Origin of the sequence: Rahnella sp. CFA14(1/10) (assembly GCF_004195095.1) — a bacterium.
Classification (GTDB): Bacteria; Pseudomonadota; Gammaproteobacteria; order Enterobacterales; family Enterobacteriaceae; genus Rahnella; species Rahnella perminowiae.
Genome location: NZ_SEWS01000004.1, coordinates 55,731 through 113,401, shown reverse-complemented (window position 1 = coordinate 113,401; position 57,671 = coordinate 55,731). Strand labels below are relative to the sequence as shown.

At 50.2% G+C, this 57,671-nt stretch carries 52 protein-coding genes and 2 pseudogenes (2 of these 54 cut by a window edge); 19 read left to right on the top strand and 35 right to left on the bottom strand.

Features of this window, described 5'->3' with window-relative positions; translation table 11 throughout:
* The 8 genes from citG to EVX52_RS09460 form a co-directional block, all read right to left on the bottom strand.
* Window positions 1–478, bottom strand: the 5' portion of a protein-coding gene (gene citG / locus EVX52_RS09495; protein WP_129991168.1) for a triphosphoribosyl-dephospho-CoA synthase CitG. 362 nt of this gene lie to the left of the window's left edge; only the first 478 of its 840 coding nucleotides appear in the window; the start codon lies at window positions 476–478; its stop codon lies beyond the left edge, outside the window.
* A complete protein-coding gene (gene citX / locus EVX52_RS09490) occupies window positions 456–995 on the bottom strand; it encodes a citrate lyase holo-[acyl-carrier protein] synthase (RefSeq protein WP_129952571.1) in 540 nt (179 codons plus the stop codon). Before citX ends, citG begins: the two co-directional genes overlap by 23 nt.
* Window positions 996–2,522, bottom strand: a complete 1,527-nt coding sequence (citF, locus tag EVX52_RS09485; protein ID WP_129952572.1) for a citrate lyase subunit alpha — start codon at window positions 2,520–2,522, stop codon at window positions 996–998. It abuts the gene before it with no gap.
* A gap of 30 nt (window positions 2,523–2,552) precedes the next feature.
* Window positions 2,553–3,428 carry a citrate (pro-3S)-lyase subunit beta gene (citE, locus tag EVX52_RS09480; RefSeq protein ID WP_129991167.1) on the bottom strand — a complete coding sequence of 292 codons (876 nt, stop codon included), beginning with the start codon at window positions 3,426–3,428 and terminating at the stop codon, window positions 2,553–2,555.
* On the bottom strand, window positions 3,425–3,715 hold the full coding sequence (citD, locus tag EVX52_RS09475; protein ID WP_129991166.1) for a citrate lyase acyl carrier protein: 291 nt from the start codon (window positions 3,713–3,715) through the stop codon (window positions 3,425–3,427). Before citD ends, citE begins: the two co-directional genes overlap by 4 nt.
* 15 nt (window positions 3,716–3,730) lie before the next feature.
* Entirely contained in the window at window positions 3,731–4,825 is a 1,095-nt protein-coding gene (gene citC, locus EVX52_RS09470; protein ID WP_129991165.1) for a [citrate (pro-3S)-lyase] ligase, read from the bottom strand.
* 86 nt (window positions 4,826–4,911) lie between these two features.
* Complete coding sequence (locus EVX52_RS09465; protein ID WP_129952576.1) at window positions 4,912–5,799, bottom strand: fumarylacetoacetate hydrolase family protein; 888 nt, start codon at window positions 5,797–5,799, stop codon at window positions 4,912–4,914.
* A gap of 36 nt (window positions 5,800–5,835) precedes the next feature.
* Window positions 5,836–7,200 carry a 2-hydroxycarboxylate transporter family protein gene (locus EVX52_RS09460; RefSeq protein ID WP_129991164.1) on the bottom strand — a complete coding sequence of 455 codons (1,365 nt, stop codon included), beginning with the start codon at window positions 7,198–7,200 and terminating at the stop codon, window positions 5,836–5,838.
* A gap of 370 nt (window positions 7,201–7,570) precedes the next feature.
* Here EVX52_RS09460 and EVX52_RS09455 point away from each other — a divergent pair, with 370 nt between their 5' ends.
* Together EVX52_RS09455 and EVX52_RS09450 are read left to right on the top strand one after the other, a co-directional pair.
* On the top strand, window positions 7,571–9,229 hold the full coding sequence (locus tag EVX52_RS09455) for a sensor histidine kinase (protein ID WP_129952578.1): 1,659 nt from the start codon (window positions 7,571–7,573) through the stop codon (window positions 9,227–9,229).
* Window positions 9,229–9,915 carry a response regulator gene (locus EVX52_RS09450; protein WP_165383722.1) on the top strand — a complete coding sequence of 229 codons (687 nt, stop codon included), beginning with the start codon at window positions 9,229–9,231 and terminating at the stop codon, window positions 9,913–9,915. The genes EVX52_RS09455 and EVX52_RS09450 overlap by 1 nt, the downstream gene beginning before the upstream one ends.
* A gap of 10 nt (window positions 9,916–9,925) precedes the next feature.
* Here the strand turns inward: EVX52_RS09450 and EVX52_RS09445 are convergent, their stop codons facing one another.
* Both EVX52_RS09445 and EVX52_RS09440 read right to left on the bottom strand, forming a co-directional pair.
* Complete coding sequence (locus tag EVX52_RS09445) at window positions 9,926–11,356, bottom strand: EmmdR/YeeO family multidrug/toxin efflux MATE transporter (RefSeq protein ID WP_129952580.1); 1,431 nt, start codon at window positions 11,354–11,356, stop codon at window positions 9,926–9,928.
* Between the two features lie 230 nt (window positions 11,357–11,586).
* Window positions 11,587–13,035: an AMP nucleosidase gene (locus EVX52_RS09440; RefSeq protein WP_129952581.1), complete on the bottom strand. Its 1,449-nt coding sequence runs from the start codon at window positions 13,033–13,035 to the stop codon at window positions 11,587–11,589.
* Between the two features lie 127 nt (window positions 13,036–13,162).
* On the opposite strand from EVX52_RS09440, the gene EVX52_RS09435 reads away from it, so the two are divergent.
* Window positions 13,163–13,804: a glutathione S-transferase family protein gene (locus EVX52_RS09435; protein ID WP_129952582.1), complete on the top strand. Its 642-nt coding sequence runs from the start codon at window positions 13,163–13,165 to the stop codon at window positions 13,802–13,804.
* Between the two features lie 65 nt (window positions 13,805–13,869).
* Here the strand turns inward: EVX52_RS09435 and shiA are convergent, their stop codons facing one another.
* The 5 genes from shiA to EVX52_RS09410 form a co-directional block, all read right to left on the bottom strand.
* Entirely contained in the window at window positions 13,870–15,189 is a 1,320-nt protein-coding gene (shiA, locus tag EVX52_RS09430; protein WP_129991163.1) for a shikimate transporter, read from the bottom strand.
* Between the two features lie 219 nt (window positions 15,190–15,408).
* On the bottom strand, window positions 15,409–16,107 hold the full coding sequence (locus tag EVX52_RS09425; protein ID WP_129952584.1) for an RluA family pseudouridine synthase: 699 nt from the start codon (window positions 16,105–16,107) through the stop codon (window positions 15,409–15,411).
* A gap of 130 nt (window positions 16,108–16,237) precedes the next feature.
* On the bottom strand, window positions 16,238–17,749 hold the full coding sequence (locus EVX52_RS09420; RefSeq protein ID WP_238483564.1) for a YfcC family protein: 1,512 nt from the start codon (window positions 17,747–17,749) through the stop codon (window positions 16,238–16,240).
* On the bottom strand, window positions 17,746–18,660 hold the full coding sequence (locus tag EVX52_RS09415) for a BadF/BadG/BcrA/BcrD ATPase family protein (protein ID WP_338020035.1): 915 nt from the start codon (window positions 18,658–18,660) through the stop codon (window positions 17,746–17,748). Before EVX52_RS09415 ends, EVX52_RS09420 begins: the two co-directional genes overlap by 4 nt.
* A 17-nt stretch (window positions 18,661–18,677) precedes the next feature.
* Entirely contained in the window at window positions 18,678–20,066 is a 1,389-nt protein-coding gene (locus EVX52_RS09410) for an SIS domain-containing protein (RefSeq protein ID WP_129991162.1), read from the bottom strand.
* Between EVX52_RS09410 and EVX52_RS09405 the strand changes: the two genes are divergently transcribed.
* On the top strand, window positions 20,058–21,803 hold the full coding sequence (locus EVX52_RS09405; protein ID WP_129991161.1) for an ROK family transcriptional regulator: 1,746 nt from the start codon (window positions 20,058–20,060) through the stop codon (window positions 21,801–21,803). The two genes, EVX52_RS09410 and EVX52_RS09405, sit on opposite strands and share 9 nt — an antisense overlap.
* Window positions 21,804–22,051: 248 nt before the next feature.
* Here EVX52_RS09405 and EVX52_RS09400 read toward each other — a convergent pair whose 3' ends face one another.
* Complete coding sequence (locus EVX52_RS09400; RefSeq protein WP_129991160.1) at window positions 22,052–22,600, bottom strand: TetR/AcrR family transcriptional regulator; 549 nt, start codon at window positions 22,598–22,600, stop codon at window positions 22,052–22,054.
* Window positions 22,601–22,733: 133 nt separating this feature from the next.
* On the opposite strand from EVX52_RS09400, the gene EVX52_RS09395 reads away from it, so the two are divergent.
* The 9 genes and pseudogenes from EVX52_RS09395 to EVX52_RS25690 all read left to right on the top strand — a co-directional run.
* Complete coding sequence (locus tag EVX52_RS09395; RefSeq protein WP_129991159.1) at window positions 22,734–23,825, top strand: alkene reductase; 1,092 nt, start codon at window positions 22,734–22,736, stop codon at window positions 23,823–23,825.
* 60 nt (window positions 23,826–23,885) lie between these two features.
* Complete coding sequence (locus tag EVX52_RS09390) at window positions 23,886–24,668, top strand: SDR family oxidoreductase (protein ID WP_129991158.1); 783 nt, start codon at window positions 23,886–23,888, stop codon at window positions 24,666–24,668.
* Between the two features lie 132 nt (window positions 24,669–24,800).
* Window positions 24,801–25,619, top strand: coding sequence for an oxidoreductase (locus EVX52_RS09385; protein ID WP_129952591.1), 819 nt, complete (start codon window positions 24,801–24,803; stop codon window positions 25,617–25,619).
* Window positions 25,620–25,718: 99 nt separating this feature from the next.
* Window positions 25,719–26,741, top strand: a complete 1,023-nt coding sequence (locus tag EVX52_RS09380) for an NADP-dependent oxidoreductase (RefSeq protein ID WP_129991157.1) — start codon at window positions 25,719–25,721, stop codon at window positions 26,739–26,741.
* Window positions 26,742–27,222: 481 nt separating this feature from the next.
* Window positions 27,223–28,437, top strand: a complete 1,215-nt coding sequence (gene rbsK / locus EVX52_RS09375; RefSeq protein WP_129991156.1) for a ribokinase — start codon at window positions 27,223–27,225, stop codon at window positions 28,435–28,437.
* A 94-nt stretch (window positions 28,438–28,531) separates the two neighbouring features.
* The gene (locus EVX52_RS09370) at window positions 28,532–29,461 is read left to right on the top strand and encodes a dihydrodipicolinate synthase family protein (protein WP_129952594.1); all 930 of its coding nucleotides are present in this window, start codon (window positions 28,532–28,534) and stop codon (window positions 29,459–29,461) included.
* Between the two features lie 170 nt (window positions 29,462–29,631).
* Window positions 29,632–30,129, top strand: a complete 498-nt coding sequence (locus EVX52_RS09365) for a YhcH/YjgK/YiaL family protein (protein ID WP_129952595.1) — start codon at window positions 29,632–29,634, stop codon at window positions 30,127–30,129.
* A gap of 15 nt (window positions 30,130–30,144) precedes the next feature.
* Entirely contained in the window at window positions 30,145–31,458 is a 1,314-nt protein-coding gene (locus EVX52_RS09360) for an MFS transporter (protein ID WP_165383714.1), read from the top strand.
* Window positions 31,459–31,634: 176 nt separating this feature from the next.
* Window positions 31,635–31,781, top strand: a pseudogene (locus tag EVX52_RS25690) (type VI secretion system tube protein Hcp); the annotation flags it as partial.
* Window positions 31,782–32,547: 766 nt separating this feature from the next.
* On the opposite strand, the gene EVX52_RS09350 reads toward EVX52_RS25690, so the two are convergent.
* Together EVX52_RS09350 and EVX52_RS09345 are read right to left on the bottom strand one after the other, a co-directional pair.
* Window positions 32,548–33,396, bottom strand: coding sequence for a toll/interleukin-1 receptor domain-containing protein (locus EVX52_RS09350; RefSeq protein WP_129991155.1), 849 nt, complete (start codon window positions 33,394–33,396; stop codon window positions 32,548–32,550).
* Window positions 33,397–33,451: 55 nt separating this feature from the next.
* A complete protein-coding gene (locus tag EVX52_RS09345) occupies window positions 33,452–35,095 on the bottom strand; it encodes a CBASS cGAMP-activated phospholipase (protein ID WP_129991154.1) in 1,644 nt (547 codons plus the stop codon).
* Between the two features lie 672 nt (window positions 35,096–35,767).
* Between EVX52_RS09345 and EVX52_RS09340 the strand changes: the two genes are divergently transcribed.
* The 3 genes from EVX52_RS09340 to EVX52_RS09330 all read left to right on the top strand — a co-directional run bounded on the left by EVX52_RS09340 (window position 35,768) and on the right by EVX52_RS09330 (window position 38,910).
* Window positions 35,768–36,355, top strand: coding sequence for a TIR domain-containing protein (locus EVX52_RS09340; protein WP_129991153.1), 588 nt, complete (start codon window positions 35,768–35,770; stop codon window positions 36,353–36,355).
* Window positions 36,356–36,871: 516 nt separating this feature from the next.
* On the top strand, window positions 36,872–38,089 hold the full coding sequence (locus EVX52_RS09335; RefSeq protein WP_129991152.1) for a toll/interleukin-1 receptor domain-containing protein: 1,218 nt from the start codon (window positions 36,872–36,874) through the stop codon (window positions 38,087–38,089).
* A complete protein-coding gene (locus EVX52_RS09330; RefSeq protein ID WP_129991151.1) occupies window positions 38,086–38,910 on the top strand; it encodes a hypothetical protein in 825 nt (274 codons plus the stop codon). The genes EVX52_RS09335 and EVX52_RS09330 overlap by 4 nt, the downstream gene beginning before the upstream one ends.
* A 361-nt stretch (window positions 38,911–39,271) precedes the next feature.
* Here the strand turns inward: EVX52_RS09330 and EVX52_RS09325 are convergent, their stop codons facing one another.
* The 5 genes from EVX52_RS09325 to EVX52_RS09305 are packed head-to-tail and all read right to left on the bottom strand — an operon-like array spanning window position 39,272 to window position 43,064.
* Window positions 39,272–39,934 (bottom strand): hypothetical protein, encoded by a 663-nt coding sequence (locus tag EVX52_RS09325; protein ID WP_129991150.1) that lies wholly within the window; start codon window positions 39,932–39,934, stop codon window positions 39,272–39,274.
* Window positions 39,928–40,419, bottom strand: coding sequence for a TIR domain-containing protein (locus EVX52_RS09320; protein ID WP_129991149.1), 492 nt, complete (start codon window positions 40,417–40,419; stop codon window positions 39,928–39,930). Before EVX52_RS09320 ends, EVX52_RS09325 begins: the two co-directional genes overlap by 7 nt.
* Window positions 40,420–40,448: 29 nt before the next feature.
* A complete protein-coding gene (locus EVX52_RS09315) occupies window positions 40,449–41,474 on the bottom strand; it encodes a nucleotide kinase domain-containing protein (RefSeq protein ID WP_129991148.1) in 1,026 nt (341 codons plus the stop codon).
* The gene (locus EVX52_RS09310; RefSeq protein WP_129991147.1) at window positions 41,467–42,021 is read right to left on the bottom strand and encodes an adenylate kinase; all 555 of its coding nucleotides are present in this window, start codon (window positions 42,019–42,021) and stop codon (window positions 41,467–41,469) included. The genes EVX52_RS09315 and EVX52_RS09310 overlap by 8 nt, the downstream gene beginning before the upstream one ends.
* On the bottom strand, window positions 42,018–43,064 hold the full coding sequence (locus EVX52_RS09305) for a thymidylate synthase (RefSeq protein WP_205952652.1): 1,047 nt from the start codon (window positions 43,062–43,064) through the stop codon (window positions 42,018–42,020). Before EVX52_RS09305 ends, EVX52_RS09310 begins: the two co-directional genes overlap by 4 nt.
* Window positions 43,065–43,735: 671 nt before the next feature.
* Here EVX52_RS09305 and EVX52_RS09300 point away from each other — a divergent pair.
* On the top strand, window positions 43,736–44,680 hold the full coding sequence (locus EVX52_RS09300; protein ID WP_129991145.1) for an ArdC family protein: 945 nt from the start codon (window positions 43,736–43,738) through the stop codon (window positions 44,678–44,680).
* Between the two features lie 139 nt (window positions 44,681–44,819).
* A pseudogene (locus EVX52_RS09295) lies at window positions 44,820–45,128 on the top strand (transposase domain-containing protein); the annotation flags it as partial.
* A 537-nt stretch (window positions 45,129–45,665) separates the two neighbouring features.
* Here EVX52_RS09295 and EVX52_RS09290 read toward each other — a convergent pair.
* The 10 genes from EVX52_RS09290 to EVX52_RS09245 form a co-directional block, all read right to left on the bottom strand.
* Window positions 45,666–46,940, bottom strand: a complete 1,275-nt coding sequence (locus tag EVX52_RS09290; protein WP_129991144.1) for a GTP pyrophosphokinase family protein — start codon at window positions 46,938–46,940, stop codon at window positions 45,666–45,668.
* 345 nt (window positions 46,941–47,285) lie between these two features.
* A complete protein-coding gene (locus tag EVX52_RS09285; RefSeq protein WP_129991143.1) occupies window positions 47,286–48,317 on the bottom strand; it encodes a site-specific DNA-methyltransferase in 1,032 nt (343 codons plus the stop codon).
* Window positions 48,310–49,113: a MobC family replication-relaxation protein gene (gene mobC, locus EVX52_RS09280; RefSeq protein ID WP_129991142.1), complete on the bottom strand. Its 804-nt coding sequence runs from the start codon at window positions 49,111–49,113 to the stop codon at window positions 48,310–48,312. Before mobC ends, EVX52_RS09285 begins: the two co-directional genes overlap by 8 nt.
* 8 nt (window positions 49,114–49,121) lie before the next feature.
* Entirely contained in the window at window positions 49,122–50,858 is a 1,737-nt protein-coding gene (locus EVX52_RS09275; RefSeq protein ID WP_129991141.1) for a type IV secretory system conjugative DNA transfer family protein, read from the bottom strand.
* Between the two features lie 815 nt (window positions 50,859–51,673).
* A complete protein-coding gene (locus EVX52_RS09270; protein ID WP_094898014.1) occupies window positions 51,674–51,979 on the bottom strand; it encodes a hypothetical protein in 306 nt (101 codons plus the stop codon).
* 18 nt (window positions 51,980–51,997) lie between these two features.
* Window positions 51,998–52,300: a TrbM/KikA/MpfK family conjugal transfer protein gene (locus tag EVX52_RS09265; RefSeq protein WP_094898015.1), complete on the bottom strand. Its 303-nt coding sequence runs from the start codon at window positions 52,298–52,300 to the stop codon at window positions 51,998–52,000.
* Window positions 52,301–52,349: 49 nt separating this feature from the next.
* Window positions 52,350–53,378 carry a P-type DNA transfer ATPase VirB11 gene (gene virB11, locus EVX52_RS09260; RefSeq protein WP_094898016.1) on the bottom strand — a complete coding sequence of 343 codons (1,029 nt, stop codon included), beginning with the start codon at window positions 53,376–53,378 and terminating at the stop codon, window positions 52,350–52,352.
* Window positions 53,368–54,663 (bottom strand): VirB10/TraB/TrbI family type IV secretion system protein, encoded by a 1,296-nt coding sequence (gene virB10 / locus EVX52_RS09255; protein ID WP_094898017.1) that lies wholly within the window; start codon window positions 54,661–54,663, stop codon window positions 53,368–53,370. Before virB10 ends, virB11 begins: the two co-directional genes overlap by 11 nt.
* A complete protein-coding gene (gene virB9, locus EVX52_RS09250; protein ID WP_049264837.1) occupies window positions 54,660–55,547 on the bottom strand; it encodes a P-type conjugative transfer protein VirB9 in 888 nt (295 codons plus the stop codon). Before virB9 ends, virB10 begins: the two co-directional genes overlap by 4 nt.
* Window positions 55,547–56,230, bottom strand: a complete 684-nt coding sequence (locus EVX52_RS09245) for a virB8 family protein (RefSeq protein WP_049264838.1) — start codon at window positions 56,228–56,230, stop codon at window positions 55,547–55,549. Before EVX52_RS09245 ends, virB9 begins: the two co-directional genes overlap by 1 nt.
* On the opposite strand from EVX52_RS09245, the gene EVX52_RS25290 reads away from it, so the two are divergent.
* The gene (locus tag EVX52_RS25290; protein ID WP_165385174.1) at window positions 56,229–56,423 is read left to right on the top strand and encodes a hypothetical protein; all 195 of its coding nucleotides are present in this window, start codon (window positions 56,229–56,231) and stop codon (window positions 56,421–56,423) included. The genes EVX52_RS09245 and EVX52_RS25290 overlap by 2 nt on opposite strands.
* A 29-nt stretch (window positions 56,424–56,452) precedes the next feature.
* On the opposite strand, the gene EVX52_RS09240 is transcribed toward EVX52_RS25290, so the two are convergent.
* Together EVX52_RS09240 and EVX52_RS09235 are read right to left on the bottom strand one after the other, a co-directional pair.
* Window positions 56,453–57,484: a type IV secretion system protein gene (locus EVX52_RS09240; protein ID WP_094898018.1), complete on the bottom strand. Its 1,032-nt coding sequence runs from the start codon at window positions 57,482–57,484 to the stop codon at window positions 56,453–56,455.
* An 11-nt stretch (window positions 57,485–57,495) separates the two neighbouring features.
* Window positions 57,496–57,671, bottom strand: partial view of an EexN family lipoprotein gene (locus EVX52_RS09235; protein WP_071823624.1) — the 3' portion only. 49 nt of this gene lie beyond the right edge of the window; the window shows 176 of its 225 coding nt (coding positions 50–225); its start codon lies beyond the right edge, outside the window; the stop codon is at window positions 57,496–57,498.

The window sequence follows — 57,671 nt, the reverse complement described above, 5'->3', positions numbered from 1 at the left end:
CCGACACCGGCTGGCAGCAGTGTTGTAATTCGCGCTCAACCAACCCTTGCGTCATGGCGGCCACTTCAGCACATAAGCGATTGCGGGTCAGCAACCGGCGTTGTCCGATCAGTCTGCCTGCGGCGGTGCACAATAACCCGAGCGAGAAGATGCCGCCTTTGTGGGTGTTAATCCCCTGTGTTGCGCCGAACATCGCCTGCTCACAGGCCAGTCCGGTCGGACGGATGCGCATCAGCATCCCCTGTGAGGGTTGCAGAAAATCCTGCTGACCAAGAGTAAAAAACTGATGGAGCCAGGGCGTGATGGCATCAATGCTGCGCAGAAACAGGGGCAAATCCATGTCGCTGTGCGAGCCGTTGTTGGCACTGTCCACCAGCCCCGGTTTGGGGGTCAGCCAGACTTCACGGCGCAACGCTTCGGCTGCCAGTGCGGCAATGTCAGTAGAGACAGGATGTTCAGAGCATACGGTGCCAGCCATCAATCAGTGCCTCCACTTTGGCGATAACTTCCGGCAGCGGGTGCTGGCGCGAACGGGCGCAGGCATGGGCGGGGCCATCGCAAATCAGACAGCGGCGGCTGGCATTGTCGAGCGAACGGCGGCCCACAATGCCCGCCTGCGGGCAGATCACATCGAAATCCCATAAACGCCCGAGGATATGTGATTGTTCCAGTTCAACCGTAGCCGCTTTCACTTCCGGCGCAGGATGTTTCACGCACCAGAACGCTTCCGCACCGGTGGGCAGCCAGAAGACCTGTTGTTTCAGTACCGGCCAGCCATGTTGCAGCAACATGACTTCGGCACGTTGCAATGCCTCACGCATAACCTGACGATACACGACAGAGTCTTTCACCGGCCCCGGCGTTACCAGCGTGAGTGAAATCAGCGGTTGCGAGAATTGAGTCAGCCAGTGGGTTTGTCGTTTGGCCCGCAGTTCCTTTGCTGCCAACAAATCCTCAAGGCTGACGCCTGCATCAGCAGGCGTCATGATGGTCATTTATGCGTCCTCTTTTACCTGATGAACCACGTCAATGACACTGCCGTCGCGATAGCGGATAACACCCACGATGCGGTCAGTGAATTCAATCGGTTTCGGTTCGCCGGTCAGGGAAATCGCCCGCTGATACAACGCCTCGATGTCCATGATTTTCAGACCCGCCTCCTCCAGTCGCTGCCGGATTTCCGGACGTGCCGGGTTGACAGCGATGCCATGATCAGTCACCAGCACATCGATGCTTTCCCCCGGCGTTACACGGGTGGTGACGCGGCGCACCACCGTCGGAATTCGGCTGCGCAATAAAGGCGCGACGACAATGGTCAGATTGGCCGCACTGGCAACATCGCAATGACCGCCGGACGCGCCACGCATGACACCGTCGGAACCGGTGATGACATTAACGTTAAAACCGGTATCGATTTCCAGCGCGCTCAGAATGACGATATCCAGCTGGTCGCAGCTCGCGGCCTTTGCACCCGGATTAGCATAAACGTTGGTGGATATCTCGATGTGCTGCGGGTTACGGCTAAGTGACGCCGCCGCCTGACCGTCGAAACATTGCGTATCCAGCAGCGTTTGAATCAGACCTTTTTCATGCAAATCCACCAGACTGCCGGTGATGCCTCCGAGGGCAAAACGGGCGGTGATCTGGTGGCGTTCCATTTTCTCTTCCATGAAACGGGTGCAGGCCGTGGCCGCCGCGCCGGAACCGGTTTGCATCGAAAATCCCGGTTTGAAATAGCCCGAGTATTCAATGACTTCAGCCGCCGTACGGGCGATCATCAGTTCACGCGGATTACTGGTGACACGGGCAGCGCCGACGCTGATTTTCGCCGGATCACCGACCTGATCGACTTTAACGATGTAATCCACCTGATCCTGCACCAGGCTGGCGGGCATATTAGGGAAGGGCACCAGTTCTTCGGCCAGCAGCACCACGGTTCTGGCGAATTGCGCATCCACCATGGCGTAGCCCAGCGAACCACAGCAGGATTTACCCTGTGTACCATTGGCATTGCCGAATTCATCGCTGCACGGCACGCCAAGGAATGCGACATCAATGTTCAGTTCGCCGTCCTGCAATAATTTAACCCGACCACCGTGCGAGTGGATTTGTACCGGTTGGTCCATCAGCCCGTGAGAAATAGCATCGGCCAGTTTGCCACGCATCCCCGAGGTATAGATTTGGGTGATGACACCGTGGCGGATATGTTCGATCAGCGCATCATTACAGGTCATCAGTGAACTGGATGCCAGCGTGAGGTTTTTAAAGCCGAGTTTTGCCAGCGTGGCGACGACATTATTAATAACCTGATCACCTTCACGGAAAGCATGATGGAAGGAAATGGTCATGCCATCTTTCAGGCCGCTGCGCGCAATCGCCTGTTCCAGCGAATCGCATAATTTACGATGCAGACGGGCATCAGGATCGGAAAGATATGGCGTATTACGGTGCGCACCGTCAAAGGCAACCAGATGTCTGAGCTGCGGATAAAGACTGTGCAAAGTTTCAGTTAAATGACTCATTAGCTTGATATTCCTGTACAAAATTAAAGGCTAGCGACGGATACCGGATGCGCTGGCGCGTTCAAGTACCACCTGCGCATGGTTGATGATCGGGCCATCGATCATCTTGCCGTTGAGCGAAATCACGCCCAGCCCGTTGCGCTCGCCTTCTTCTGCGGCGGCAATCACCCGGTGCGCATAGTCCACATCTTCCTGCGTCGGCGCGTAAGCGTTGTGTAACAGCTCAATCTGTCGCGGATTGATCAGGGATTTGCCGTTAAAGCCCATTTTGCGGATCAGCTCCACTTCACGCAGGAAACCGGCCTCATCATTAATGTCGGAATACACCACGTCGAAGGCGTCAATTCCGGCGGCACGTGCCGCGTGTAGCACGGCGCAGCGGGCATAAAACAGTTCGGTGCCGTCGCCGCGCTCGGTTTGCATATCCATCACATAATCGAAAGCCGCCAGCGCAATGCCGATCAGACGCGGCGAACAGCGGGCGATCGCCACGGCATTGATTACACCAATAGCTGATTCGATGGCGGCCATCACTTTGGTGGAACCGACTTCGCGCCCGCAGGCCTTCTCGATGCGTTCGATATGCGCTTCCAGCTCAAAAATATCGTCCGGCGTATCGGTTTTGGGTAAGCGCACCACATCCGCACCCGCCTGTACCACGGCCTCCAAATCTTTAAGGCCAAACGGTGTACTGAGCGGGTTGATACGCACTACGGTTTCGATATCGCGATACATCGGGTGTGAAAGCGCATGGAAAACTAAAATGCGTGCCGTGTCTTTCTCACGCAGTGAAACGGCATCTTCGAGATCAAACATGATGGAGTCAGGGCGATAAATGAATGCCGTGGATAACATGGCGGCACTGGCCCCCGGCAGGAACAGCATGCTGCGGCGGAGTTTTTTCATCGTAACATCTCCCAGTTAATCTCTTCAGCCTGTGCCGCACGCAGTACTGCACTTTGTACCCGGGCACGAATGACGCAATCCAGTGCACCTTTGTCTTCAATAATCACCAGACCCGCGATAACACCGAGTGTATTCAGGGTGTCATTCACGACACGGCGGATCTGATCGCCAAACTGTTTGGCGACTTCACTGCTGATCACCACATTCAGCTCACTGGCCGGGGCGATTTTTACCAGTAAATCGCTGGATTCAACCGTTCCTGCCAGCGCCTCCTTCACAATTTTCATGGGTTTTTCCTGCTGTTAACAAAGTGAGGGTGAAATAATAAGAACATCGCCATGCACCGGATCCGCGGGCGCAGTGGCGGAATAATGTTGCTCAAGGTGGGCGTAAGTACTGGGCGGAACAATGTCGCGGATACGCGGTAACTGATGCGTCCGGAGCAGCGCACGCACTTCAGATGCCGAAATTGCCCTGCCGCTGGCATGACGTTTGCGGGGCAACTCCGTCACCTTCAGCGGTTGCGACGCCAGGCGGGCAGGTGCTTCCAGCCAGTCATGCATGTCGCAGTTGTACTGATGAGTCACCGGACAGAAAGGTTCGCTGCCCACAAAACGATGCGTAATCCCTAATGCCGGGGCGATGTACTGACGGAAAATCAGCAAATCCATCACGCTCCACGCCTGATTCACCAGCCCCGCATCCTTGAGGAAATAGCCGGGAAAGGTTGCGCGGGAGATTAGGTATTCAGAACCGACATGCACCGTCACGTTGGGCAGGTCCGCGACCCCCATACGGACCATTTCAAGACGTTCCTGAAACGGGAAATACGACACGTCTTCGCTTACCACAAAGACATGCAGCCAGTCGCAGGTTGCTGCCGCCTGTTCGGTGAGAAAGCGATGCCCGAGAGTGAACGGGTTGGCGTTCATCACCACCGCACCGATGCGCTGGCCATGATGATAATGGCGCTGTAAACCGCAGCAGTACTGACTGATGCCCACGGGTGTGTTTTCCATCAGCACGGCGACGTCGTCCCACTGGACCAGCGGGTAAAACCCGCAGCCACGAAAGCGCTCCCGATTTGACGGCCGGGTGTACAGAAATAAATGGAATTTTCCGCCAGATACCGCCAGATTTTCCACTTCACCCAGCAATCTGGCGCTGAGGTTTTCGCCGCGCCAGTCGGCAGCCACGGCAACGCATTTGATAATGTTGCTGACCAGACCTGCGCATCCGACCAGCCGGCGGCCCGAGCAGGCCACCACGAACTGCTCTATGTCGTCATCCATACCTAACTGGCTTTGTTGCAACAAGGCGCGGATATCCTCCAGCATGCCTTTCGGTGGCTGGCTGACAGAGATGACATAAAAGTCGGGTTCGTCACGGCTGAACATAATGCATTCCTGATGTCTGGTGTAAGTCGACGCAATGTTTAAAACGCCGGGCTGAATGCCCGGCCAGGTCAGTTGGTTTTAAGAGGTTAGTGAGCCGCCCGGGCATGGCTCACCTGACGGCCGGCGGCAACCTTGGTTTCTGCCGCAACAATTACATTGCTGAGATGACCAATCTTTTCAATTTCTACTTCGATGCGATCGCCGGGTTTCATAAACAGCGGCGGTACGCGCTTTTTACCTACCCCACCTGGCGAACCGGTAATGATCACGTCACCGGCACTCAGTGAGGTAAAGGTGCTGATGTACTCAATCAGTTCGGCAACGTTGTGGATCATGCTGCGGGTGTTGTCGTCCTGTACCATGTGACCGTTCAGCCAGGTGCGGATTGCCAGTGTGTGCGGGTCTGGGATCTCATCGGCCGTGGTCATCCACGGCCCGAACGCACCGGTCTGCGGCCAGTTTTTACCGGCGGTAAACCAGGTGTGCTGCCAGTCGCGGGCGGAACCGTCCATATAGCAGCTGTAGCCGGCGACGTGCGCCAGGGCGTTTTCGCGGGAAATATTTTCCCCGGCAGAACCGATAATCACTGCCAGTTCACCTTCGTAATCAAATTCGACAGAACGGCTCGGTTTGATGACGGGAGAAGCGTGGCCGGTTTGTGAATCAGCAAAGCGGACGAACAATGTCGGTGCCGGATTATGCTGGTCAAATTCTTTGCGTTTTTCGGCGTAGTTCATACCAACACAGAGAATTTTTTCCGGATTCTGGATGACCGGCAGAAAAGTCAGATCGTCGATATCCACATCTGCGGGCAGGGTCGCCAGCGCCTGAGCCTGTGCCAGTGCATTGCCTGCCAGCAGGGCTTTGAGGTCCGGATAACGCTGACCGAGATGGCGACCAAGGTCGATCATGCCGTGCCCGGTTGCGATGCCGTAGGACTTGCGCCCCTGATAAAGATAACTTGCCAGTTTCATAAAAATATCCTGAATTAAAAAAGAGTTAGCGCGGCATCAGACGAGGAAGTTGCCGAGCACCAGCAGGGCAACCGAGACATTAATGGCCCCGCCAATACGTGTGGCTATTTGGGCAAATGGCATCAGTTGCATGCGGTTACCGGCAGTCAGAATGGCGACATCACCGGTACCGCCCTGGCCACTCTGGCAGCAGGAAACGATGGCGACATCAATCGGGTGCATGCCAATTTTCTTGCCGACGAAAAAGCCGGTGGTGACCAGCGCTGCAACAGTGCTGACAATGACCAGCAGATTAGAAATCGTGAATGCGGCAACCAGTTCATTCCACGGTGTGATGGCGACACCGACGGCGAACAAAATCGGGTAGGTGACGGAAGTCTGGAAGAATTTGTACACCACCTGAGAACCTTCGAGCAGGCGGGGAGAAACGCCGTGCGCCAGTTTCAGGCCAACAGCCGCAAACAGCATCCCGACCGGTGCAGGAAGACCAATCAGCTTGTGTAACAGCATGCCCACCATATAAAGCAGAACGGCCAGTAATGCACCTGAGGCAATGGTCGTGACATCGGTTTTACCGCCAGCCACTGTCGGCGTGTTGCTTTCCGTTGTGGCATTTTTAGCAGACGGCATCAGCTGACCTTCGCCGGTGAGGTGTGGATAGCGTTTACCTAGCTGATTGAGAGAACCGGAGATCACGATAGCCGTCAGGCTGCCCAGCATCACGATAGGCAGGATGCGACCCAGCGCCACACCCTGGTCCATGTGTAATAAGGTTGCGTAACCAATGGACAGCGGGATGGCACCTTCACCCACGCCACCGGCCATGATCGGTAAGATCAGGAAGAAGAAAATCTGAAAGGGTTCCATGCCCAGCGCCAGACCGACCCCCATCCCGACCAGCATGCCAACCACTTCGCCGCACAACATTGGGAAGAAAATACGCATGAACCCCTGGATCAGCACTTTGCGATCCATGCTCATGATGCTGCCCACGATAATGCAGCAGATGTAGAGATACAGAATATTGGTGCTTTTGTAGAACTTGGTGGTGGACTCCACCACGACATCCGGCAGCAGGCCGTAATAGACCAGCGCGGAAGGAATGAACGTGGCGCAAATCGCCGCTGCGCCCATCTTGCCGATAAAAGGCAGACGCTTGCCGAACTCGCCACAGGCAAACCCAAAGAACGCTAACGTGGCGACCATCACCACGATGTCGCTCGGCAGTTTGCCGTCAAGACAATCTATTGCGATAAGTAGCCCCGCCATGGCGAACAGCGGTAACGGAATAATGCCGATTTTCCAGGTATCGAGAATGTGCCACCATTTTTCTTTTAATGAGAGCTGTTTAACGCAGGAAGATCCCGCAGTAACAGAATAGGTGTCGTCAGTTGTACTCATTATGAATCCCCTGTGTCAATTTGTGCAGGGAGTATAAGAGTAATGCTGACCGGTAATATGTGAGGTGCCGCAAATTAGAAAAGGTGTTTTAAAGGAGTGAAAGGTTTTTATGGTTTTAATTAATTTAAAAACTCAGGCCGCTATTATTTTTCGTGGTTTTTATGGTGTTATTTGCAATTATAATATTACTGTTAATTTATGGTGAAATAGCTGTTGTGAATTATGGGGTTAGCCGCCTAGGCCCTGACGCGCCTGATGATGTTATGCGGCATGCCTCGCAACTTTAATCCTTCACGCTGACGCAAATACCGGGGCGTGATAATATCTTTGCACTTTCTATTAATATCACTGTCTGGTTATAGGTTTCCCGATGCGGTTTAGGCCTTCTTTTCAGATAAAGCTATTCATTTATCTTGTCATGCTATTTATGACACTTTTTTCGATAGCGGGCATTTATTACTATTATGATATAGAACGTCAGTTATATGAAGATATGGGTACTCGTGCAAAAGTTCAGGCAGAGGAAATTGCACTTATTCCTTCATTAATTACCGCCGTTGAAAATAAGGATGTTCCGGCTATTAATCATTTAATGATGAGTATTTCTGCACGCAGTGATGCCAGTTACATGGTGATAGGCGATGGTAAAGCAATACATCTGTTTCATTCGATTTATGCTGACCGTGTGGGGAAAATGCTGGTCGGGGGAGACAACGGGGATGTGCTGGCGGGCAGAAGCACCACCACCATCCGGCTGGGAGGTATCGGCTTATCGTTGCGCAGTAAGGCACCGATCATCAACGGGCAAGGCAACGTGGTCGGTATCGTTTCTGTGGGGTATCTCACCAGCCACATCAATAACCTGACTATCGAAAAAGTCATCCGTATTTTGCTGGCCGCCGCCACCTTGCTGCTGGCGTTGTTTACCTTCTCATGGTTTTTTTCACGTTCGATTAAACGGCAGATGTTTTCGCTGGAGCCCCGTGAAATAGGTCTGCTGGTGCGTCAGCAAAAGGCGCTGATGGAATCGATTTACGAAGGTGTGATCGCTATTGATGCGCAGTTGCGGGTCGCGGTCATCAACCAGGCGGCCAAAAAATTGCTCAGTCTTGATGTGCCGTCCCGTGAACTGCGAGGTCAGCCGCTCGGGCAGGTGATTGCGCCGGTCAGTTTCTTTGATCCGCAGGTTATGCTGGAAAAAGATATCCACGATGAAATCTGCCTGTTCAATAACCTGACAGTGATCGCCAGCCGGGTACGGATCATGCTGGAAGACCAGCTCCAGGGGTGGGTGATCACTTTTCGGGATTGCAGCGATATCGACCGGCTCAGCATCCAGCTGAGCCAGGTGCAGCGTTATGCCGATAACCTGCGGGTGATACGCCACGAACAGCTCAACTGGACGGCAACACTCGCCGGGCTCCTGCATATGGGACGTTACGACGAGGCGATCCGCTATATCGAAGCTCAGTCTGAAAGTGCGCAGGAATTGCTGGATTTCGTTTCGGCGCGATTCTGCTCACCAAAATTATGCGGTCTGTTACTCGGAAAATATGCCCGTGCACGGGAAAAAGGCGTTGAGCTAAAATTTGATCCCGCCTGTGAGTTAACGCATCTGCCTGCCGCGCTCAGTGAAACCGAACTGATGTCGATCATTGGCAATCTGCTGGATAACGCCATCGAAGCCACATTACTGCGCGGCAATGAAGCCGGGCCGGTAGACGTGTATGTCGTTTCCGGCGCAGATGATCTGGTGATTGAAGTCGCTGACCATGGCATCGGGATAGCGCCGGAGCGGCGCGGGCAGATTTTTTCGCTGGGGGTGACATCCAAAACACAAGGCGATCACGGTCTGGGCCTGCATCTGGTTGCCAGCTATGTCAGCCATGCTGGTGGCACTATTGAAGTATCTGACAATCCGCCAACTGGCGCTGTTTTTTCGGTTTTTATTCCACACCACCGCCCTGAAGAACAAAGTGGCTTTATGCCGGTAAATCCCCGTCCAGAAGCACTGGAAGAGAGTAAATGATGCAAGCTGAAATGATTGACGTAATGATTGTTGAAGATGAAAGCCAGCTGGCACAACTGTATGCCGAGCTGATTGATAATCATCGCTGGTTGCGGCTGGTAGGCAGGGCCACCACGCTGCATGAAGCAAAAGTGCTTATCGAAGAAAAGCATCCGCAATTGCTGTTGCTGGATAACTATTTGCCTGACGGACAGGGAATTTCATTGATAGAGGATGACCTGCTGAAGAAAACGCACTGTTCGGTAATTTTTATCACTGCCGCCAGCGATATGACTACCTGCAGTCAGGCTATCCGCTGTGGTGCGTTTGATTATATCCTCAAACCGGTTTCGTGGAACCGGCTGCAACAATCGCTGGATCGCTTTATCCAGTTCAGCCAGACCCAGCGGACATGGAAAGTGGTGGATCAGCAAAACGTAGACAGTCTTTATCAGCTACAGGCGAAGGATTTTACGCCGAGAGCGGGCAATAAAGGTATCGAGGAAAATACGCTGAACCTGGTGGAAGGCATCTTTATGCAGAATGCCGGACGCTGTTACTCAGTCGATGAGGTGGTCAGCGAAACGAGGTTGAGTAAAACCACCGCCCGCCGCTATCTCGAACACTGTGTGCAAAAAGGGGATTTAAAGGTCGAAATGCTGTACGGGAAAATCGGCCATCCCCGCCGGATGTACCGGCGGGCATAATCCCGGCGAGTCATTCTGTCCTTTTGGCCTTCGGGTATTTCCACAACCAGCGGCCGCTGGCCATACGCCAGTAGAAAAACAGGCCGCGCACGATCCAGTCGAGGAACATCCCCAACCAGATGCCGACTACGCCGAAACCCAGTACGATACCGAGGAAATAGCCCACCACAATACGACAGCCCCACATCCCGAGCATAGAAACATACATCGTAAAGCGGGCATCACGCGCCCCCTTCAGGCCAGCAGGCAGCACCCACGAGGCCGCCCAGAAAGGCATAAAAGCAGCATTCAGCCAGATCAGGATTTTTACCACGTCGATAACGTCTTGCTCATTGGTGTAAAACCGCGCCAGCAAACCGGCAAATGGCACCGAAAGTAAGGCCAGCACACACAGCCCGAAGGTAGAAAGCCAGAAAATATGGCGCAGCTGACGCTCGGATTGGGCAATCTGTCCTTTGCCCAGACGTGTCCCGACGATAATGGTTGAGGCTGACCCCAGCGCATTCCCCGGCAGGTTGATCAGTGCGGCAATTGAAAACGCAATAAAGTTACCGGCAATCACATTGGTGCCCATGCCTGCGACAAAAACCTGCGTCAGTAATTTACCGCCGTTAAACAGCACCGATTCGATACTGGCCGGAATACCAATCCCCAGCACTTCACGCAAAATGTTGGTATTGAGCGGCAGTAAATAGCTTTTCAGGGAGATTTTCAGTGAAGGATTAAAACCGACCATCAGCACAAAAATAACCGCAATCGCACCGATATAGCGGGCAATGGTCAGCCCCAGGCCGGCACCGATAAAGCCCAAACCGTGCCAGCCGAAACAGCCATAGATCAGTACGCTGCTGATCACCAGATTAAGGATGTTCATCCCGCCGTTAAGTAGCATCGGGATTTTGGTATTACCCGCACCGCGCAAGGCACCGGAACCGATCAGTGCGATAGCCGCAGCCGGATAGCTCCAGCTGCTCATTTGCAGGTAAGACAGCGCCAGTTCTTTTACCTCCGGCTCTGCATTACCGGCGATCATGTCAATAATCACATGCCCGGAAAATTGCAGAAGTATCGCCAGCAGGACGGCAAAAACGGTCATGATCGCCAGTGACTGACGGGCTGCCGCACGGGCGCGCTCATGGTCGAGTTTACCCAGGCTGAACGCAACCACGACGGTCGTACCCAGATCGACGGCGGCGAAGAATGAAATCACCACCATGTTGAAACTGTCGGCCAGGCCCACTCCGGCCATCGCTTCCTTGCCCAGCCAGCTGACCAGAAACGTACTCAGTACGCCCATTAGCAGAACGCAGGCATTTTCGAAGAAAATAGGAACAGCGAGGGGCGTGATTTCACGCCAGAACAACGTACGGTAAGAACGCCGTTTCGGATACCAGGGCGTGCGCTCGATGGCTTTGCGCAAAGAGACGATGACGTTTTGCAAGAGAGTTCCAGTGTGACAGAAAGTAGAACAGCGTTTTAAATTATGATGGTAAAAGACTCTGCATTATGCAAAGTCTTTTTTTAGGAAATCCTTAATTCCCCGTCATATTTCGTGCCGCAGATGCGTCGGCTGCGTTTAATGACCCGAATCACTTACTGAAGGTAAGCTCATCGGGATTATCAAATTTGCTGCCGGCAACACGAACTGTTTAGGGGAAGTCAGCGTGGTGATCAGCGGAAAGGGGGTTCGTTAAATGTCCGCAGTTTACGTGAATGCAGGTGATCGCCCTCGGCGCGCAACAGGTCAATGGCGCAGATACCAATTTGCAGATGTTCTGAAATGGCACCTTCGTAGAATTTGTTTGCCTGGCCGGGCAGTTTGATTTCTCCGTGCAGCGGTTTATCAGAAACGCACAACAACGTGCCGTAAGGCACCCGGAAGCGGTATCCCTGTGCGGCGATGGTGGCGCTTTCCATATCGACGGCAACGGCACGACTGAGATTAAAGCGCAGCGCTGACGCGGCATAACGCAATTCCCAGTTACGGTCGTCGGTGGTCACGACCGTGCCGGTACGCAGGCGTTGCTTGACTTGCTCACCCGGCATGCCGCTCATCATTTTGGTTGCGTCATACAAGGCACGTTGCACTTCAGCAATGCTTGGGATCGGGATATCCGGCGGCAGTACAGCATCCAGCACATGGTCGTCACGCAAATAAGCGTGAGCCAGAACATAATCACCGATCGACTGTGTTTCCCGTAATCCGCCGCAGTGACCAATCATCAGCCAGACATGCGGGCGCAGAACCGCCAGATGATCGCAAATGGTTTTGGCATTGGCCGGACCGACGCCGATATTGACCAGCGTAATTCCCGCACCGTCGCGGGCAATCAGATGATAGGCGGGCATCTGGTGTTTTTTCCAGGCCAGATCGGAAACTGCCTGTTCAGGGTTTTGCGTTTCGGCTGTGATAAATACGCTGCCTGCGCAGGCCAGTGCTTCATAAGGACTTTGTGGATCAGCAATCTGCGCACACGCCCAGCTGACAAACTCATCGACATACCGGGTGTAGTTAGTGAACAACACGTACGGCTGAAAGTGTTCGATAAGCGTGCCGGTGTAATGACGCAGGCGTGCCAGCGAAAAATCGGCGCGCAGCGCATTGAAATGGGACAGCGGAAAGGTGTCGCCGGGATAATGCAGGCCGTCAGCGGTTTCATCACCAATCTGCGACAGTTCGGTGGTCGGGAAATGTTTCGCCAGCCCGGCACTCATCGATCGGTCAAGCATCAGATCCGAGCCGTCAATCACATATGAATAAGGAATTTCCTGTTGTGACGGCACCACCTCGATAACCGCGTCATATTCCTCGCCCAGCAGGGAAAGCTGTTCCAGCAGATAGTGACGGAACAGCTCAGGGTGCGTGATGGTATTGGCATAACGGCCTGGATGCGAAAAACGGCCATAAGCGCGGGTCGGGTTTTTGGCTGGCGTCACGCCATCCCAGCTGACACGCAGTTCCGGATAAACAAACAACCCGGCAGCACGCGCCGTGATATCAGGCAGCGCACCCTCAACGATGAAATCTTTAATCGCATTCCGCAGTGCGGCGACAGAATCGTTGTACATTTCTTCGAGCTTCTCAATCGCCTGTGAAGGAGTGAGGGACTTGTTATCCATACGCTTTTCCTTTGTGCTTCATTTATCATCATTCATTCTAAATATGGCTTGTCTGCACGGTGCCGCCAATGTTTTATTAGGGTACGGGAGCCAGATGGTGCTTTTATGAACGAACAGGGGGAAGTGAATGATCCGGGTATGGGGCAGAAAAACATCGTCAAATGTGCAGGCGCTGATGTGGTGTATCGGGGAATTAGGGCTTGAGTATGAAAGGACCGATATCGGCCATAAATACGGTGGTAATGACACCCCGGAATTTCTGGCGATGAACCCCAACGGCACGGTTCCTGTGATCCGCGAGGGTGAAGGCCAGCCGCTGTGGGAAACCGGTGCCATCCTGCGTTATCTGGCCGGGAAATACGGCACTGATGAATTCTGGCCGCAGGACCCTGAACGGCGTGCCGAAACAGATAAATGGACGGAGTGGGCAAAAATCGGTGTCGCGATGAACTTCACTGTGCCGGTATTCTGGATGGTAGTAAGAACGGCGGCTAAAGATCAGGATCATCAGGCATTAGAAAAATCATTGCAGAATCTTAATAAGAAGCTGGCGATTGCCGAAGCGCAGATTGCCCGGCATGGTTACCTTGCCGGAAGTGAATTCACCCTGGCCGATATTCAGTTTGGCCACAATTTGTACCGCTACTTCGATATTGCCATTGCACGACCGTCCTTCCCGGCTATCGAGCAGTATTACGAAAAACTCACCCAGCGTCCGGCATTTGCGGAACATGTGATGGTGTCTTACGAGGAATTGCGGGTGGTGTAAATCTGCTTCAAATGCTAAAAAGCCCGCTTATATTTTTAAGCGGGCTTTTTTAAATGGCCTGTGTTTCAGCGGTGCACGGGTGTCTTCATAAAAATCGCCGTAAGGGCGGAAAGCAAACAGCCCGCCATCAGATAAATGGCGACGGAATGCCATTCACCGCCGGAGAAATTCAGCAATGCGGCCGCAATAAACGGCGTAAACCCACCGCCCACTACGCTGGCAACCTGATAACCTACGCCTGCACCGCTGTAGCGATAACCCGCACCGAACATTTCCGTAAACATGGGCTGCTGCACGCAGACCACCATATCGTGAGCGATATTTGCCAGCAACAGCGAGAAAATCACCACGCCGGCAATTGAACGTGCTTCGAGTGCCATAAAGAACGGGAAAGCGCTCAGCGCGCCGACTACAGCGCCGGTGATGTAGATGCGGCGGCGACCGTAACGATCCGCCAGCCAGGCGAACAGGGGAATTGTCAGGCAACTGATACCGCCGACCAGCAGCCCGATATTCAGAAACAGCTCACGCGACAGCCCCAGATTATGCGTCGAGTAGTTAAGGGCGAACGCAGTGACTATATACATCGTCAGCAGTTCGCACAGGCGCAGAAGGATGATTTTCAAAAAAGCCCCGGGATGGCGAAACAGCGCTTCAAATACCGGCAGTCGCTTTTTGGCCGCTTTGGGTTGCCCGACCTGAGCACGTTCGAACTCGGCGGACTCTTCCATGCCCTTACGCACCCACAGCGCGCCGATCACCAGCACAACGCTGAACAGAAACGGCAAACGCCAGCCCCAGCTCAGGAACTGCGCGTCGGTGGTCAGGCTGCTTATCAGCGACACCAGACCGGTAGCGAGCAGCAGGCCGACACCATATCCCATCTGGATCCCGCTGCTGTAGAACGCTTTTTTGCCGGAAGGCGCACTTTCAACCGCCAGCAGTGTCGCGCCACCCCATTCACCGCCCACGGCAAATCCCTGAATGGCGCGCAGGATGACCAGCAGAGCCGGAGCCCACCAACCGATCGTGGAGAAAGCGGGAAGAATGCCGATACAGGCGGTGGCAATGCCCATGATCCAGACAGTCATCATCAGCATGCGTTTGCGGCCCAGACGATCGCCGAAATGACCGAAAACAATGCCGCCGAGCGGACGAAATAGAAAGCCGACACCGAAGGTGGCAAAGGCGGCGAGCGTACCCATTGCCGGGTCGATTTGCGGAAAAAATTCACTGTTAAACACTAATGCTGCGGTAATGCCGTAGAGCAAAAAATCGAACCAGTCTACGACCGCGCCAACGAAGCTGCCCCAGGCAGCACGGCGGGCACGGTGATATGAAGGTATCTCCTCATCGGGGCGGGAGGCAGTGAGCATGGAGTCCATAATTGTCCTGTCTGTTCGTCAGTATTCTAAAATTTTCGTTATTAAAATCGGTATTCGTTATTAAAATTGGTAAAAGTATTCACCTGGCTTACATGCAACAAAAGAAAAACCGCTACTGAGACTACAGCGTCAACCTCCCGGTTAAAAACGCTTTTCAAAACAAAAGGGCAAAGTCACGCAGACAATCGGACGGGCGGGGCGTGACAGAGCGTTTCGTTTTCAGAACGGGCTGGCATTGCGGGCTTCGATCCGTTCTCCGCTGACGGGATGAACAAAATGCAGTTCACTGGCGTGCAACATCAGTCGCGGAGCCTGTTCAGTGCCCGGCAGCAGGCGTCCGCCATACAGGTCACAGCCCAAAATAGGGTGGCCCAACTGCTGACAGTGAATGCGAAGCTGATGAGTGCGTCCGGTTTCGGGGGTCAGTTGTACCCGGGTCAGTGGCAGTAACGCGCCATTTTCCTGCTCATGATAAAAGCGCTCAACGACCCGGTAGCCGGAGCGGGCGGGCTTGCCATGGATGGCGCAAATCGACATCAGCGGAAACAGCGCCGGGTCTTTGGCAATCGGTGCGTCTGCCACCCCGTCGTTATGTTCGAGATGTCCGCAGAGCAGGGCGCTGTACTGTTTGGTCACTGTGCGCTGGCTGAATTGCTGACAGAGTGCGGCATTGATAGCTTTATTACGCGCAATCACCATCAGACCGGAAGTCCCGAAATCCAGACGGTGGACCAGTGTACAGCCGGGAAATATCTTGACCAGCCGGTGATGTACGGAATCAAGGTTTTGCGGATTTTTCCCCGACAGGCTGAGCAGTCCGGCAGGTTTATTGATAAGCACCAGATGTTCATCCTGATAGAGCGTTTCGATGGGGTCATAACAAGGCGGGGCAATAAAAGTATCGATAATCGCAGACATCGGGTTACCCGGATGAGGAGTGGAAGCGGATAATAGCGAATTTTAAACCGGGTGGCGAATCTTGCGGTTCACCTGACAGAGCAAGGGATAGTAACAGAAAACCCCCGCCGAAGCGGGGAGAGGTTAACGCTTATTTCAGCGCCGCGCCGAGCACCAGAAACAGGCAGTTGAGCACAACCAGCAGGCCGAGCAGTGGCAGCACCCACAACAGATAGCGGGTATAGCTGACTTTGGCCAGCGCCAGTCCGCTCATCACGATGGCTGAGGTGGGCGAAATCATCGCTATTGTACCGACCGCGCACTGAAATGCCGTCACCACCATTTCGCGGCCGACGTCGGTAAAATCTGCCATGGGTGCCAGCACCGGCATCGCCAGTGTCGCCAGCCCGGATGAACTGGGCACCAGGAACGACAGCGGCATGATCAGCAGATACATCATGACGGTGAAGGTGCCGGAAGGCGCGCCGTTCGCCAGACTTTCCATAGAGTGCAGTACCGTGTCGGTGATCTGCGCGTTGTGCATAATTACCGTGATGCCACGCGCCAGCACGATAACCAGCGCGGCTCCCATAAAGTCGGAGATGCCTGCCAGCATCGCGTTGTAGAGCCCGTTGCCGCGCAGGCCGCCCAACAGGCCGGTCACTATCGACATAACAAAAAACAGCGCGGTCAGCTCGGGGAAGTACCAGTCCAGCTGCCAGGACCATGAGGTGGCGTTCGGTCCGGCGATCACCTGCGCCCAGGGAATGATGGCGAAAATCATGAAGACGAACGTGACGGCGAAAGTCAGCATCACGCCTTTCTGGCGGCGGTTCATCGGCGGTGGCAACTGTAATCTGGCCTGCGCCAGTTCCCGGTCCTCAGCGGAAAAGCCCACTACCGAATGTGCGGCGTTGCGCTGCACACGGCGGGCATAGCGCACCACATACAGAATGGCGACGGCCGTCAGCACGATAAACATCGCGAAGCGCAGACCGATGCCGCTGCCCATCGGCACGCCAGCGCCCGCCGAGGCGGCGCCGGTCATGAACGGATTGACCGTGGAGTTCATGTTGCCCACCACCGATCCCACCAGAATCACGCCCACCGCTGTCATGCGATCGAAGCCCAGGCCCAGCAGCAGCGGCACCAGCAGCGCATAGAAGCCCAGTGTCTCTTCGCCCATGCCGTAAGTGGAGCCGCCGATGGCGATAAGCAGCATCACCATGACGATAAGCAGCCCGCCGCGCTGTCTGAAGCGTTGTGCCACGTGTCCGAGACATGCGTCGATCGCGCCGGTTTTGGTCGTTGTGACGATAAAGGCGCCCAGCGACAGCACGTAGAAAAATACGCCGATGGCGCCGAACAGGTTACCGCTCTCGTAGGGACCGACATGGCCAGCGGCATTCTCCACGCCGTAAAGCCCGTTTACCGGTGCCAGAAACAGTTCTTTGATCCGCTGCACGGTGGTCAGCGGACTGGCGGTGACCTGAAAGCTGCCCGCCACCGGGCGACCGTCCGCCATATGGTATTGTCCGGACGGAATGATGAACGTCAGCAGCCAGACGACGGCGGTGATGGCCAGCAGAACAGTGTAAGTGTTGGGAAAGCGCCAGGCTTTACGGGTCGCCGGGGCGGCGGCGTTTTCATATTCAGACATCATGCACCTCGTGAAACGGAACGGACTAATGAAGGGGCGACCAGGCGGCGCGCCAGCGCAACCCCGCCCATGACCGGCGGACATGCTAACAACAGCAGCGACAGCCGGGGATCGTGTTTGCGCAGACGTGCGGCCAGCCGGTCGAACAGCGGCGGCTGATGGCGGATTACGCCGCCAGCCGCCACTACACAGTCGATTCGGGCACCGCGCCGGCACAGCCGGGCGATAAGTTCCGCCAGCGATTCGGCCGCAGCATCGACCACGCCCGCTGCCAGGGGCGAACCGGCCTGCAGGCATTCGAAAATAACGGACGCGTGGCGACTCCAGACGCTGACAGGCTGACGCAGCAATTGCGACGGCAGATCCAGCAGGTGGTCTGCCCCGAAGGCGCGTGTCAGCGCGATGGCGAGCGGATCGTCGCTGCGCCCCCGATCCCAGTCCGTTAGCACCGCGCGGATCCCTTCACGCACCAGACCGCTGGCACCGCCTTCGTCGCCCACCAGCCAGCCCCAGCCGCCAGCCAGCAGCCAGTGGTCTTCCGGCCCCAGCGCCGCCGCCACCGAACCCGTACCGGCAATCAGCCCGGCCGCGTGTGGCTGGCTGGCGCACAGCGCGACCAGTGCCGCGTCGTTGACCACCTGACACGCGCTGTCGGGAAAGTGACCCGCCATCAGTGCCGTCATGCGTGCGCATTCGTCGGGCGTATCGCAGCCGTGTGCGCCGATGCCTATCGCCCGGGGCGGGGCGGCGAGTCCGGCCTGTCCGGCGGCGAGGGCAATCAGCTCAGCCATGCGCGCGGCCTTGAAGGCATAGCTTTCGCCGCCCCAGCGTCCGGTCGGCCACTGCGCGTCCATCCGCGCCTGTCCGGCGCTGTCTTCGATGCGGATATGAATTTTGCTGCCGCCCACATCCATTCCCAGCCAGCTTTGTGTCATGACACCACCCCGCTGATTTTGGTATCCAGCCGTGCGACAACGCCGGCATCAATATCGCGATCCACAACCCGGCCCAGCGCGATCGCCAGCAGATCCATGACCAGTATTTCCAGCGCCAGGCGCTGCAGCGGCGGCAGGACCGGCAGTTGCACGGTCTCTGTGCCGGGCAGCGACACGGCCTGATCTGTCACAAGCAATATCGGTACGCCGAAGGGTACAAGCTGCTTCGCCAGCAAGATTTCCCGCTCGCCGCCGATCAGCACGTGTGCGGTGCCGTGACCCACGGCATCGGTCATGCCGTGCAGATAGTGGCGCGTCCCCATGCCCATCGCTGCCATTTTCGGCCCTTCGCGCAGCAACAGGGCGCCCTGTTCAGCGGCGCTGAGGCTGGTGCCGCCACCAACGAAATCGATACAGCCGGTGTGACCGGCCTGCTGTGCGAACCGATCCACGGCCGCCCGGGCGGTATGCCTCACTGCGTCCAGTTGCGCGGGTAACTGACGCCAGCCTGCGTTGCAGTCGCGTCCGATCAGCGCATCCGTCAGCAGGCCCAGGCAGACACTGGTGGCCAGCAGCGCCACGGAGGACATGCCGGAATCGATCAGCGTGCCGAGCCAGAGCGTGTCGGCGCTGACCGCCGCCAGCGGCGAGTCTGCCTGATTAACCAGTGCCAGCCGCCGCCCGGGGCGCTGCTGTTCCAGCACTCTCACAACTTCCGGGCTGCGTCCGCTCTGAGAGACGCCCAGATACCAGTCTGCCAGCGGCGGCGTGCCATCAGGCATATCGTCACCATTGCTGCGTAGCGCCCGCAAACCGGCCGCTCGCAGTTCATGTACCGGCGCGGCGAGCACCGCATAAGATGCGCCGATACCGGCGAACAGCAGCGTGCCGCCGCGCAGTGCGGTGATATCCAGCGTGTCCAGCCACGCCTGTGCGCGTTCGCAGGTCGACTCCAGCGCGGCGGCCTGCCGGGCGACGCCCTGGGCGAAAGGGATTAAAATTTCTGTGCCGGTCATGTCATCATTTCCCTGTAGTGTTAAGGATGAAACTTTTATGTCACAAACAACTTCGCACAGTTTGTGCAGTGCGGGAAATGACGTAATAAATCGATAAAAATCAGTAAACTGATGGTTTTTCGTTGCATTTTTCTCGTGCCGTTTCAGCCGGTGCTGACAATTTTCTGCGTGATAACTTGACCGTGAGGCATCATCTCGCGCATAAAACTTGACCTTATTGCCATAACATTGACCGAAATAGTCTGAAGCAGCGGCGGAGTGGCAAGGTAAATAAGTATTCCCTATGATGGCGCGCCGCCCGTTTCGGGCGACTCCGTCCCCCGGTGCACACCGTGCGGTTAACCGCGTAAAGGAGAGAGAATGACCCATTCATCATGGCCGGTGCTGGTGCTGGCCCGCGATCACGACGCGGCAGTGATTAGCCGGGCGCTGAAGCGGCGGCGGCTGCAACGTCTGGCACGTGGCATCTACAGCGGTGACATTGACACCCCTGCCGACATCATCGTCAGACGTTATCTGTGGCAAATCGTCGACTATTTCTTTCCGGAGGCTGTGGTGTGCGGGGCGAGTGCAATGCGTGCCGATCCGGCCGCGGGCGGCGTCATCGAACTCTGTCATTCGCGGCGGCGGCCGGTTGTCCTGCCGGGGATAACGCTGCGTCCTCAGAGCGGCGCGGCGCGCCAGCCTGACGACACGCCGCTGCACGGTTCGCTATGGCTCAGTTCGCCCACGCGTAGTTTGTTGTGGTTTTTCAGCCAGCCGGTGGCCGGCCGCGACAGCGGGCTGCTCTATAGCTGGTGGCGCCGGCAGGAGGCGGAACGCCGTGAGCTGTTGTCTGGTCTGGCGCAGCGTGCTCATGCGCTGAATCAGCAGGCGGCTGTGGCGGAGGTGACGGCGTTTTTACGCCAGCGCACCGGAGAGACGACTCTGCCGGACGGGGAGGGGACGGGGCCGTCTCCGGCGCTCAGCGTTACGGCGAAATTGCTGGCGATCGAACTCATCGCGCTGGGCGGTGCGACTCAGTCCGAGCTGACGGCAAGGCTCGGCATGGCCAAAAGCACGGTGTCCACCGGTCTGCAAGAGCTACAACGTCACAGCTCGATCGTCGCCACGGCCGGTGCCAGAGGGCGCGGTGCCAGTGTGTATCAGCTGGCGCGTCAGGCAGGGTGGGTGCTGGGTGCGGATATCGGCAACAGTCAGGCGCTGTTTATCGCCCGTAGTCTGGATGGCCGGCAGCTGGCGCTGCGTCAGTTCACCAATGGCGGGTCCGCGCAGCTTATCATTGCGGCAGCCGACGCCATCGCCGCACTGCGTCAGGAACTGTCCGCCTTTGGTCCGCTGCTGGCGGTGACGGTCGCTTTGCCCAAACCGGTGCGCCCGGATGTGCCGCTTTCCGGACGCGACGGTCCGTCGCAGGCCGGACTCTCGCCGGATGCCATTCTGGCACGGCTGCCGCTACCCGACGGCGTGCATCCGTTGGTGGAGAATAACGTCAACTGTGCGGTGGTGGCCGAAGTTAACCACGGCATCGGCCGGGGGCTGCAGGATGTCGCCTTCCTGCAGATAGGCGAACGCATCGGCTGCGGCATTATAGCCGGGGGCGCGCTGATTCACGGTGCGCGTGGCTGCGCCGGTGAAATCGCCGACCTGCCGTTTCCCTGGAGCGAGCGGGAGAAACCGGGCGAGTTACTGCTTGAGCAGCATCTGGCGCAGCGCGGATTTCTGGATAGCTTCAACGCACAACGGCCGCCGGGCGCTCCGGCGGTACGCTCGCTTGAGGCGCTGCTGGAGCGCGCGGCGCGCGGCGAACCTGTCGCCCAGCAGGCGGCGCAACACTACGGCGAGCAGATCGGTTTTCTGGCGTTAGGTTTGGTGGCGATACTGGATCCGGCCATGATCATTCTCGGCGGCAGCGTCGGCTCGAACCGGCTGATTGTCGCTGCGGCGCGGCGGACAGTTGCCGCCATATCCCCCTATACCACCGTCGCCGCCTCGCAGTTTGGTCATCTGGCGACGGCGGAAGGTGCTGCTCAGCTGGCGCTTGAGGCCGCGCAGCGTAAACTGCTGGGCAAAGCGGTGCGGCCGCGCCAGGGCGACGCGGTCTGATTTGACGCGGACAGGGACAGAAATTGATGCGATGTCCGAACGGAATCGCGAAACGTTAGCGTTAACCGGACCGGATGAGCAGGGACGACCGTCCCAACAGCACCGTCAGTTAAACAAATCATTTGCTTTATATGGGATCGGGTCCGATCCCATCGGATATGTTGCGGACCTGCCGGTAAAGGCCGAGACGCGTGCCTTCGCCTGCGCATCGTCGGCCCCGCCGGGCCGTATTTCCGGATCTTCTACTTTCAATCTTTACGCGCGTCCTGACTGAGCAGTTGAGTGCGGCAGACATCCAGAATTTCATCAGCCAGAGCGGAATTATCCGGGCAGGCACGGGACAACACCAGGGCACCGACAAGATGGGCGATGGTATCTATCAGGTCAGCGCGCGTGCCATTTTCAGTTCCTAAAATTGCCAGCTGGCGTTCAATTCCGGCGGCAAATGTCGCCTTGATTGACGCAGACTGACGGGCTGTATCGGTGCCCAGTGCCGACATCACACACCCTTTTCCCATATCATCGCGATGTTGTCGGGAGAGGTAGTATTCAATAAATTTTTCCCGGTCCACACCTGCCGTGCTTTCTGCAGAACGCGTAAAACCGCAGCTCATTGCCTCCGCCATCAGATCAGCCTTGGAACCAAAGTGCTTGTAAAACCCGCCGTGGGTTAAGCCTGCAGCAGACATCAGTTCCGCAACGCCCACGCCATCGTAACCGCGTTCACGAAAAAGTTCTGAGGCCGTTTCAACAATGCGCATCCGGTTTTCCCGAACCTGATCTTTTGACACTTTCATGCTTTTCTGCCCTCTCAAAAATAGGGGTTAAGTATACATTGATGATGGTCATAATCAAACCGGTTGACTTTATAGATTATGATCATCATCATTATGCTGACACGTTGACCCACCCCTTAGCAGGTAAATAAACATGACAAATCAACGCTTATTTCAGCCCTATGATCTTGGCGCAATCACACTGGCCAACCGCATCGTGATGGCACCGCTGACACGTAACCGGGCCGCAGCGGGTCTGGTACCGGGCGAACTGGCGGCGACCTACTACGCCCAGCGTGCCACCGCAGGATTGCTGATTACCGAAGCGACGCAGATCTCCGCACAGGCGCAGGGTTATCAGGATACACCGGGGATCTACACACAAGCTCAGATCGATGGCTGGCGCAAAGTGACTGACGCCGTGCATGCCAAAGGCGGGCGCATATTTGTACAGTTATGGCACGTAGGACGAATTTCGCATGTCGATTTACAGCCTGGTGGCGCTGCGCCGGTCGCGCCGTCCGCCATCCGTGCTGAGACCAAGACCTTTGTGAACAATGGTTTTGCTGATGTCTCTGAACCACGTGCGCTGGCGTTGCAGGAAATACCGGGGATTATCGATGATTTCAGGAAGGCATCGGCCAATGCCATTGCGGCCGGATTTGACGGCGTAGAGATCCACGGTGCCAATGGTTATCTGCTGGAACAGTTCCTTAAAGACGGCGCAAACCAGCGTACTGATGAATACGGCGGCTCTGTGGAAAATCGTGCGCGCCTGCTGTTAGAAGTCACGGCGGCCGTAAAAGATGAGATCGGCGCAGACCGCACTGGCGTACGTATTTCACCGGTTTCACCTGCTAATGCGATTTCATGCAGTGATCCGCAGCCACAATATGATTACCTCGCTGAACAACTCGATGCATTGGGCATCGTATACCTCCATGTGGTTGAAGGCGCGACGGGCGGCCCGCGTGATGTATCACCGTTCGATTACGACTCCCTGCGCCGGCGTTTTAAAAACACCTACATCGGTAACAATGGCTATGACCTGGAACTGGCGTCCGCTCAGCTTGCGCAGGGCAAAGCCGATCTGTTCGCGTTTGGTCGCCCGTTCATCGCCAACCCGGATCTGGTCGGCAGGCTGAAGACGGGCGCGCCTCTGGCCTCACTCAATCCTGAAACGCTTTATGGCGGTGGCGCAGCGGGATATACCGATTACCCGTCGCTGACTGAGACCAGCAAGTAAAGCCCTACATACATCGCACATGGCGGATTCTGTTTACACATTAATGAAGAAGATCAACTTATGACTAAAGCTTCAGTTCTCATCACAGGCGCATCCACGGGTATTGGTGCTGTTTACGCGGAACGGTTTGCCCGCCGGGGCCACGACCTGGTTCTGGTCGCGCGCGACAAAGCGAAGTTAGAAACACTGGCCGCGCGTCTGCGACAGGAAAATGGCATTTCTGTCGACGTTCTGCCTGCCGACCTCACGCAAACGCGTGATTTAGCCGCGGTCGAAGCCCGTCTGCGTGAAGACTCACGGATTGGCATCCTTATCAATAACGCGGGTATCGCGCAGTCCGGCAGTTTTACCGGGCAGACGCCTGATTCGATAGAAAGCCTTATTGCGCTTAACGTCACCGCCCTGACCAGACTGGCCAGCGCCGTGGCACCACGCTTTGTGCAAGCGGGGGAAGGATCGATCGTCAACATCAGTTCTGTCGTAGGCCTGGCCCCGGAATTTGCCATGACGGTTTACGGTGCAACTAAAGCCTTTGTTCTTTTCCTGTCTCAGGGACTGAATGTCGAGCTGTCATCTAAGGGCATTTATGTCCAGGCGGTACTCCCTGCCGGCACTTACACGGAAATCTGGGACCGTGCGGGTATCGACATCAGTAACGCGGCAAAATTCATGGAAGTGGGCGAGTTAGTGGATGCCGCACTGGTGGGCTTTGATCGCCGTGAACAGGTCACCATCCCGCCTTTACATAATGCTGCCCGCTGGGACACCCTTGATGCTTCGCGTCAGGCTCTGCTCTCAGACATTAAACAAGATGAAGTCGCTGAACGATATAAAGCACTTTAGTCAATGAGGTGAACTGTGCAGAACGGTCTTCCGGCGGTTCTGCACAGCGGTGAATCCGACATACATCTCTTACAGCCTGTCCTCTCATCAGCGATGAGAAACCACAAACTCATCATGAAGGCCTTATTCAGCATGACAAAAAAACGTGTAGCACTGGTTACCGGCGCGTCCTCAGGTATCGGCGAAGCATCTGCTCTTAAACTTTTAGCGGCGGGGTATAGGGTATATGGCACGAGCCGGCGTGGTCCTCAGGCGGGAAAGCCTCCGTTTCCGTTACTGACGCTGGATGTGACAGACGACGCTTCTGTCGGGGCCGCCATTGATGAGTTGCTGCGCCTGGAGGGGCGGATCGATGTTCTGGTGAACAATGCGGGTTTCGGGGTCGCGCCGGCGGCGGCGGAAGAAAGTTCTGTCGATCAGGCCAAACACATTTTCGACACCAACTTTTTGGGCATCGTCAGGTTGAGCCGGGCAGTGATCCCTTATATGCGCCGTCAGGGCAGCGGGCGCATCATTAACATCGGTTCGATACTCGGGATCGTTCCGTTACCTTATGTGGCACTTTATGCTGCCAGTAAGCATGCGGTTGAAGGGTATTCGGGTGCACTGGATCACGAACTGCGCACACAGGGCATCAGAGTTTCTGTCATTGAACCTGCCTACATAAAAACACAGTTTGAAGCCAATAATATCGAGCCGGATGCCAGGCTGGAAGAGTATGACCTGATCCGGGCTAAGCTGGCGAAAGTGGTGAGCAAGGCGATGGCTGAGGCGGAAAGTCCGGAGGTCGTGGCTGACGTGGTGGTTAAAGCGGCTCAGACGTTACGCCCGAAGATGCGTTACACGGCAGGCAAGCTGGCCGGTCAGTTGAATTTTATTCTCAGATTCGCCCCTGCTTCATTCCTGGATAAGGTGGTGCGCAAAAGTCTTCAGCTTGATGCGAAAGCATAAAAAAGACGTTTTTACGATGGGTTATTACCGGGGATTTTTTGCGCGGCAACAGGGCCGCTAAGGAAATTTCATTGGCAAACGCGACAGGGCAAACAACAAATGAAAACTAAGACGATGAAAGCGTTTACGTTTAAACGCTATGGTAAATCCCCAGAGCGGGGATTTGATAACGTAGATTATCCTGCCCCTGATGCTGATGAAATCCTGGTTAAAGTTTATGCGGTGGGTCTGAACCCGATTGATAACATTATCCCAACCGGAATATTTAAGCCGGTTTTGCATTTTAAGCTCCCCGCCACATTGGGCAGCGACTTGTCCGGAGTGGTCATTGCCGTGGGGAGTCGTGTGACGCGTTTCTCGCCAGGCGACGAAGTCTTCGCCAGCATTTTTGACAGGGGAACGGGTTCCCTTGCCGAATTTGCTTTGGTGCCTGAAAGCGCGGCGGCCATGAAACCCGCCAGTCTGGATTTTGTGCAGGCAGCTTCGCTCCCGATGGTGAGCCTCACATCCTGGCAGGCACTGACAGAGCGAGCCGGGCTGCATCCGGGCCAGAAGGTTTTTATTCCGGCAGGTTCAGGGGGAATTGGCAGTTTTGCCATCCAGCTGGCGAAGCATCTTGGCGCAAAGGTGGGGACAACAACCAGTACGGGCAATGTCGAATGGGTGCGTCAGCTTGGCGCAGACGAAGTGGTTGATTATAAAAAGCAAAAATTCGAAAATGTGCTGAGTGGCTACGATATGGTTCTCGGCACTGTCAGAGGCGATTCAATTGAAAAATCTACCCAAATTCTCAGGCCGGGTGGAAAGATTGTTTCTCTCACCGGCCCGTTAGATGCTGCGTTCGCGCGGACCCGGGGATTAAATTTCTTTCTGCGTTTTGTCTTCGGGCTGATGAGCCGCAAGATGATGCGTCTTGCGAAAAAACGAGGGCTGACCTATTCATTTCTCTTTGTCCGTCCTGATGGCGATCAGCTTACTCAAATCGGTAAACTCATAGAGGCTGAACAAATCAGGCCCGTGATCGACAAGGTATTCCCTTTTGCACAAACAAAGGAAGCTCTTGCCTATCTGGGGCAGGGACACGCGAAGGGGAAAGTGGTCGTTAAGATGCAGGAGTCATAACAGGTAAGATTTGAATCTGTTTAAACGAAAATCGACAGGATCAGTCTCTGCTCATTTGACGGGATATCCTGGCCATTGCGATAGTTAAAATTGTTCGCTTACCTCGGGCTCTTTTTATGTCATCTGTTGAAATGAAATATATCCCGCTTTGTGATCTTCAACATCTCATGGCGATAAACCTCCATCACTAATATCTCCCGTGACGGACATTTTCCAGCATGGCGGAAGATTAACGACAAAAAATTAAAGCCCGCTTAAATCTCCTTAAACGGGTTTCTCTCATGAAACCATCCGGCTTACACCTTCCTTTCTCAAAATGAGCATTTGTTTGCTTTGCCCGACAGAATTCCCCGCTTATTACGTCACAAAAAACATAAGTTCTCATTTTTGTTTACTTCCGTTTTGCTATTTAAGCTATGAGCATCATCACTATTTAACCTGTTTTATACATTTATTCTGAATACAGAGAAGGTGGGTGGCTATGTTTCTTGAAGAGCGTCGGCAGCAAATCCTGGAATATCTGGATAAAAATGAGCGGGTAAAAGTGGATGTTTTGGCATCCCTGTTTGCGGTGACCCGAGAAACCATTCGCAATGATCTGAATGCCCTGGCGGCTGAAAAATTGGTTCAGCGCTGTCACGGCGGGGCAATGGTAATCCGGCGAAGTTTGCAGTCAAAGCTGATTACTGACACCGGCGATAACTTTGAAGTGTTGCTACAACGGCTGCAGAGTCAGAAAAGAAAGCAGATTGTGCAACAGGGTAAAGGAAAGAACATGAAAGGTAAGGTGTGTATTCTGGGTTCATTTAACGTCGATATTGTGGCAAAAGTTGAACGTTTTCCAAAAGGCGGGGAATCTCTGCTGGCGCTGGGCAGCACACTCGGCCCCGGCGGCAAAGGGGCTAACCAGGCCACGGCTGTCAGTCGTGCAGGGGCCAAGGTGCATTTCGTTTCCAAGGTGGGTAAGGACCAGTTCAGCCAGTTTGCTTATGATCACCTGACCTCCTCGGAGATTCACTCCTTTACCCTTTATCAGTCGGAAACCGAACCAACCGGCAATGCCATTATTTATGTCTCGCAGGAAAACGGCGAGAACATGATTGCCATTTATTCCGGTGCCAATAAAACCATCAGCGAAGACGAAGTGGCGGCAATCGCACCCGAACTTGAAGATTCGGACGTGCTGCTGGTGCAGCTCGAAAACAACTTTGCCGCTACCTTGAGTGCGATGAAGCTGGCTAAAGCGCTGGGAGTGAAAGTGATACTCAACCCGGCTCCTTTCTCGAACCACGCGCTTGAGTGTCTTGAATATGTTGACGTTATTACCCCTAATGAAACTGAGGCATCGCAGCTGTCCGGCATTGACGTGAAAGATGTAGCCAGTGCCAAAGAGGCTGCACAGCGTATCGTCAGTCAGGGTGCCAGGCGGGTCATTATTACGATGGGATCGCGCGGCGCGCTGCTGCTTGACGGCAATCAGTTCCAGCACATTCCGGCTTTCCCGGCGCTGAGCGTTGATACCACCGGTGCAGGAGACGCCTTCAACGGCGCGCTGGCCTCAGGTATCGCCAATGGGCAAAGTCTGGTGCAGGCGGCGACCTATGCCTCGGCATTTGCCTCGCTGGCAGTCGAACGCGAAGGCGCATCAAACATGCCTGATAACCCCCAGGTTTTGGCACGTCTGGCGCAGCGGTAAATGCTGCGTTCACTCTTTAATTTCCTGTAACGGTCGCTGCTTTGATGCATTGAGTCTGGCGGCCACGTAATCGATTCCGTCTTAAGGAGCAGTAATGACTAAAAGTATTGAAGGTATCGTGCCGGTGATGTTGACCCCTTTCACCGCAGACAACCAGATTGACTACCCTGGCCTGACCCGTTTGATCGACTGGTATCTTGAGAAAGGTGTCGATGCGCTGTTTGCCGTGTGTCAGTCGAGCGAGATGCAATTTCTGACTCTGCAAGAGCGCGTTGAGCTGGCGGAGTTTGTGGTGAAACACGTCGCTGGGCGCGTGCCGGTGATTGCCTCTGGCCACATCAGTGATGATATTAATGACCAAATCAGTGAGCTGAAGGCGATGGCGAAAACCGGAGCCGACGCACTGGTACTGGTCACTAATCATCTTGACCCGAAAAATCAGGGCAGTGAGACCTTCTTCGCCACGCTGGATAAGTTGCTGAGTGTTTTGCCTGAATCTATGCCGCTGGGACTGTATGAGTGTCCTGCACCGTATCGCCGCCTGCTGACCGACGAAGAGCTCACTTACTGCGCTAACACCGGCCGCTTCGTTGTACTGAAAGACGTGAGCTGTGACCTGGCAACCGTTACCCGCCGTGTGAAGCTGGTGGCGAATACGCCGTTGAACATCATTAATGCTAACGCCGCGATCGCTTATCCGGCGATGCAGGCGGGGTCTAAAGGATTCAGCGGCGTGTTCACCAATTTTCATCCCGAGCTTTACAGCTGGCTGTATCACAAGGCGGCAACCCAGCCGCAACTCGCCGATGAGTTAGCCATTTTCCTGTCGCTGGGCGCGGTGACGGAAACATTAGGGTATCCGAAGAATGCCAAGATTTATCATCAGCGTCTGGGCACTTTCGACAGCGAGTTCTGCCGGGTGAATAAAGACAATGTGCTGGAAAAGTTCTGGGGACTGACGGTATTGCTGGATCAAATCCACAGCGGCACTGCGCTGTGGCAGAAAAAAATCGCTGCCGTATAAGAGACGATAGCGGTGAGTGATGCGGATGAGCAGCCGTCTTATCCGCTGATTAATCGCCTGGTCGAATATTCTTGCAAATGATTACGCTTCCGGGCAGTAAGTTTTAATTTATAACATTTTTAGCCGTAATCCGACCCTTGATATAAATAAATATAAAAGGATTATTCAACATGATCGTATGTTGCCTGAGAGACTGGGAACGTGAAAAATTCGCTTTCCATCCGATTATTAATAAAGGTATTGAGTATATTACTCAAACTGATTTCTCAACACTAACACCAGGGAAGTTCGATATTATTCCGGGCAAGATGTTTTGTCTTTTTCAGGAAATGAATACCGTTCCTGCTCATGAAATGCGCGCTGAGTCACATTTCAAGTTTGTCGATATTCAATTTCTCTTGCAGGGAGAAGAAACCATCGGTGTGGCGCGTGGTGCGGCGGAGCATGAGGTGGCAGAAGACCGGGCTGAGAAGCACGATATTGTGTTTTACCAGGAAACGAATAATGAATCGCTGATTCATCTGGAACCCGGCATGTTTGCCGTTTTCTTTCCGCAAGATTTACATCGTCCTTGTTGTAATACCCAAAGCGAGTCTTTTATTCGTAAAGCTGTGATTAAAATTCATCTGAGCCTGTTCAGTGATGCCTTATTTATGAATAACCCATAGTGGATGATTTAAATTATGAAAGATGCTACCTCTTCTCTCGATGCACCTCTGGTTAAAACGGCCGCTCCTGTTGTTTCACGCTTGCGCTGGGGCATTATTTTTATTTTGTTAATGGCGGCAGTGATTAATTATCTCGACCGTGCCAATTTAAGTATCGCCAATACGACTATTGCTAAAGAGTTTGGTTTCAGCCAGACGGAAATGGGTCTGCTGCTGTCGGCATTCCTGTGGCCTTACGCGCTGGCAAACCTGCCGGCGGGCTGGCTGGTTGACCGTTTTGGGCCTAAAAAAATGTTCTCATGGGGCGTGGGCCTGTGGTCCACCTTCACGGTGATGGCAGGTTTCGTTAATGGTTATTCCATGTTCTATGCCCTGCGCATGCTGCTGGGCATATCCGAATCACCGTTCTTTACCTCCGGCATCAAGATCACTCACCGCTGGTTCTCTGACAAAGAGCGCGCGCTGCCGACCTCCATCATCAATACCGGCTCGCAGATTGCCAATGCCATTGCGCCGCCAATCCTGACCGTGCTGCTGTTAACGCTCGGCTGGCGCGGCATGTTTATTGCCATTGGCCTGGCGGGGATTCCGCTGCTGCTGGTCTGGCTGAAATTTTACCGCAATCCGACCGAGCGCGAAGAAAAGGTGATCCACGCCAATTCTCAGTGGGTGCAGAAGTCGGTGACCGACGTTAACGGCAATAACAAGGCGAGCTGGGGGGCGCTGTTCAGACATAAAACCACCTGGTTTATGGTGATCGGTAACTTTTCTATCATGTTTACCATCTGGGTTTACCTGACCTGGCTGCCGGGTTATCTGGAGAAATCGCTGGGCTTTAGCCTGAAACAAACCGGCTGGCTGGCGGCCATTCCGTTCCTGGCGGGGATTTTGGGCGTGCTGTGTGGCGGGGCCATTTCTGACCGTCTTATCCGTCGCGGTGTGAAAACCATTACCGCGCGTAAGGTGCCGATCGTTGCCGGTGCTGCGCTGGCGGCCTGCTTTGTTGCGCCAATACCGTTCGTGCACAGCACAACATTGAGTATCGCACTGTTGTCGATTGGCTACTTCTTCTCGCAGCTGCCGCAGGGTGTGATCTGGACGCTGGCTTCAGACATTGCGCCGAAAGAGCAGGTGGCATCAATGGGGGCAATTCAGAACTTTGGTGGCTTCCTGGGGGCAGCCTGTGCGCCGATCGTCACCGGAATTATCCTTGATGCAACCGGACAGTTCACCAACGTCTTCTTCCTCGGTGCCGGTTTACTGATGCTGGGTGCGCTTAGCTACGGACTGTTCGTGAAAAAGCCGATTCTGGTGACAATGTCGAGATAATGACAACCGTAAGCTGCATTAAACGCCTTGCTATCGGGGTGTTTAATGAGTGCTGTTTTCTGACATTTCTCCGTTCAGAAGTGGACATACCAATCTGAGCGGGGGGACGTCTGACGTAATCGCGGCATGACGCGATTGCCAAACAATAAACAGCGTGCGAACTCACCCTTAAATCTGCTGAAATTAAAATGTATCGCATATTAGACGCGGGGGCTGAAACCGAGTATTTCAATATTCTGATGGGAAATGTGAAGGTCACCGGCATTAGACAATACCGATGCGGAGGGGGAATGAAAATGCATCGGGAAGACTTTTCACGCTAACTCGTTGAATTTAAATTATACAAAGGTTTGTTCAGTTTTATGAAAATCAAAAAGCCCGCTTAAGTTTCCTTAAGCGGGCTTCTCTAAATTTGGCTCCTCTGACTGGGATCGCCTTTGCCAGTATGTGGCTGATAAATAGGCTAGAGTAGAAATCCCTTCCAGTCAAGACCCCTAAAATGACCCCCTTTATTTTCAGAGAAAAAGCCTCATCTTTAGGAACTGCAGTAAGAAATATACTATTCGTGTGGTCGAAGAATTCGGATTGGATAAGATCTCAGATTAGGGAGGACTGGAGCCCTTACGTTCTTTAACCATGTCTGACTGCCTGATAAATGTAAGCGGCGTACATTGCTAACATTATGGTGTTTCGAAAAATTGAGATCAGTTAAATACTAATGCGGATGGTGCAGCCAGAACGCAATTCCTTCTGAACGTAAGGGGAAAGCGGAGGATAGAAATGGTTTAGTCACCATACGCTTCGGTCTTTAGCAGATCATTTCTCTTTGAGTTTAGCTGGTAATACAACAATTCTAGAGCCCGTCGTCATCTCTTGGAACATACTGAACGTCATCCATAATTATATTAGGATATAATATATTGATTGGTATGCTTCAAGCCAAAAGGCCTTATTGCCCCGAGTTGTTAGCCAGACGTCGGCGTGCAAGTCGGGGGCGGGAATAGGCATCATGATTCTCAGCGTCCAGACTTTGATGCTAATCCTTTTAGCACGACATCAATACCTTACGTGCCAAGTAGGCCTGTAGTTTTAATGCTTTGGAGGAAGTAGCAACCTTGACTCTGAAAGCTCATCAGATGAAATCCCAGCTCGGCGGTAAAGCACATCAAGGTGAGTCAACGCAGAAAAATCGTCAGAGATGTTTTTCTCGTAGCCTTGTTGAATCCATTGTTGCAGTTCGTTATTCGCGAGTTCATAGCGGCTCCCAGGGTTTGGAAAAGCCACTTCAAAGCTTTTGTTCAGTTCTGTTTGTTTACTATCAGATGCAAAGCTTTCAAAAGCATAATTTTTGACCCTCCGGCGTTTTGTACGCTGGCCCAGTTTAGCAAATATCAGTTCCGAAAAGATCCATGGTGAGGATAAATGAGTCTTGTTTTTTACATACTCACCGATTTTGACGGAGTTATTGGTCTGAAGAAAGAGCAGAAGCTCAGTGCTCGCAATCATATTTTGAAGTGCAGAGTTAAGGATCATGTAAACATTTGAAGTGGTTCGATTTCGGAGATCATAGTCAAAGGTTTGACTGGTTTTTTTATAGCAGAATTCCTCGTCAATGACCCTCAGAATTTCGTCAGCCCACCCCCAGACGCATGAGTCAACAAACACATTCAGTCCTAATTTTTCAAGACTCAGTGCCAGTTTAATGACATCTTCTTCGTCACGGTGAGCATGTGAGAGGAAAACGTCAGCATGAACTTCAGGAAAACAGGCGTCGACTATAGCTTCAGCGTTAAGTACATTTTCGCTGCCGAGGAGAAAACTTTGAAGTTTGTCTCTGTTGAATGCTGCATTGCTTTTTTGCCTGAATAGCGAGATTTCGGACGATGAGTGATTTAACGCACGGGCATCAAAATTTTGAATTCCAATATCAACAAACATGAATTATGGTTCCTCAAAAATTACAGTTAGTATCTTTTAAATATTCGTGGAATTATCAGATATTCTTTTTCTCGCGCCAGTCATCTGCAAGGTTTCCATCCAAGAAACGCGACCTCACTTCAGCGAATGTATCCACAGCTAAACTATTTCCTCGCTGTGCCATCTCTTCAATTGAAGAGACATCATCGAGTTTTATTTCCTCCGATGATTGTTGGTTCACTCTTAACATACGTGTAGGCCCAATCAGATTCCTGGCGATCTGATGAGCGGCATGCTCCTGCGTAGAGAAGAAAAGGTCAGTAAATTGTAATGCCCAGCCAGCAAAGCCTTTACCCAACGAGGAAGAAAAATCGTACTCATGGGAAATGGTACCGATATTCAGTACATCGATACGGTCAATAGGGATACCCAGATAACGAACAGCCTCTGATATAGCTGGCAAAATGGGGTTATTGGCCCATAAACCCCCATCAAGATAATCGAGTGCGGTTTTGGTATCATCCTGTATGCTGGCTTCCTGAAAATAGGTAGGAGCTGCCGAAGAAGCAAGTGCGGCATCGACAGCACTTATATGCTCGTACTGTGTCCGATCAGGGCTATGAGCGGTAACGATACTATCTGATTCGCCTCTTACTGCCCTGACAGTTGGCAGTACTAGCCTAGAGCGTGCATTTTCGGAGAGATTGCGATCACCAAATACTTCAGTGAGCATCTCTCTTAGGGTCGATGATTCATGCTTGGAACGCAGAAATTGTTTGGCCATTCCCTGCTGCGGGAAAATGGACGGTCCTCGTTCCCGATAGAACTGTAGGATTTCAGCTGGTGGTATCCCCATAGCGAGGCCAATCGCAAGAATAGCGCCTGTTGAAGTCCCGGCTATAAGATCAAAATGCGAGGCAAGGTTATTGTCTCCCCCTCGTCCCAACATATCATCCCATTTAGCGAGTACTGATGCGGTAAATGTTCCTCTGAGTCCCCCTCCATCGAGCGCCAGAATTCGAAAATTTCGGCCACTGCTGATGTTGTGGCGAACACGGGGTAAAAGTTTTAGCTGGTTTACTACAGCATTGGCAATATTTGAGGTGTCCACCTCGTATGCAAGCATTCTATTTGCGTCTTCGCTGAGTCCGTTTTGCAATTGTGACAGGATTTCAGGGTGGTCTTTGACGTATCCCTGCGTTGCGCCACCAAGACCCGCGGCCAAAAATGCTGGTTTGCCGAGACTCAACATGCAGCCAAGTTCAGCAGGCACGCCTGCTCTGCTTTTATTAATGTCCCACCATTTTCCGCCAACGCAGACAATTACATCGCTTGTTTCGGCAATCCACTCACGCATTGAAAGCAATATTTCATTTGCATCAGTTGTTGCACCGTCCCCCTTTACCGGAACAATATGTACGGTAGTGCACTGGCGAAGGCGTTCGATCTCAGCAGTTTGTTCAGTTGTTTTGGAGAACGCTTGAGAGCGGACTAAGAGAATGTCACCACGATGTCCACCTGCACCAACGTACTGTCTGGCTGCAGCCTCAATAACAGGAACAAGAGAAGGGTGACTGCCATGTACAATAGAACCACCCTCCCGCAATACCAGTTTTACAAGCTGGTGAACGAATCGACAAATGCTCTCTTCATCAGCAGTTTCTGAAATTGAGCCAGAGAGATGAACGCGACATCCACTTAAAGGACTACGAGGCAGCATGAAGTATCCTTATTGAAATCAACCGCATGATGTGCGTGCGGAAAACCACCAGTACAGGTGGTATGCTTTGATTGGATAATAGACAGCACAACCTTAATATGAGAATAACCCCACGGGTGTGAAAAATGAGGTGCCTTAAGGCCGCAACCGCATCGGAAATATATAATAATCAAGCATTATGAGAAAACTCAATTGCTGTTGCTAACAAGCAAGAAAGATAGTTTGTTTATCTTTATAAATCCATTTTATCAGTGTTTAATTTTGTTATAATCACTTTGCAGAACGAAAAATTTCCTGTAATAGACTTACTTCCAATAGATGGGTTTTAAAACTAACTTTCTTGCAATAAGTCAATATTTTTCAATCAATTAAAGCTAATATTATGATTGCAAATTTTTCATGGCTACCATAACTAAACTTTTTGCCAACAATCTATATTTATGATAATTATATTTACCAACATTCGGGTAAGAGCTTGCTGCTAAGGTAAGTGGCGATAGGAAATTGAAGCCGTCATTAAGGATGCGCTAAATTAATTGTCGCAGCCATTTGTGAATTAGTTCACAATATATGACACTTGTTGAACCTGATAATCATCAGCCTTACTTAGCAGAGTAAACTGGGTGCTTTTTACAAACTAAAATTTTTGCAGTTATCAAAAGGAGTTGATTCATGGCCAAGAAGGTGTTTTTCAGTTTTCACTATCAAGATGTTGTCGAATTCCGAGCCAATGTTGTTCGTAAGCACTGGGTGCTAAAGTCGGACAGAGAGGAGGCTGGTTTCTTTGATAAAAGCATCTGGGAAGAAAACAAGAAAGATGGCGATATAGCGCTCAAGAAGATGATTAACAAAGCACTTGAATATACCAGTAATACGGTAGTCCTAACTGGAACTGAGACTTTCGAAAGACCTTGGGTCCGTTATGAAATAATGAAAAGCTTCCTTCGTGGAAATCATTTACTTGTTGTGCATATTAATAACATAAATGGGAAGGATGGCAAAACCAAACCTAAAGGCAGAAATCCACTGGAGTACGTTGCTGCATGTTTTTCAGCTGATGGGAAAACAGTAACATTGAAAGAATACACAGATGGGAACTGGGTTGAATATAAAAAGATAGATGGAAAATCCACACATACTTGCTCGACTTCAATGTCCTCAGGATATGAAAACAAAGCCATAAAGTTAAGTTCCCTTTACCTAAGTTATGACTGGACGCTCGATGAAGGTTATAAAAATTTTTCATCGTGGTTAAAATAATATCACATCGAGGTTTTTAGTTTTGCCTAGATATTTTATCAAATGACAGATGATGAAAATTTCGGATGGCTGCACTGACAGATTTTAGAGTAATAATTGAATTACGTGAAAATATAACAAAGAGCTTTATGATATCTTCTTTCATCATTATATTAGAGGTGTAGACCTTGTTTTTGGTGTCAAAAGACACTTCGATAAATTAGGTTTGAACCTTATATTGATTGCATAGGTGATTCTCAGTTAAATCAGAATGCGGTAACGAGAGTAACAACTGAAGTGCCGAGGAATATTTACTCACCATCAATCTCGTTAATGCCTTGCTAAGATAAGTCTTATACATGTTACTGTCGTCTCACGTTTTCAACGAAATTATAAGTATTATGAGCAAAAGGATGAGTTTATTAAAGGTTTTTCTGATTGCTTAAATAAATATAAAATCGGTGTGTTTGACTCTTGGCGTTGAGGGAATAATTAAAAATTATTCCCAAAAAACAATAAAATATTGAGAAGTTATATATGATTACCATTTTGCATAATGAATCCTGCGCGGTTTTTGCTAAAGCGGTGAAGGAATTGCTGTATGAGTTATTTCACAATAACGTATCAATTGAACTGGTTCTGAGTGGCCAGGTTACCTCATGGCCGGGGGAGCCAGAGTGGAATGATTTATTGATATTTTTGTTTGACGAAAGCTCGACTCCTGAACAATCTGATGATTTTATCAGAAATTTTCTTTCTAATAGACAGGAAACGGCACTGTTGCTACCTGTTGCAATTAATACTTTTACACTAATCCCACCTGGTGTTGCTTCAGAATATAAAGCGCTTCCCTTTGACAATACGATACTCATTCCAGATGGCGGACTTACGCGCCGTGTGGGGGCAATGCTGGGTTTACGCCTTCAGGGTCGAAATACTAAGGTGTTTATATCCTACCGTGCCGTTGATGGAACGCAGATTGCAAAACAGATTGAAGCTCATCTCCACGAGCTAGGCTATAAACCTTGGAGGGATGAGGCACTTGAGCTTGATGGTAATACCAGAATTTTGCCCGGGGACCCCGTTCAAAAAAACATAGAGTCAGCATTGACTGAGGCCAGTTTACTTTTACTTATTGATACTCCGGAGTCTATCAATTCAAGGTGGATCGCAGAGGAAATCAATATTGCAGATGGCATGTTGATCCCCATCCTTCCAGTCGTCTTTAGGACAAAATCCGATCAAAAAAAAGGTCCCCGGTTGCGCACATTATTGAATCTTCAGCGATGGGTCGATATGCCTTTTGAAGATGTACATGTACAGACACCTCTTTCAGAAGATGAACTGGATACAGTTACTCAGCAGATTGAAACGTATCTTTGCGACATTTTTATCAGAAGATGCCGCGTTCCTTTCATCGTAGAAAACAGCTTTAAGGATGCCGGTTATGACTGGGCTTCATTGAACAAAGCACTTTCTATGTACAGATCGAGCAAAGTCAATAATCGAAGATTTCAGACTACAGTCAATAGCCACTGTTCGGCGTATTCTGAAGTCTACCTGCCAGCTCTTGATAAATTCAGGCAGTTCCTAAAAACTCAGCCAAATTCAAATTATGCCTTTTTTATTTACGATGGTGATCTATTATCTTTTAATCAGCTAGAGTGTTTTCTCGATGGGTACGTAACGGTATTACATTACCAGGAAGTATCTGCTTTATTAGCCTCAAATTTTGTTGATGTGGGGAATAAATGACAAGAGGACAGGAGCGTAATACGAAAATCAATGTCTCTTTTGAAGGGCTTGATGTAGGGTTAACAGGCGCGATTCCAGAACGTGAAAGCTGGACCGAAAGAGCTATGGATAGAGGGATCCTCGAATTCGTGGCTCTATTCAGTGGATTAATTTTTAAGTACGGAGGAAGGATTGTCCATGGATGCCACCCAAGTTTTACGCCTATAATTCTTCGACAAGCAAGATTGCACGCAACATGGAATTCAAGGCCACCTGTCACGCTTGTTATGTCAGACTTGTGGTTCTCTGGATACCTTGAGGATGAAATTGCTGCAATGACGGATGTTGCAGAGTTGGTTGTGACCCGTAAACGCGGTCACGGAACGGTTGCCAATGCGCAAACAAGAAATGGAAGCCTGAAAGATATGCGTAAGGTTCTGGTTGCATCTCAGAATATGATGGTGGCAGTAGGTGGAAAAATGCATACAAAAGATGGTATCAATCCCGGAGTCGCTGAGGAAATGGAACTTGCTCAAGAACATAGGTTACCGTGTTATCTTATTGGAGGACTCGGGGGATTTTCACAGAAGCTTGCGGCGGAGCTTACGCCAGCTTCTCTGAACAACAATTTATCCCGTGAGGACAACATAAAGTTATTTGGTACCCATGATGTATCATCATGCGTCAACGTAATATTTGAGCAATTGTGCCAACGCTATTGGACTTATAATTCTATCAATTTACCGCCTACTACTCTTTCAGACGTACAGGATGTTGTTAAAACCGTCATCATTCAAGAAAGTAAAGTAGGAAAGCCGCGCGGACCTTCTTTCAAAATTTAATTTCACCTTAACCTAGACATTGGGATAGTTATATTAAGGTGATTTTATGATGAAAAATTTTCAAATTGTATTGAATAACTAGTTTTTACTTAATGGTAATTTGACTTGGTGTGTTTGAATAGCTAAAACTTTAACAAACACCTCCGAGTCATTTAAATGGCTTAAACGTTAGGTAATAGTGAGCTTTAAGCGTTATTTCGACGAGTTTAAAAGTTGAAATAGTCATAGACGTGATTGATTGCGACTGTGAAGCAATGTGTATTGATAAAACCAACACAATATTTATGCTTTGATAAAGAGGAAAAGCTGGCACCTCCACCAACAGAGAATATTTTACTCATAAAGATAAGGGATGTACTAACTAATAGACCTCTCCAGTACCTTGATCTACACGTTTATAGAAATCTGAAAATTGATATGGATCAGATATAACTAAATTTTTATAACTGCTAAACTCAAGTTCCATTGTTTTTATAAGAACATTTGCGGGTATAGAGTGTTCTAAGGGGATTTTTTTATAGCCTATGCCCCTGTGATATGCAATTGAGTCTAAGTCTACTTCAACTGCCTTATCGCCGAAATAATAGAAATGATCTGAAATCAACACTTGGTCAGAACTAGTATCACGTTCTAGATTGGTCATGTTAAATGAGCCATTAGCATTGCTATGATGAGAGTCTTCTTGAATCCATTGATTATTTTCATCTTGATGGTAAATATTATCTCCCAACATCTGTACATGGCTACCATTTCTAGCTGGCTTTTTGATAGAGAACCTAACATCATGCCAATAATCATTAAAGCTAATTTTTTCAGTAACCTTCATTAATAGGATGCATTTGTGCTTCACTGATTTTAAATTAGCTCCACCAACTCCTAGGACCCAATCACCTACTTTAGCAGACTTTCTAATTCCAGGTTTGCATGTTGCTAAAGTACAACGTCCATGAAATGGATTAGGAGCAAAACCAAAGTCTCGCGTTATTATATAGACATAAAGATGAGAGTTAGGTTCAATTAGCATACGACATTACCTCCTTGATTTTTCCCCCGATCCGTACCATCAGGCTTTTGAAAGCTAGTTTTACCTTCTAATGCGTTGATTATGGCGTCACCTCTCCAGGCAACGATAGAAGTTGCATATTTTTCGAGATTTTCTGGTAGTTTTACATCCCCTTTTAGACCATTCTCATATACACCTATGATCGGTTTTCCAAGCTGATGAGCTGCTTGAATTTCCCAATTGACCCAAGGTCTTGTATGTGTCTCTTTCCCGATAACTACGATAACTTGGCCAGCCCATCTCATTTTCATCCTAAGTAAACGTGCTATAGTTTTATCACTAATTCTATTTTCATCAGCACGTCTCTGGTTTTCAGGTTTCATTCTGACAGAACTATTACGTAGCTGATAACCCTTTGCTGCAGCTAAACGCGAAACTCCATCAACACTAGCGTCATCTTTGTGATGATGACTAACAAAAACATTTTTCTTAATTTCTCTAGCCATTTTAAATCCTTTCTAGATCTTTGGAGTTATCAAAGTAAACTCAAATTATTACTTTGGTAATGATATTTTTGTTTTGGCCTTTTATTACCAAATTTAGTACGGCATCTTTTATCTATCTCGCATGCACCACTATTTTCCATATCCATTAAAGTATAAACTCTTTCTTCTTTGGGTAAGAAATGAAATATTTTATCTAGCTCCCATTCTTCATGATATTTTTCCGCAATTTGATCTTGGTTAATAGTGAACCAAAATAAACACTCTTCACTATTCATTCCGTCTCGGTTAGAAAAAATCCAATTTATTCCTCTTTCACAGCCTGGACCTGAAATCACAAAGTTCATCTCTGTAAAAGGAAAACTTATTATATATGTTAAATCTACAAAAATTTGATAAGCAAGAAAATCTCCAATACCTGAAAAAGACTTGAGATGATTAAATACTTCAAACTGATTTACCGAAGACTTGACACCATTTACAATTATTTCTTGGTTATAGAAAACAAATTTTATCATCCTAATAACCATGTCTTTTTCAACTGCGCTTTCTTTTTTTTCTAAGAATTTTCCAAAGTTAACCTTCGGCCCACCCAAAATATAAGCTGCACTAAAAAAAACATAGTCTGGATTTTTTAGAGAAATATCATAAGTTATCTCTCTTATTTTTTCATTAATGTCACCAAGGGTCATTTTTGAAAAATCGAAGGGAGCATTAAGTTCATTTAATGTTTCGCTTTTGTTTATTACTCTGAATAGAAATGAGTTGAGTATTTTATTTTCATAGCTCAATGAATCATTGCTAATTACATTTTTTAATAACCACTTGGTTTCTTTGTCCCACGTTCTTTTAGTATTCACAAATTTATAATTTCTCAATATTTCGTCATCTGTCCAAAAGGGTGGGAGGTTTAGTATTTCTTTTTTGTAATATATCGAAGTTCTCTCACGCTGATGATAAAACCATTCCCTGACTACAGTTTCATTTAAGATGGGTTTAGCAGTTTTAATTTTCATCTCTCTGACATTACAAAAAAGCTGATCGTTTTTGTTATTCACGGAAGAACACCTTTTTACAGAAAGTTTCAAAGTTACCTAACCCGATCGTACTATTGTCGAAATGATAATCTGATTTTGATTTATTCTCATCTACATACTTATCGATGTCATATTTTTTATAATTGTTATTATTTCGTTCGATATGGACTATAGTGAACTTATTATTCTTACACCATGCGAATTCTTCATTCGATCTTATGTCAGTAATTATTATGTTTTTATTCGATTCTCCGTCATCTTCTAATAATTTCAACTCTTCTGATAACATTCTAATGAATATTTTTTCTTCAATTCCCCTTAACTTGTCTAGACTTAGCCAGATTTCTCTTGGTGAGTGAGAAATTAAGTCACCGGTAGGCAAGTCTAAATTTAGAGGTGACATTTTTTCATCAGGAGTATAATCTTTTTTCATCCAAGGGTAAATGTAATTAGCCAATTTCTTAAGTTGATCACTAAACGATAATCTAATAAAGTCGTGATTGGATATTAGATAATTGGCAAGAAAATCTTTTCCACTACCTGATCTACCCATGAATGCAATTTTCATAGACGTTCCTTATTGGAGTTATTAAAGTGATTTGAAGTTACGCTTAAATTGAAATCATTGCTTAACTTGCTTGTTAATACTATTGTTTTATTGAACCTTTCTTGAAAGATATATGACAGTGCTGCCTCTGCATATCCCCAGAGCAAATTGCTTTCAGTTTCAACAAGATGCTTTCTAAATATATTTTTTAGTTTTTCCGCCTCTTTATCTAATGTGTCTATTTTTTGTGGGATGTCTACTATTATTCGTTCAAGAAATGAAACGATATCACAGAATAATAATTTAATACTGGCTAGTGATGTTGGGAATGATATTTTATCATTATTTATCAATCCTGTTTTTTGTTTTTCTTTTCTTTTATAAATTTCATTGGCTTGATCTATTTTGTCTGCATATATATGGAGATTTGTTACTGATTGATGTAAATACCCCAATTCAATTTGATTATCGACTTCTCTCTGTAGTATAAAAAGAACTAGTTCTTGAAGTAAGCTAAATTCAAATATATTTATACTGCTTACACCAAATATTAGATCGCCACTTCTTTGAGTTATTTTAATGTTTAATTTTTTGTCTGGAGTGATAAAGAAATGGATTAAATTATTACAGGGTATATCAAGACTATTTTCTAAGTTGTATACATTTATGAGGCTATCATTAGTGTCTCTGTCAGGCATATATAAGCTAATAACAGCTCTTCTGGTAAATATCCCTTCTTTTTTGAATTGTTGCACTACATTTTCTAGTTGCCCATGAGCGTATAGTCTCTCTCCATAAGCTGCTCGCCAAATAACCCCATCATCTGAATATTTAGGTGCTCTTGGTAAAAAAAAAGTTAAATATGGTTTTATTCTGTTATCGCCAGCGAGCACCCACATAGCCTCAGCAAAAGTGGCGAATATGTTGTTCTTTCGACCTTCTAAACTTAAATGCCTTGATCTCGGATTGTGCAAAATTATACTAACATCGTAGATAGTTACAGCATTCCCATTCCTTGTCGATATGCTCACGCCTTCATTAAGCACTTTTTCTAAGATCTTCATTGTTATATCGTTAATAGTTTCACCGTGAACGACGTGCATAAACAAAACCCCATGTTATGACAAACATCTTCTTAGTTGATAACTGCATTTGACACTGGTCCTGATACTGAATTTGACTCCGCGATAATCAGGATTAACCGGATAGCTCGTTTCTTATATTTTGCTTCTGAAGACGCGCTTGAATGTCATAGCCAATTTGCTGTCAACGATAGTAAGCGATGAACTACACCCAAGCTACCGCCCTCAGTTGCGTAGGCACTGCATTTGTATAAATGTGTACAAATGTTACCCAAATGAGGGGTTTAGTCAATCTCACAATCAGATAACTACGAAATTTTATCATTATCATCCAAGGAGCATTGGACTAGCCGTTTACAAGTAAAAAGTTCTTTGAAATGGAAGCAAGGCAACATATGACGATCCAGTTAATAACCAAAATCGTTTTCACCGCTGCGGAGCAAGCGGCGCTACGCTCGAATATGCAGGGTCAGTTTTTTCTCCCATGTGATTTCTCTTCCCGTATCTGCTTCCGGCTAATCGTTTCCCAACACAACCCGTCCCGCAAGGGTAAATGGCACGCATTCTGCGCCCTTGCTGTCCGGAACGATGTCGGGAAAGCGAACCGTCAGGCGATACGAAGACGAAAATCACACTACTGATGGAGAAAAAACATGACTATTTCCCTGCATACCCAGACTAGCGCCCCTAACACCGCAGCGGCGACCAGCGTATCCCCGCTGGAGCAGTCAGGCTCCTCAAAAACGAAATTTTCTAAAACTAAAACCGATATTTATCAGACCGTAACGGATAGCATCATTTCTGCACTTGAGGCAGGCGTTAAGCCTTGGTCCTGTCCGTGGCAGAGAGTCCCGGGCATGTCAGGGTTACCTTCCAATTTCGCAACCGGTATCGCGTATAGCGGAATGAATATCATGCTGTTGTGGTGCAGTGCGTCAAAACAGGGCTTCCGTGATTCACGTTGGATGACCTACAAACAAGCACAGGAAGTAGGTGGGCAAGTTCGCAAAGGCGAGCATGGCACGACAGCCATTTTCTATACAACCTTAGAGAAAGAAAACGAAGACGGTGACATCGACCAGATCCCGATGCTGAAAACCTTCAATGTGTTCAATGTTGAACAAATTGACGGCTTGCCTCTGACAACTGAGACAGTCAACCCGGAAGCAACCTTTGACCCGTTGCCGGAGGCTGAAAATCTGTTCCAGAAAAGCGGCGCAAACATCATTGAGAAAGGACAAAACGCCTTTTTCAGACCCTCAACTGATGAGATCTGGCTACCAGAGCGCCATCTGTTTTCAGATGCAGCTAATTTCTATGCTACCGGCCTGCATGAGCTGGTTCACTGGAGCGGTGGTAAAAAACGACTTAATCGTGAAATGAAAGGGAAATTTGGCAGTGCAGATTATGCGGAGGAGGAATTAGTGGCGGAGCTGGGAAGTGCTTTTCTGATGGCGGTTCTGGGGATTGTTGGAGAGGTCCAGCACGAAAGCTATATTGCTTCCTGGCTGAAAGCGCTGAAAAACGACAAACGCTATATTTTCAAAGCTGCAAGTGCGGCATCAAAAGCGCATCGTTATTTGATGGATAAAGCCTGAGGGCAGGATTAAGAAGCCGCAAAGGAATGTGGCTTTAACCTTACATAGCAGTGGGCCGAGTAGCTGTGGTGTTATGGGAGGAAAATTCGCAGTCTGAAGGGGGGGGGCAAAGAGCCCATCAACCCTTTAAATGTATTGGCTCAAGTATGCACTAAAACGACGAATGACGCTCAGCCGCTTCCTGGAGGATGGTGCGTTGCCGCTGGACAACAATCGCTGTGAGAGGACCATCAGACCGGTGGTTATGGGGCGGACCAACTTGCTCTTTGCAGGTTCGGTTGCTGCGGGTGAGCGTGCAGCCAGAATCATGAGTCTGCTGGAAACAGCGAAGATGAATGGCCTTGATCCGCAAGCCTGGCTGACGGATGTGCTGCAACGGTTACCGGGCTTGCCGGAAGAAGAGCTGGACGCGTTGCTGCCGCTGCGGGGGTTCACCTTCGGGGCATAGACGCCTGACAGAAAGCCCCGATGTCCGCACTAAGGAATTGCGCATCTGACAACGTAAATAGCGGTAACCCGCATATCACATGGCTTCAGAACGACCCTACACCTGACTCAGTTCCTGCGCCACACACGGGCAATACCTTACTCAGTACTTCACCACCTGACGAACGCTTCCGGGGAAACCTGAGATCGCTCCCATCGGATCTGTCAATATGAGTTCACCGGATGCTTACCCTTTTTGGCTGTAGTCAGTTACTGGATCTGACAAGCCGATGGCCAGTCGAACCAGATTTGCCCTAAGTGTACCAGTACAGAGCGGTAGTGCTGAAGATAGTGTCGGTGAACAACGAGGTCTTCTTAAGTATCTCTCCTATATTGATGCAAAGCATAAGATTAGCAACTTCCGCTTCTGGCACGCGGCGGGCAAGCTAACCAAGCCAAGGTCCGCTGCGAGCGAGGAGCGGACATATCATTCTGCTTAGATTCAGGCTCTGAATACAAAACAATAATTAGTCTATGACCATGATTTTTATCTCATATTTTAATCACTCAACGTCTTTATTTCTTTGAGCAATTTAGCTTTATCATCATCATTTTTAATAGATGAGATAATCTTCTCAGTTAATGCTAACAACCTAACGAACATTTCATTTAGATCTTTATCGTTAGGTGTTTCTATACCATGAAGTAAGTTGTTTCTAATTCCTTTAAAATAGTTTAGTTCAATTGACTCTTCCCGCGTCAGCACTCCGTCAGAAACCAATGGCTCAAATTTTGCGGTGAAGAATTTTTTGTGCTGGCGATTGTTTTGATTGTGAATTAAAGACACTGCTTTTTCTAGTAAAATCCATGTTTTAACAAATGACTCAAACCCTGATACATCCTTATGTTCCCCAAGAGCATGTTTGAAATAATTTGAAAGATTTAAATTACTTCCAACGCTCTTGTATGAATCATTAATAATCATAAGAAGCAATTGATCTGTGATTGTTTCTTTTTCACTTTGATTAATTTTACGCAAATATTCAGAAAGTTCACTGACGCTTATGCTAGAATTATCTTTGAGATAATTAAATAAAATTTTAGTATCACCTAATTTAAGTTTGTTTATATAATTCTTATTAAGTGAGTTGGTTATAAAACTCGTTAATTCATATCTATTGGAAATATTATCTTTTTCTTTAGTTCTTTTTGTTATGGCTTTTTGAAGTCTTTCAAGAGCTATTTCGCCAGTAAGCACTAATCCATTAATCTCATCCAGGATTGCAAGTTCCTCTTCAGACAAATCGCCTGCTAGAGGTTTGTAAACAAGGTCATGTTCGACTTCGGACCAGGCATGCATGAGAACCGATGCTACTTGAATCTCAAATAATGCACTTTCGTAACGCTTCTTATTTTGGTTAGAGTTCTTCAAATTGACACGATAATGAGATGCCCAGTAACCAGAAAACCTTTTTTCAAATTTAGGTTTATAAGATGCTTCTGGAAAGTTTTTCTTTTTTCGGACGTTAAATAAAAAATTAATAGTTTCATCAACTACTTCTCTATCTTTTGGAAAATATAAAGCTACTCGAACACCTGCCAGGTCGACGATATCTTCATATATATTAGCAACATCTGCATATGCTGACTTTTCATTTCTTTGATTAAGTTTTTGTTCTAAGCGGTCTGGTCGCTTAGCTCTGAATGAAACTATGGCTTTAATCCCTCTCTTTTCCAATTCCTGCTCGAGCAAGTTTGAGCCTATTTTTGCCAACTCAGAATAGTAATCATACTGCTTGCTATATTGTTCTAAAAAATCTTTTATGACACTCATAGAGACTAACTACTCCTTGTATAAGAACATTGAATCGAATGATAAAGAAACCTAACGAACTCTAGATGAATAGGTGATAGATTACCCACTTTTGACACTGTGATAAAGCATTTTTCTGATGAGATTTTCCTTGCGAATGAAACTCTAACATACTTTGATTATTGATATTGAACAATAATTGATGGCTGTGTTTTTTCACAATAAGAATATCTGAAGCTATGTCCGCTTCTGGCACAAATCTGCCTGTCAGACAAGATTATGCAATGAGCCATAAAAATGTAAGCTCAAATCTGAGCTAACACGCGTTTAAAGGCATTGAACCCGAGTTCAACTATTAATGTGCCTTTATGCATCGCCAGAACGAGCCATGGTGCTACGTGCTGAAGCAATACGCCTGCGAGCAATTTTCACATAATTCTCTTCTCGCTCAATACCGATGAAACAGAAACCTTCCATCGCTGCGGCTTTGCCGGTGCTTCCACTTCCCATAAAAGGATCAAGTACAGTACCGCCCGGGGGCGTAACTAGGCGGCAAAGGTAACGCATCAGCTCGGTGGGCTTCACACACATATGATTGTTACCCTCATCACGGTCTTTTTTACTGGCTTTTGCACAATAAAAGAATCGACTGGCGTTGCTAATTTCTATCTGCTGAGAGGTATCAGGGAACATAGCAAGTACTGCGTCACTGCCATCATGGATAAGATTGGCGGGCCAGCGACCATCGGGGTTTCCTTGTTTAGGGGAATCACCATCACCTTTATTTCTGCCTCGCCACATATGGTTAGGATCGGAACCTCCTGGTCCATTTGGATAATCATAGGGTGGTTCTCCTTCTGCCAGAGGGATCCTGCATTCGCTGATGTTCAGAGCGCCGGTACCATATACGCCTGCATTGGGTGCTAAGGACCCCTTGCATGGCTTACGGGCAAGGGTAATCGGCTCCAGTGCTGGTTTTAACGTGTGATGAGATTTAGGAAATCCAGAACCGTATACCCAGCCCAGCATCCCGTCACGTCCAAATGCCGCGTCCAGCAATTTGAGCTGTTCTGGCGACAAACTATCAATGAGAACCTGAGCAGCATTGCTGGTCTCGTACAGAAATGCGATCATGTCACGTATTTCAAAGCCCGCATCCTCAATACGCGCTGCCATTCGGTGTTGAGTGCGGGATCCCGCGAAAGACAGCAGATGACCACCGGGTTTGAGTACACGCAGACATTCTTCCCAGATCGCCAGTGAAGGGACATCATAGTCCCACGTTTTCCTCATGAATTTAATACCATAGGGCGGGTCGGTCACAATGCTGTCCACAGAGTTGCCCGGCATATTGCCGAGTACGTCAAGGCAATCGCCATGAATCAAAATGTCATTCATGGCGTTCTCTCCCGTTATCGTCAGCAACTGATGAAGAGTGGGTACCCTGTTTATCATTGATATTTTCTTCCAGTTCATCAATGGTGCGAAAGAGAAACATTTCCCGGTTCTTCGCATCAAACAGAACCGGTACGCTGTACCTCATCACCGTCCTGATACTGTCAAACAGCCTGAGCAGCGATTCTTTCGTTTTATCATCTGGCATAACATACATCGCATAGTGCCAGCATCCGGCATCGCTGGCGGCCAGATGACTGTTAATGATGCTGATGTAACGGGCGCGTGTTTTCATCGTTCGCTCTGTTTCCACCGCAACGATGGCACCGCTGCTTAAGGTAATAATGCCGTCCGGTCGGTGTCGGACACCTGGGTATCGCGACATAAACTCTCTCCGGTCGCCGTTAAGCCAGCCTGTACCGCCTTTTTCTTCTAGTGCGATCCTTACCCGCTGGTTTAACAGTCGATGTTCCAGCGTCGAGTGTTTAAGTTTGCCCGGCTCAAAATAGGCAGGGAAAACCCTGTCATTAGCGCTAACCACCATCGCGAGTCCCTGCATGGTGATCCCCCACAATGATTTTTTCCCGGTCAATACCGGGTATTCGTATTTATTCAGGAATCCCGTCGTAACTGCTTTATTAAGCAGGTTATACATCGCATGGTTATGCTTTCCTTTATATCCGACAACTCTTTTTAAGGTCCGGAAATCAGAGAATGTTTCTTCCTTGAGGAAATACAGCAATGCCCGCATTCTCCGTTTTGCGGCTTCATTTCTTTCAGCAACATTATGAACAAGCATTGATAACCTCAAAGGTTAATGGAGGGTTTGTGGATCTGGCTTTCTTTTTTGGTGTGCAGGTTTTTTGTATGCTCAAACGAAATCAGGTCGATATATTTCTTTTTTGCCGGTATGTGGAATAGTTTGGTTGCCTTCGCCAGATCATTCTGGGTAAAAACAAAACCAACAAATTGGGGAAGGTTAAGCAACATATTGCTGTCTATATAATATCGTTCAGCCTGACGGATCATCCTGTCCGTTTCTATTTTCTCCGTAAGGGAGATATCCGTTTTCACTTTCCTCATTTCATCGTCTACCAGAATAGAGCCGGTCATCCTTGCCACCCAGTCGGCGGTGTCCGGATCGCGAAGGCGATAAACCAGCATAAACTTGCAGTTCTCAATCACCGAACCGGCAACGGCATCACCCTCCAGATCTGCCGGACAGTCATATAAATCTTTTACTGACTGGTGGGCCATGATGATATGCACACCTTTGTCCCTCGCTGCGCCAAGTCCTTCAAGCGCAGGGCGGGAAAGGTGATACTTGAGTTCATCAAGGAAAATAGCGACAGGACGAGGTTTGCCTTTTATCCGGTCACGCGTTTCGGCAATCTGAATCAGACGGGTTAAAATCATTCGCTGAGCCGATATGATTTTCTGGTTACGCATTGAGCCGATGATGTAGCAGCATCCGCCTTCATCAAAAATGGTCTTTAAGGAAAATCCGTTCCGGGCGTTAATGGAATTGACTAATGCGATTTCCTCAAGCTCTCCATAAAAAGCAGGCACATCTTCACTGAGGGATTTCACAAAGTCAGTATTAAATAAGTCGCGTAACGTCATTCCCTTTTCATAAATAGCTGCCGTATTTCTGGCTGCGCGGCGATCGGCGATACGGTAAAAGTCAGCACCTTCGCCTTTTTTACCTAGGCTGAAACCGGCATTAAACAGCTCCTCCAGTTGTTCATGAGAAATATCAGCCAGTAAATCAAGCTGAAAATTAAGGTCATTCAGGTTAATAAGAACAAATTGTTTTCCTGCTTTCTGGCAGGCTTCCCGCAGAACATGTGGTGCCCACTCATCATTTTTGGGATCTTCGACAAATACGCCTTCACCTGAAAGTATTGCCTGATAAAGTAGGACACAGGCACTGACGCCTTTACCAGAACCTGTGGTGCCGATAAGGTCAGCGTGTTGAGTTTGAAATTCTTCGGGGGTGATATATTGCGGCTGGTCGTCTTTATCCAGTCCGATAAAGATACCGTTATTCAGGTCAATATAATCCAGCGGATTATACGCAATGCTGTCAGGTAACATTTCTCTGACTTCACGAACATCCGTTCTGACATTCCTTTGCAGTTTACTTTTTTTAATCATCCGGTGTTTGAGACTGTCGATTTCACCTGTCATCAGTCTTCGGGTTGCAATATGAAAAGACAGACCTGCAAGCGTAAATCCGACAGTCAGTACCCAGAGTGACAATCTGAGCAGAATGTTATTGTCGAGTACTTTAAAGAAAAAACTCAGCCCCTGAATGGTTAGCGGTGACAGGGTGCCAAATATGAGAAAGAAGGTGGATACACCCGCTACCGATTTTAACCAGAAGGGGGCATTTTTTCTTTCTTCACGTGGCAGATGAAAGATGAATGGCAGCGTTAGCCCGGCAAATATGGACAGTATTACCGGGTTATGTTGCAGCCAGAGCAGAAAAACAGAAAAGGCATCCGAAAAGGCATTCAGCCTTTGCATCAGATGAGTTCCCATTGCAGTGATCTCCGGTCTGATTTCGGTGTGACGGGCGCATCACATGGGCGTCACCGATGGACGTTAAACACCACGCCCATACGCGACGCCTATTGATGACGCCCATAAAAGGATGAAAAGCACTGAACGTCTTCGACGCTCATGCCCGTGATCCGCGCTTTCAGAAAACAGCCGACCTGTGGTCGTCAGTCTCCTGAAACGCACGAATGACGGGCAACGGCGTGTGACATTACGCTCGGGCTGGACGCTCTCACTGCATGTCACATGGGGGTAATGTCGTGGCTGGACGCCGCGCCAAAACCCCCAGGGTCAAAGGCGGCACACCGTCGCGCGCTACGCGCGACCACCCCCTTTAAGACGGTCGCTTTCGCCTTTTTCTTCCCTTTGCTCGTTCCTCGCAGCGGGAATAAAAGGGAAGCTGACCTTTAAAGAGGGTGGTCGCGCCACGCTACCGGCTTTGGGCCGGAGACTTAGCCGCGACGGTGTGCGGGGCGATGCCCCCCAAATAAACCGCTGTCGTGGGCGACAGCTTTTCGCTCGCTGGGGCGGCGAAATTTATTCGGCTCCCCTCGGCCGGCAAAATCCGCGTGGGCGCGGCTGTTTGCCGGTGAGGCACGGCGCCTGAACTATTTTCGCTCCTTAACCCGCGAAAATAATTCTGTCCGCTGCCTCATTTTTACGGCCCGCATTTCTTCACTCCTTAATTCGCGAAAAATGTGGGGCCGTAAAAACCTGAAAACCGTCACGCCTTAAGCAAGAGTCGGCTGAAATATTTGGGCACTATAGGAGACCTGCGAATAAAACTAAGGCAGGGATTAATATTGGCTCTCACGGATTTCCCTGATGATGTCGGAATAACACTGACGACTTTCTTTAATGCCGGTTTCATCAAGCGTAAATCCTCGTAGGTTAGCTTCTTGTGTCAGCGTTATTCTGTCGGTGGCGTTCAGCGTTTGCATCAACTGCAATAACCGGCAGACAACCCGGTAGTGATAAATTTCATAATAAAGGCCGCATCCGTGCATCGCCTCATTTTCAATGTGCTCAATAACACAGGCTGCGCGAATGGAATCTCCGCGCTGACGTGTCCAGGGATGCTGAATAAAACCCGGTTTTGTCATGATGACTACCTCCGTTAATTAACCACGCATGCGGCCAAATTTATTGATAATCTGGCTGATAATTGCCGGGTCTGCCGAATCACACTCAAGTAAAAACGATTTTCTGGCATCGGCAGTATGGTCTGGCAGAAAACCGTGCTTGTTCTTTTTCACGATATTAAAGAATGCACGTTCAGCAGAATGGCATTCATTGCCGCCGCCGTTCCCGGTGGCTTTACCGTACATGCATAACACCACTTCACAGGCGTCAGCGGCCATGACGGAGGTTGAATATGACGCCATAGCGCTGAGTAATAATGCGAAGGATATTACTTTTTTCATTTCGGTCACCTTCATATTTAAACGAGGGTTGCGTAATTAGATATTTTATTTACTGAATCCCTTTGCTGAATACACCTCTCATGTCATTAAGATGAAGGGGTTTAAAATAAACATCACTCATCCGGCGTATGTCACCGTGAATATCAATGCTGACTATCACATCAATGCTCTTAAGCACCTTGCGTAACAGCACCTCAAAAGGAATATTCTGGCAGTCGGGATTTTCATAACAGCGGTCAATTAACCCTTCAATACATTCTTCCGGGCTGCCCGCATGCAGGGAAGTCATTAATCCCTCATGCCCGGAACCGACGATTTTCAGTGCATCCCAGGCTTCCCGACCGCGAATTTCAGCCAGTAATATCCGGTCAGGGTTCATACGATAATTGGCGCGTATCAGCCTGCCGGGCGTGATAATGGCATTATCCCCGGCATCCGCCGGATAAAAGAGATGGACATAATTGGTGTGGTGATAGAACCGGATTTCGGGATTATCCTCGATGGTGGTCAGCCTGAGGTGCCGGGGAATAGAGTGCAGCAGCGTTTTCATATAGGTGGTTTTACCGGAGCCGGTTTCACCGACGATAAAAATCGTCTTGCCGTATTCCACTGCCTTTTCCATAAAGCGGGAAATATCCCCCCCTTGGTAATAGCGGGTCAGTTCAACATCTTTGCCTTCCGTTTGCTCCTTACCGGTCACCCGGTTATAAAATCCCGCATCAATCCATGACTGATGCGTTTTCTGCCCAAATGAGGGCTTGCGCAGCGTAATAGACACGGTATTGCGCTCACAGGCCGGGGGAATAATGGCCTGAATGCGCTCGCCTGATTCAAGCGTGGCGGAAAGGATCGGCGAGGTGTCGTCGATATTATCGTCCTGCCACGACGCCAGCGCTCTGGCAAAGGCGTAACACTGGCGCAGCGTAATCGGAGCTTCATGTCTTCGCCATTTCCCCCGGATTTTGGTATGCAGTTCACCCGGCCGGTTAACGGCAATTTCCGTCAGGCCGTCCTGCGCAATAAACTCACCAAACAGCTGGTTTTTCATAAAATCCAGCGACAGGTTTTCAGCGTTCATACCACCTCTTTTTCAGTCGCAGCTGCCAGACGGATGAGAAATCAATATCGGTGCCGGTCATGATGCCGATGACATCACCCTGATTCAGGTACAGGGTGGGCGGGATATTGATGCTGTTGTCCAGCGTCGTTTTCGCCATTTCCGCCGTGGCGGCGCGGGTGTTTTCGGTGTAGTCGGTATTGCGGTCTTTCCCCGGGGCAGCATCCGACGCCGCCGCAGCCACGTCCTGCACGGTACTGAGCATCAGGGCATTGCCGAAGCGCTCCCAGAAATGGTTGTCGATCCAGCCTGAGATCCCCGCCTCGCCGAGCGGGCCGCTGGCCTGCGTATCAGTTAGCGGGATTTGCAGGCTGCCGGGCTCAGGCGTACGCAGCTCCGTCCACAGCACAAACATCCGGCTACGTCCGTGTTGCAGCGCCCCGGTGCGGTAGATGCCACGGGCGACCGTTCCCGCCGGGATCAGCGTCACATGGTTGCTGGCGCTGTAAACATCTTCACTGACCAGGCAGGAAATATGCCCTCCGACATCGGACACGAAGCGCCACATCATCGAACACGGGATATAGCGGTCCACCGGGATATAGAGATCCGGATCGAGACCCAGTCGTCTGACGCCGGTGACACGGGCGACGCCCGGATTGTCGTTGTTACCCGTTTCCGGTGCGGCAGTCTCCGGGCAGCGCAGGCGGCCATCCTTTCCTCGGGGCAGTACTGACGGGCAGGATGTGTACGTTGTGGATGATGACCGACTGTCGGACGTTTCTGCGTTGCTGCGCGTTTCACCCGGGGACGTGCGTGCATTATCGCCCGGCATTGGTCGGGCGTTGTTCACTCCGTCAGCCAGCGCGGCTGCCTTGTTCAGGGCTGGTGGCAGGGTGGGTGCGGGAGTGGCGGCCTGGCGGGCAGGGTCTGTTCCGCCCTGTGCGCGCGGCCCGAACAGGCCAAACGGGTTACTGTCCATGCCCAGATTTTGACGCTCATGCAGCGTCTTCCCGGCAGAGGGCGGCGGCGCGGTGTCGGCTTCTTTCTCATTACCCCCTTTCAATGCACTGAAAAGACGATCGCCGCCGGATGCCAGGGCGATCACCAGCGTCAGACTCAGCAGGCTGAGGATCAGCGTGCGGCGACCGGATGCCTTACGAAAACGGGTCACTTCCGGCTGGCCGGGCGGTGTTCTTTGCTCCGGCTCCTGATACGCCATTGCCGCACGGGCGCGTTCGCGGGCTTCCGCTTCCCGCTCTGCGGTGGTTTTTTCCGGTTCATCCGGGACAGGTTTATCGGTCATTTGGCCTCCAGCGTAACGGACGGTGAAACAGTGTCGCTGCGGGTTATCGGAATGCCCCCGAATCCGTCGTTTTCGATCCCCACCACCGAGGTGCCGTAACGCAGCACCAGTTGTGGCGCTGCCGGCACTACCATCACGATGTAGTTACCCTGTTTAACCGTCCGGGGCGTGACTGCCTGCTCCTGTCCGTTAACCACCCGGAAAACGGAAGGCAGGGTTCTGCTGGGGGAAAAACCGATATATGCAAAACGACCATCATCCCAGGCAAAATCCGGTGCGATGGTGGCCGAACCGGCGGCGACCCGTTTGGTGTAGCGCCAGTTGCGCGGCGTGCTGGCCTGTCCGAATGCCGCCGCTATCTGCTGCTTCTCCTGTCTTTCCCGCTGCTGCGTCTGACGTGCGGCGCTGGCGGCGGCGGATTGCTGGCGAACCTCGGCCGGATAGTGGTAACGGATAACGAACGCCTGCGCGGGGGAATCGTGGTCCAGCACGTTCAGCTCCAGGCTGTAATCACGCTTTGAGGTCACCACGAAGAGGTTGGTCTTCCAGTCCTTTGCCGTGGGCAGGAACACCTGGCTGACGTTGTTGCCGCTGGCGTCCGTCACCGGCTGGGTGATGGGATTCGGGCTGACGTCCACCCGGTTATCACTTTTCGTTACCGTCCAGCCTTTGGGAAAGCCCGCTTGCGCATCAATCACAGCTTCATCGCCGTCAAACAGCAGCGTGGTGACATAGCCAGGGCGGGTATTCACCACGGTGGCGTTCTGGCTGTTATACGATACGTTCTGCATCCGGCTGTCATAGGCGCTGCCGCGCGGGGTGGCGGCGCTCCATGTCGCGCATGACGCCAGTAAGCCCGCCAGGAGCAGGATGTTTTTCAGCATCATTCGCTCCTCAGTTCTTTATCGCGCTGGTAGCTGGTGACGATAAAGCCCAGCGGGTTCACTTCACGCTGACTGTCCGTCAGTTGCTGATGCGGGACATAACGATAAGTCAGGCGGATATTCCAGAAGTCCGTTTTCACTGAATTATCAGAAATACGGCGAAGGGTACGCTTGATACGCAGGGTTGCCAGGTTATCCGGCCCGGTGGCAGGCGCATGCACATTAGAAATAATGTCGATATAGACGACATATTCGGCTTTATTAAAAATAACGTCCGGAGCCTGGTCGCCGTTAAACCCGTCCAGATAATCCCGGTTCACGCTGTCACTGTTAAATAACTGTACGTCGTCATAATCACGCTGGAGGGAGAAATAATTATACCCTTCGCGGAGTCTGACATAGTGTGCCGCCAGTGAATGGGCCAGCGCTTTTTCAGACGCAATATCCCGCTCTTTAATGCGGGTCATATACTCATATCGACCGGTCTGTTTATCCACCGACCACAATTCAATGTCAGTGGTTTTCAGCGGCAGCAGAATAATCATGGCCGTAATTGCCAGTGCAGCCAGAATCAGCCCGGCAGCGGCCACCCGCCAGGCGGTTTTGCGGGAACGCTCTTCCTTTTCCAGCAGGATGGATTCAAAAGAGCGGGAAACATTAATGATGCGCTGAATATCAGACATGGTGAGTCAGCTCCTGAATGATGGCGGGGGAATTCACCGGCTGGGGATCGCCGGACACCGGCGGGAGGTCGCTCTGATGCTGCGCGCAGCCCGTAAGCGCGCACAGCATCAGAAGCAAGATGCTGAATTTCATGGAAGCCTCTTATCGGATAAGTGCAGGAAAGCCGCACCGCTGGCAGAGGTTACGGTGTGACGGGGAAAAGAAATTAGCGGTCGGAAGGATTAACGGTGACGCTGCTGATTCTGGCGTTTCATGCTTTCGATGGCGGTGGCACGTTTCTGCCAGGCGTTCACGGCTTTGCCCGCCCCTGCGGCAATGAACCTGCCGGTTGTCGCGGCTGCTGCCATGCCACCTTTGGCGGTCAGTCGGCCCCCGGCCTTTATGCCGGGTCTGGCGACGTCGGCAGATTTGCTCGCCAGCCCGCTCAGTCCGCTCATGACTGCACCCTGTAACACGGCCTGCACGGCGGCACCGCCTAATGCGCTGGCAACTTTTGCCGAGAAGTAGATGATGACGCCTGAAATAACACCGGCGACACAGCACTGAACGCCGAGCGTGATGATATTGGCGTTATCCGCGAAATTGACCGCCTTATCCAATATTTCGTTCAGATAATTAATCACTATCCTGATTGATAATGCTGAAAACATAATCGTCAGAATAACGGTAAATATAGTTTTCAACCAGTTATTGAACATGGAGGTTAGGAATCTATATAGCAGGCAGAAAATAAAAATCGGCGCGGTAGTGGTCATTAATACTATTGTGATTTCGGCTAAAAGATTAACGGTCGAGCCGAATAGCAGGGTAACGATAGCGCCTCCCCAGACCAGAACTTCAGCAATCCCTCCGTTAAGTTTTACATAGTTGGAATCATCATTTTGATAAAGTTTTTGTCCGATTGCCTGTGCTTTTTCCCATACGGTATCGAGCAATGCCCAGACATTATCGTCGCCGCTGACACCATCTTTTAATCCATTAATGGCTGAGATGGCTAAATCCAGCCAACTGCCAAGATTTAAAACGAACGTCATGATCAACAACATTCGTCCGACATCCCATACGACATCTTCTATCGGGGTTTGAAGTTTTCCTGCCAGAGTCTGATACCCACGATAAGTGATAAATAATGTAAATGAACTGACGGCGATAACACTGATCATATTGCCGTACACGGAAGTTTGTCCCTGTAGTACGGCATTTAAACCGCCAGTGATAGTGTTGTTCATTCCAACAAACATACCACCTGACATAGGTCACCTCGTTAATTTAAATCGGGAACCTTTGCATTCCCCTGACGGAGTTCAAATCGTGCCTCACGTGCGTTTTTACAATCCATGGAATCATCACCGGATGATTCGCACGTCTTATATCGGATATTCATTTCATCCTGGTGTTCTTTATACCATTGCGTTGATTTCGGGTTATCACATCCTGTCA

Bases quoted from the DNA above. Each gene is read 5' to 3' on its own strand.
- EVX52_RS09290 (WP_129991144.1), bottom strand. From the start codon at position 46,940: ATGAGTGTCATAAAAGATTTTTTAGAACAATATAGCAAGCAGTATGAT.
- EVX52_RS09380 (WP_129991157.1), top strand. From the start codon at position 25,719: ATGAAAACTAAGACGATGAAAGCGTTTACGTTTAAACGCTATGGTAAA.
- EVX52_RS09460 (WP_129991164.1), bottom strand. From the start codon at position 7,200: ATGAGTACAACTGACGACACCTATTCTGTTACTGCGGGATCTTCCTGC.
- EVX52_RS09365 (WP_129952595.1), top strand. From the start codon at position 29,632: ATGATCGTATGTTGCCTGAGAGACTGGGAACGTGAAAAATTCGCTTTC.
- EVX52_RS09265 (WP_094898015.1), bottom strand. From the start codon at position 52,300: ATGAAAAAAGTAATATCCTTCGCATTATTACTCAGCGCTATGGCGTCA.
- citF (WP_129952572.1), bottom strand. From the start codon at position 2,522: ATGAGTCATTTAACTGAAACTTTGCACAGTCTTTATCCGCAGCTCAGA.
- EVX52_RS09385 (WP_129952591.1), top strand. From the start codon at position 24,801: ATGACAAAAAAACGTGTAGCACTGGTTACCGGCGCGTCCTCAGGTATC.
- EVX52_RS09335 (WP_129991152.1), top strand. From the start codon at position 36,872: ATGATTACCATTTTGCATAATGAATCCTGCGCGGTTTTTGCTAAAGCG.
- EVX52_RS09370 (WP_129952594.1), top strand. From the start codon at position 28,532: ATGACTAAAAGTATTGAAGGTATCGTGCCGGTGATGTTGACCCCTTTC.
- EVX52_RS09425 (WP_129952584.1), bottom strand. From the start codon at position 16,107: ATGTCTGCGATTATCGATACTTTTATTGCCCCGCCTTGTTATGACCCC.
- EVX52_RS09400 (WP_129991160.1), bottom strand. From the start codon at position 22,600: ATGAAAGTGTCAAAAGATCAGGTTCGGGAAAACCGGATGCGCATTGTT.
- citD (WP_129991166.1), bottom strand. From the start codon at position 3,715: ATGAAAATTGTGAAGGAGGCGCTGGCAGGAACGGTTGAATCCAGCGAT.
- EVX52_RS09330 (WP_129991151.1), top strand. From the start codon at position 38,086: ATGACAAGAGGACAGGAGCGTAATACGAAAATCAATGTCTCTTTTGAA.
- EVX52_RS09275 (WP_129991141.1), bottom strand. From the start codon at position 50,858: ATGGGAACTCATCTGATGCAAAGGCTGAATGCCTTTTCGGATGCCTTT.
- EVX52_RS09415 (WP_338020035.1), bottom strand. From the start codon at position 18,660: ATGGATGTGGGCGGCAGCAAAATTCATATCCGCATCGAAGACAGCGCC.
- citC (WP_129991165.1), bottom strand. From the start codon at position 4,825: ATGTTCAGCCGTGACGAACCCGACTTTTATGTCATCTCTGTCAGCCAG.
- virB10 (WP_094898017.1), bottom strand. From the start codon at position 54,663: ATGACCGATAAACCTGTCCCGGATGAACCGGAAAAAACCACCGCAGAG.
- EVX52_RS09395 (WP_129991159.1), top strand. From the start codon at position 22,734: ATGACAAATCAACGCTTATTTCAGCCCTATGATCTTGGCGCAATCACA.
- virB11 (WP_094898016.1), bottom strand. From the start codon at position 53,378: ATGAACGCTGAAAACCTGTCGCTGGATTTTATGAAAAACCAGCTGTTT.
- EVX52_RS09320 (WP_129991149.1), bottom strand. From the start codon at position 40,419: ATGGCTAGAGAAATTAAGAAAAATGTTTTTGTTAGTCATCATCACAAA.
- EVX52_RS09345 (WP_129991154.1), bottom strand. From the start codon at position 35,095: ATGCTGCCTCGTAGTCCTTTAAGTGGATGTCGCGTTCATCTCTCTGGC.
- EVX52_RS09465 (WP_129952576.1), bottom strand. From the start codon at position 5,799: ATGAAACTGGCAAGTTATCTTTATCAGGGGCGCAAGTCCTACGGCATC.
- EVX52_RS09270 (WP_094898014.1), bottom strand. From the start codon at position 51,979: ATGACAAAACCGGGTTTTATTCAGCATCCCTGGACACGTCAGCGCGGA.
- EVX52_RS09245 (WP_049264838.1), bottom strand. From the start codon at position 56,230: ATGTCTGATATTCAGCGCATCATTAATGTTTCCCGCTCTTTTGAATCC.
- EVX52_RS09240 (WP_094898018.1), bottom strand. From the start codon at position 57,484: ATGTCAGGTGGTATGTTTGTTGGAATGAACAACACTATCACTGGCGGT.
- EVX52_RS09350 (WP_129991155.1), bottom strand. From the start codon at position 33,396: ATGTTTGTTGATATTGGAATTCAAAATTTTGATGCCCGTGCGTTAAAT.
- EVX52_RS09300 (WP_129991145.1), top strand. From the start codon at position 43,736: ATGACTATTTCCCTGCATACCCAGACTAGCGCCCCTAACACCGCAGCG.
- rbsK (WP_129991156.1), top strand. From the start codon at position 27,223: ATGTTTCTTGAAGAGCGTCGGCAGCAAATCCTGGAATATCTGGATAAA.
- EVX52_RS09285 (WP_129991143.1), bottom strand. From the start codon at position 48,317: ATGAATGACATTTTGATTCATGGCGATTGCCTTGACGTACTCGGCAAT.
- EVX52_RS09420 (WP_238483564.1), bottom strand. From the start codon at position 17,749: ATGATGTCTGAATATGAAAACGCCGCCGCCCCGGCGACCCGTAAAGCC.
- EVX52_RS09410 (WP_129991162.1), bottom strand. From the start codon at position 20,066: ATGGGTCATTCTCTCTCCTTTACGCGGTTAACCGCACGGTGTGCACCG.
- EVX52_RS09325 (WP_129991150.1), bottom strand. From the start codon at position 39,934: ATGCTAATTGAACCTAACTCTCATCTTTATGTCTATATAATAACGCGA.
- EVX52_RS09310 (WP_129991147.1), bottom strand. From the start codon at position 42,021: ATGAAAATTGCATTCATGGGTAGATCAGGTAGTGGAAAAGATTTTCTT.
- citE (WP_129991167.1), bottom strand. From the start codon at position 3,428: ATGAAAAAACTCCGCCGCAGCATGCTGTTCCTGCCGGGGGCCAGTGCC.
- shiA (WP_129991163.1), bottom strand. From the start codon at position 15,189: ATGGACTCCATGCTCACTGCCTCCCGCCCCGATGAGGAGATACCTTCA.
- EVX52_RS09340 (WP_129991153.1), top strand. From the start codon at position 35,768: ATGGCCAAGAAGGTGTTTTTCAGTTTTCACTATCAAGATGTTGTCGAA.
- EVX52_RS09305 (WP_205952652.1), bottom strand. From the start codon at position 43,064: ATGAAGATCTTAGAAAAAGTGCTTAATGAAGGCGTGAGCATATCGACA.
- EVX52_RS09360 (WP_165383714.1), top strand. From the start codon at position 30,145: ATGAAAGATGCTACCTCTTCTCTCGATGCACCTCTGGTTAAAACGGCC.
- EVX52_RS09390 (WP_129991158.1), top strand. From the start codon at position 23,886: ATGACTAAAGCTTCAGTTCTCATCACAGGCGCATCCACGGGTATTGGT.
- EVX52_RS09405 (WP_129991161.1), top strand. From the start codon at position 20,058: ATGACCCATTCATCATGGCCGGTGCTGGTGCTGGCCCGCGATCACGAC.
- citX (WP_129952571.1), bottom strand. From the start codon at position 995: ATGACCATCATGACGCCTGCTGATGCAGGCGTCAGCCTTGAGGATTTG.
- EVX52_RS25290 (WP_165385174.1), top strand. From the start codon at position 56,229: ATGGTGAGTCAGCTCCTGAATGATGGCGGGGGAATTCACCGGCTGGGG.
- EVX52_RS09450 (WP_165383722.1), top strand. From the start codon at position 9,229: ATGCAAGCTGAAATGATTGACGTAATGATTGTTGAAGATGAAAGCCAG.
- EVX52_RS09440 (WP_129952581.1), bottom strand. From the start codon at position 13,035: ATGGATAACAAGTCCCTCACTCCTTCACAGGCGATTGAGAAGCTCGAA.
- mobC (WP_129991142.1), bottom strand. From the start codon at position 49,113: ATGCTTGTTCATAATGTTGCTGAAAGAAATGAAGCCGCAAAACGGAGA.
- EVX52_RS09455 (WP_129952578.1), top strand. From the start codon at position 7,571: ATGCGGTTTAGGCCTTCTTTTCAGATAAAGCTATTCATTTATCTTGTC.
- EVX52_RS09435 (WP_129952582.1), top strand. From the start codon at position 13,163: ATGATCCGGGTATGGGGCAGAAAAACATCGTCAAATGTGCAGGCGCTG.
- virB9 (WP_049264837.1), bottom strand. From the start codon at position 55,547: ATGCTGAAAAACATCCTGCTCCTGGCGGGCTTACTGGCGTCATGCGCG.